Genomic DNA, 57,671 nt, shown 5'->3' on the forward strand with positions numbered 1-57,671 from the left:
ATGGAGACGGAGGGAGTCGAACCCTCGTCCAAGAGTATCGGCACTCAAGTATCTACACGCTTAGTCAGTATATTATCATTCGCTCTCATGTCAGCCTACTGACAGGCTTTCATGGAACTAGTCTGATTAAGTTCTTCTGCCCATCCTCAGACGGTGGATAGCAGTATAGCCCGCTTCATTTGAGACCCTTCAATCTGCCACACGGGCGATGGCAGGAAGGATCGTTTTAGGCTACTTACGCAGCTGCTAAAACAGGTTGATTGTTTTCTTTGCCAATTATATTTAGGCGTAACGTTTTACGAGCCGTAACCTCGACGTGCAACTTGAGCTCAATCTACCCCTGTCGAATCCGTAACGTCCCCGTATAAAAAAATCACAGGGAATAATTAAACACATTTTAATTATTCAGTTATCCCTTGTTTCTATAGTAATAGCTGTTCAATAAACAGCATACTATGAACAGGGTACCTTCCATTATAACAAATCATGCTAAATTGTCAAATATGCTTCAGATTAACGCATATGGTCTTTAATAGCACGGTCCACATCGCGCTTCATTTGCTTACGTTTTAGGTCTTCACGCTTATCGTATTTCTTCTTCCCTTTTCCAAGTCCAATTAACACTTTTGCATAACCATTTTTAATATAAATTTTTAATGGGACTAATGCATACCCCTGCTGCTGAGTCAGACCAATTAATTTATCAATTTCCTTGCGATGAAGCAACAGCTTTCTTGAACGGGTCGGGTCGTGATTATAACGATTTCCCTGCTCGTATTCAGCGATATGCAAGTTAATTAATTGCACTTCCCCTTTTCTGTCAATCCGCGCATGAGCATCTTTAATGTTCACTCTGCCGTTACGAATGGACTTAATTTCCGTGCCCTGTAGAACAATACCCGCCTCATACGTTTCTTCAATAAAATAATCGTGGGAAGCTTTTTTATTTTGTGCAATGGTTTTTCCATTTCCTTTTGGCATCTAAAATCATCCTCTTCCATCGAACTTTTAAAAGTTCTTGTTCACATGGAAAGAAATCTCGCTCTCTCCCCGTATGAATCCTCTGTATATTTTACCAAAAAACCTGTCTTATCTCAAAAGTTTCATTCATTTGATGAACCTCTGCTCCCTGTGTGAAAAAACGATAAAATCTCCTAGGCAGAGATTTTATCGTTTTGGTTTATTCTTTTTCTTATTTTTAAGATTTGCTTTACCTTTTGGGTTTGCTTTACCCTTCACTTTTGGCTTTGCTTTTGATTTTTCTTTCGTTTTTGGTGAAGATTGGATAACCCGTCTGGAAGACTTGTCCTTTCTTTCCTTCCTGCGCGGTGAACCTAAGGATGTCAGTTCAAAATCAACTGTGTATTCCTCCAGGTTTACATCAGCCACCTTAATATCCACTTCGTCTCCAACACGGAATACTTTAGCTGTCCGTTCGCCAATCATCGCCTGACTGCGCTCATCGAAATGATAATAATCATCTGTCAAATAGCTGACATGAACCAGCCCTTCTACCGTATTTTCCAATTCGACAAACATACCGAAATTCGTTACAGAGCTGATAATGCCGGTAAATTCTTCACCAATCTTATCTTTCATAAATTCTGCTTTCTTCATATTATCGGTATCACGCTCGGCATCTACTGCCCGACGTTCCATTTCTGAAGTATGGCGGGCAATTTCCGGCATCCGATCCTTCCAATGCTTCATCGTTTTCTTATCCATCTTGTTTTCAATTAAATAAGTGCGGATTAAGCGATGTACAATTAAATCCGGATAACGGCGGATCGGCGATGTGAAATGTGTATAAAAATCCGTTGCCAGGCCAAAATGGCCAACACTATGTGGCGAATATTTTGCCTGCTGCATGGAACGTAGCATTAACTTGGATACAATCATTTCCTCTGGCTCATCTTTAATGGAGTCCAGCACTTTTTGAAGCTGCTGCGGATGGATTTCGTTAGCTGTTCCTTTTACTGAGATGCCAAGTCCAGCTAAGAATTCATAGAATTTCTCAAGCTTCCCTTCATCCGGATCCTCATGAATACGATGGATAAATGGTACATCCATCCAATGGAAATGCTCAGCAATTGTTTCATTCGCTGCCAGCATAAATTCTTCAATTAATTTCTCCCCGACGGAGCGTTCGCGAATGACCACATCAGTCGGATGGCCTTTTTCATCGACAAGCACTTTTGCTTCTTTAAAATCAAAGTCAATAGCGCCTCGTCCAAAGCGTTTCCCGCGCAAAATAGCTGCAAGCTTTTCCATATTCTCAAACATCGGAACAAGCGGCTCATATTTCTTGCGTAATTCTTCATCCTTATCTACTAAAATCTTATTCACATCAGAGTAAGTCATTCGTTCATTCGAATTGATAACACTTTGGAAAATTTCATGATGAACAACTTGTCCACTTGTATTAATCTCCATTTTACATCCCAGTGTTAAACGATCAACCTGGGGATTAAGCGAACAGATACCATTGGATAGGCGATGAGGAATCATCGGAATCACACGATCGACTAAATAAACACTCGTGCCCCGCTCAAATGCTTCTTTATCCAGCGGTGTCCCTTCTTTTACATAATGACTGACATCCGCAATATAAACCCCAAGCTCATAATTTCCATTATCGAGACGTTTGACACTTACAGCATCATCCAAGTCCTTGGCATCTGCTCCATCAATCGTAACGACAATCTCATCTCTCAGATCCTTTCTTCCATATATATCATTTGGATCAATTTCTTCCGGTACTTCATTTGCCTGCTCTATTACCTCTTCCGGAAAATCTATCGGGATTCCATGCTTATAAATAATAGAGAGAATATCAATTCCCGGATCATTTTTATGGCCTAGAATCTGAATGATTTCTCCTTCTGCACTTTTTCTTCCTTCCGGATATTTCGTAATCCGTGCAAGTACTTTATGACCGTCGATAGCCCCGTGTGTGTGCCCCTTAGAAATAAAAATATCATTTGGAATCCGTTTGTCATCTGCAATAACAAAACCAAAGGAACGATTATCCTCAAATGTGCCGACAACAGTAACTACTGCACGCTCTAAAATACGTATAACCTTTCCTTCCGGGCGGGAGCCTTCTGTATCTTTCTTTTCCAGACGTACAAGTACTTTATCCTTATTCATTGCAGATTCCATATCATTTGCATGGATATAAACATCCGTTTCATTTTCATCTTCCGGAATAAGAAAGGCAAAACCTTTTGCATGCATTTGAATGGTTCCCTTAATGAGATTCATTTTGTCAGGAAGTCCAAATCTGTTTTTCCTTGTCCGGACAAGCTCTCCCTCTAATTCCAGTTCATTCAGAGCAATGACCAGCTCTTTAAATTCTGATGCTTCCTCTAATCCCAGGGACTCTTCTAATTCTTGTACAGACAAGGGTTTGGTACTATTTTCTTTAATATAATCTAAAATTCGTTCTTTCATTATCTCACCTTCTTTCTATTTATCTTTCCTGCTTTATAGTTTATACTTCCCAATTTAAGTTTTCTAAAAACATATAGATATCTTCGTGAAGCTGTTCCTTTTCTTTATCCATTGTAATAACATGACCTGAATTCGGGTACCACTTAATCTCTTTTTGTGTAGATTCTACATTATTATAAATATAATTAGCACTGTCCTTGTTGATCATTTCATCCTTTTCTGCCTGGACAACAAAAGTTGGTGTATAGATCATATCAATATTTGATTTTACTTCTTTAATGGTAGCTCCTACACCCTTAAATAGCTCCTTGGAATTTTCCATTAATGTATCCAATTCTTCTTCAATAACAGCTTCATCCTTTTGTTCGAGCTGTTTAAATTCTCTGGAAAACTCCCGAAAACCCTTCGTCAGCTGCTCCTCATTATCAAAGAACATCGGTGCACACATAGATACCATACCTTTAATTTGCTCAGAATAAGCAAGTTTTAAACCTAATACCCCTCCAAGAGAAAGACCCGCTACAGCAATTTCCTTATAACCTAAATCCTTCAAATAGTTATATGCGGCTTTTACATCTGCCCACCACTGTTCCGGATTACTTTTAATTAATTCCTCCGGAGGGAGCCCGTGCCCACGATAAATTGGCGCATGGCTCGTATAGCCTTTCTTTTCTAAAAACCGTCCAAGCATACGGACATCTGCAGAATGACCTGTAAATCCGTGTAATAATAAGACAGCACGCTCTCCAGCTTCAAATGTAAATGGCTGCGGCAGCTTTATTTTCACAATCATCCATTCCCTTCATCTTCTCTAAATCATTTTTTCCAAATTCATTTCTAGTATACCCTGTATCGTTATAGAAGTGTGTTCAAATAGTACGATAAAATTTGCCGTGTCATTTTTATTGGACTTTTTAAACTTCCCCTTTAAGCGGAAATAAAAAAACCTTACCACAAAACTGTGATAAGGAATAATATTTATTGTAATACGTACGCTGCCAGGAAAGCTAATAAAAAGAACAGCACACCTGTAACAATTGTTAAACGATGAAGCACTAAATCAATTCCACGTGCTTTCTGTTTTCCAAATAACTGCTCTGCACCACCAGAAATAGCTCCAGAAAGACCAGCGCTTTTTCCAGACTGCAGTAACACAAGTGCAATCATAACGATAACGTCAATTACTAATAAAACATTAACCACAGTTAACAACATGTTTCCATACTCCTCCTATGTTCCGACAATCCCTAGTCTCTACTTTATCATACTTTGAATTTATTGTGCAAGGCAGATTTGTGAATTACCGGTGAAAATCAATATTTTATCAAAATGGAGAAGTATATGAATCCACCAGCATTTCAAACAGATAGCATTTGTTTGAAAACCTGTCTTCAAAGTATAATAAAAATAACAGCATTTTATAAAAATTCATATGAAGAATAACAGAGATAATAAAGGGGGAGACGAAATGCAGATGAAAGAAAATTGGCTGGAGGCCTCTGATGGCACCAGTATCTATATTAAACAGTGGCTTCCTGATAAACAAGCAATCGGAATCCTTCAGATTGCACATGGAATGGTTGAGCATATTGAACGCTATCACGACCTTGCTTCTTATTGTACTTCCCTCGGATTTATTGTTATTGGCAGTGATCATCGCGGCCATGGTAAAACCGGGGATAAAGGAATACAAGGATACTTTACAGAAGAAAATGGATTCCAGCGTGTTGTTACAGACCTTTATGAAATTATGCAATTTGGAAAAAAAGCCTTTCCACACCTCCCATACTACTTTCTTGGGCATAGTATGGGCTCCTTCTTAATGCGGAATTTTATTCAGCGTTACAGCGCTGAAATAGATGGATTAATATTAACCGGTACGGGACACTACTCCAGAATTGTCACAGCAGCAGGCAAAAGGATTGCTTCCTTTTTACCGCCTCTGAGTCCCTCTCCATTGATGAATAAGCTTGTATTAGGGAGCAGTAAAAAGCGGAATAAACACTATAAGCATGCATGGCTGACCAGAGATAAAACATTTGCAGCTTCCTACGAAGAGGATGCCTATACCGGCTTTATTCCAACAGCCCGTTTTTTCTACGATCTATTAGAAGGTATCTATCAAACAAGAAATCAAAAACTCAATCAAAGCATTCGTAAAGGCCTCCCTCTTCTCCTTATCAACGGAGATCAGGATCCGATTGGCCAATATGGAAAAGGTATATGGAAAACAGCTGTTCTTTTTCAAAAAAGCGGTATGACAAATATTACCGTTCTGGTTTATGAAGGAGGAAGGCATGAGCTGCTAAATGATACATGCCGGGAAGAGGTATTTGCGTTTATAGGAAACTGGCTGAAAACGCTCTGCAATACCAATAATTAACACTTCTTTCAAATACAGAAAAACACTTGCAGCTGGCATTTATTACTTGCACAATGACCTGCGCTAATTTAGTATATATATGTTATAATGATGTTTAAAGCTTTACTAAAGAAAGGATGCTCTCATGATGAAAAAAATGAATGGAATTGCTGCATCTAGTGGAATTGCCATTGCTAAAGTATATGAACTTAAGGAACCAGAATTAAATTTCGAAAAATCTTCAATTGATGATCCAGGAAAAGAGATTGAACGTCTTGACAGCGCACTGGAAGTTTCCAGAAAAGAACTGGAGAAAATCAAAGAACATACATTAAAAGAGCTCGGAGAAGAACATGCAGAAATCTTCTCTGCACATTTGCTTGTATTAGGAGATCCAGAGCTTATTAACCCGATAAAAGATAAAATCAATGATGATAAAGTAAATGCAGAAGCAGCTTTAGATGAGGTTGCTACAATGTTTATCGGGATGTTTAAAGGAATGGATAATGAGTATATGCGTGAACGTGCAGCTGATATCCACGATGTAACAAAACGTGTGATGTCTCATTTACTGCAGGTTACCTTCCCTAATCCAGCCTTAATTGATGAGCAGGTAATTGTCATTGCCAGAGATTTAACCCCTTCTGATACAGCACAATTAAATCGTGAATTTGTAAAAGGGTTTGCAACAGATATCGGCGGCAGAACTTCCCATTCAGCAATTATGGCCCGTTCATTAGAGATTCCAGCTGTTGTCGGCACAAAAGAAATTACCGGCGCAGTGAAAAAAGACGATCAAATTATTGTTGACGGAATTGAAGGAAAGGTTATTATTAACCCGACAGAAGAAGAAATTAAAGTATATGAAGAGAAGCAGGCTGCCTTTGCTAAGCAGCAGGCAGAATGGGCAAAATTAAAAGACGAGCCTACTTTCTCTGCTGATGGTGAACAGGTAGAGCTGGCTGCAAATATTGGTACACCTGATGACGTTGAAGGTGTTCTTAATAATGGCGGTGAGGGCGTCGGCCTTTATCGTACAGAATTCTTATACATGGGTAACTCTGAATTACCTTCAGAGGATGTTCAATTTGAAGCATATAAAACAGTGTTAGAAAAAATGGGAGACAAGCCTGTCGTTGTAAGAACACTTGATGTCGGCGGCGATAAGGAAATCAGCTATTTAGATATGCCGCATGAAATGAATCCGTTTTTAGGATTCCGTGCAATCCGTTTCTGTTTAGAAAATGAACATGTATTCCGTCCACAGCTTCGTGCTTTATTACGTGCAAGTGCATACGGCAATTTAAAAATCATGTTCCCGATGATTGCTACATTGGAAGAATTCCGTCAGGCAAAAGCATTACTGCTGGAAGAAAAAGAAAATCTTCAAAAAGACGGTGTAGAAGTTTCTGAGGATATCGAAGTTGGTATTATGGTAGAAATTCCATCTACTGCAGTTATTGCAAAACAATTTGCAAAAGAAGTTGACTTCTTCAGTATTGGAACAAATGACTTGATTCAATACACTATGGCTGCTGACCGTATGAATGAGCAGGTATCCTATCTGTATCAGCCGTACCATCCAGCAATTCTGAACTTAGTAAACAATGTTATTGAAGCAGCTCACGCAGAAGGTAAATGGGCTGGTATGTGTGGTGAAATGGCGGGAGATTCTACTGCTATTCCATTACTTCTTGCACTCGGTCTGGATGAATTCAGCATGAGCGCTACTTCTATCTTACCGGCAAGAACGCAAATTCTTGGACTTAATAAAAAGGAACTTGCAGCACTTAAAAATGAATTCCTTTCTCTAAGCACAGCAGATGAAGTTGTTGCATTAGCTGAAAAAACAATAAATAAATAAGATGATGAAAACCTGTGATTATTGTTTTGTCCAAACAATAATCACAGGTTATTTTAGTACATTCGGTACATTCCTACAGAATTGGGAGCTGTGTATTGAAATCCAAATTGTTCATATAATTTATCAGCCGGAATATCTGCAATCAGACTGACATATGAACCTTTGTATGTATGGCTATCTAAATAATTCATAATTTCCTTCATCACACGTTTTCCAAGCCCTTGTCCCTGATAGCTTGGTTTAACTACAATATCAACTACATGAAAAACAACTCCTCCATCACCAACAACTCTCCCCATACCTATTAACGTATCTCCATCATAAATAGATATAGCAAACAGAGTATTAGGAAGCCCAATTTCAATTGCCTTTCTTTCCTTGCTGCTGAGCCCGGCTTCTATTCTTAATTCATTAAATACTTCAACACCTGGTGTCTGATACTTAATTTGATAATGTTCATTCATTTCCTTGTCATCCTTTTCGACAGTTTATTCTATTTTAACATTTAAATATATATCCAAATAAGCTTCCATATAATATTTTCTTATCTAACCCTATTAAAAACCAATATTATACTTAAATAGTCTACAAAGCTATAATTAATTATAACGATAAAAATTACTGAGGAGGAGATGCGTTGGATTTTCATAGTAAAGATAATATGTACAGCTATACAAATCGTGAAGTCGATATGACATGGAAGGAGAAAATAAAAGAGCTGATTGATATTGCTTCTATTCACCAGGCTGCAGATATAGGATGCGGAGGCGGTATTTATTCTAAAGCTTTGGCTGATATCGGAATTCCCTCTGTATCAGGTATCGACTATTCCAAGCCGATTTTAGAAGGAGCCGTGAAACACTGCAGCAATTACTCCAATATTTCCTTTCAGCTCGGTTATGCTAATAATACCGGTTTAGAGTCGGGCAGTGCAGATTTCATTTTATCCAGAGCATTAATCCATCATATAAAAGACCTAGGTTCTGTATTTGTTGAAGCATACAGGGTATTGAAAAGTGATGGCTGTTATCTTATTCAGGATCGCACATTGGACGATTGCTTGCTGGAAGGAAGTAACGAGCATATTCGCGGCTACTTTTTTGAAGCTTTCCCGAAATTAAAGGAATTTGAAAAGAAACGAAGACGCTCCAGCGATAATATAAAATTAAGTCTTCAGCAAGCAGGTTTTCGAAAGATTGAAGAGCATCGTCTATGGGAAATAAGGAAGACATATAAAGACAAACAAGCACTCCTGGATGATATTCAATCCAGAGCCGGACGCAGCATCATGCATGAGTTATCTGATGCTGAATTGGCATCTTTAATTAACTATATCGATCAATCTATCGGTGATATAGAAGAGCTTGTGGAAAAAGACAGATGGACGTTGTTTAAAGCTGTGAAGGGATAAATTTTTATGAGCGGGCTTGTGCTACAACTTTTTTCAAGCCCGCGCTGCTATCCAGTATTTAAAAACATGAATATCACTATCTTTTTCTCGCTATTACAGTTCCTATCCCTGTAATCCAGATATAAGCAACAAAGAAAATCCACAAATAAGCAATAGATACTGATTCAGCTCCCAGAAGACTGAATATAAATATTCCCATAAATAATACAGCTAAGGAAACATAAGATACGTATGCGGAAAAACGAAATATATTATGCTTTACTCTTTCATCTGCTTCTGGAGTATTATCTTTTTTACGTTTGTACTTAATAAATGCAAATACTGCTAAAATAATTGCCCCGGTTAATCCCCCCAATAATACTTCATATGGAAATTCTTCCCCTTGAAAAAAGTAAAGATATCTTTACTAATTTCCGTTCTTTTATTAATCGAATAATGATATTACTTTTCTGTAAAGTGCATTCTAATCATCTAAAACTTTATAAGTACTCCTTTATCATCGATTATATAGCCGACGCCAGCCGTATAAAATAAACTGTAACCATTTATAAATCTCAACGTCAATTCATACTCATTTGCTTCGTCTCTTATTCTGTCTACATTATTAATCCGATATAATCTATACCCATCATTTATATATTGCTTTACTTCATCTCCTGCAATAATAAAATTCTGATTATCTTCAGGTATATATAATCCGAAAAATCAGTAAACTTATCCGGCAATTGCCCTGACATTTCAACCTCTATTCTTTCAATCGCATTCACCGAAGTTTCCGCATTGTCCTCAACCATCTCAGCAAAGTTAACGGGTAAAGAAAAAGTTAAGTTAAATATCCACATAATCAATGAAACGGCAATAATCAATAATAATATAAAATTAAATAACTTACTTAACTTTGATTTAGGCTCGTGCAAATAATACCCCCTCTTCTTTCAACATTTTCAGGCTGTTTAAATAACTCACAGTTATGGTCAATCATTATATACTTCTTATCAATGTGTATACCCTGATTTTTAAAATAATAAAAAAGCCACCCGTAAGGCGACTAAAAATTTTATTTATCTGATAAATTCTTCCTGATACTAATCCTATACTAGTTAGAACCATATCTAAAATAATCAGATCTCGCTTATGTATATTAGAAAGAGCCTCTCTTATTTAAATCGAGAGCTCTTTCCTTTAAATTCTTGTTAACGGGATTCTTCCTATAAAAAAATCTTATTTAAATTATTAATATTGGTTCTAGCACTTTCCAGCGGATCACCGACAAAATCTTCCTGTTCCACTATAAACCAGTTAACCCCATTCTCTTTTCCAACACGGTGCAATGTTTTTATATCAAGCATGCCCGCTCCTATCTCTATACTTCGTCTTTTACCGTTCTCTTCTTTCATATCTTTTATATGGAGAGATATAATCCGCCTCCCATATTTTCTGATAATATCAGTCGGGTCATAACCTGCGTGCGTTGCCCAGTAACAGTCCAATTCAATCTGTACAAGTTCCGGTTCTGTCTGACCGAATAAAAGATCAAAACCTGTTTCGCCATCATACGTCTCAAATTCAAAGTGATGATTATGATAAGCAAATATCATCCCGTTGTCCTTGCATATTTGTCCAATTTCATTTAATTTTTGAGCTGTCCGTTGATAATCTGCTCTAGTTTTTCGGTCTGTTTCAGGCAGCCAGGGACAAATCAGCAGGCTGTTCCCGATTTCCTGATTATAAGCAATCGTCTCTTTCAGCTTGTCCCCGGTCAATTCATCAAGGCCTGTATGACTGCCAGCTGCACCAATCTGTTTATTGTCCATTAATCTTTTCAAATTCATTGCAGGCGTCTGAAAGAATCCTGCAAACTGAACTCCCTGATAGCCCATATCTGCTACAAGGCTGATAGTCTCTAATAAATTATCTTCTGCTGTATCACGAACAGAATAAAGCTGCAACCCAAATTCACCCATAATTCCATCTCCCATCTGTTTGTAATTTCTTTATATAATCACTTTCATCCGATTGATTTGATAGAAATGCCATTTATAAATCAGCTTATTCAGCGAAAAATTTAACCGGTTCTCCTTTATCGGCAGATTCATAAAGTCCATTAATAATTTTTTGAAGAATCACCCCCTGTTCTGCCGTACTGATTGGCTGGTCCTCATTCAAACAGCAATCTATGAATCTTTCCATTTGCAATTCGTAATTATCTTTCGCCGGTAGAAAAGATGGTGTAGTATCTATTAATGTTTGATGTTTTTCCTGGTAAATTTTTAAAGGAAAAACATCTGCACCTCCGCTTTCACCCATCAAAGAAACAGACATTTCATCATGTTTCTCTGTATTTGCGGCAAACGCCGATTCCAAAATAATCGATGCTCCATTTTTAAACGTCACCATTCCCCGTGCCATATCTTCTATCGAGAAGTTCTCCCAGTCCCAATGTCCTGCCAAGCCGACACCCGGTTTATTGCCGAGCTTCTGATAAGTAACACCAAAAACAGTATCCGGTTCCGGGTATCCCATCAAGTAAAGGGCAGCATCCAGCATGTGCACACCAATATCAATAAGCGGGCCACCCCCCTGGAGTTCCTTGTTCGTAAAGACACCCCAGCCTGGGATTCCACGGCGTCGGATTGCATGTACCCTCGCAGCATAAATTTCACCAAGTTCATTTTCATCAATAAACCGCTTTAAAGTATCTACTTCCTGTGTATGTCGAAAACTCAGCCCATAAGTTAATATTTTCCCATACTGCTTTGCTGTTTCAGCCATTTTTTGAGCCTCCTCCACCGTCATCGCGGGAGGTTTCTCACAAATAACATGACAGCCTGCCTGAAGCGCTGCAATTGTCACCTCAGCATGAAACTTATTAGGTGTACAGACGCTTACGGCATCAAGCTCTACTTCCTTCAACATTTCCTGGTGATCTGTAAAAACTTGATTAATATTAAATGTTTTGGCAACAGCTTTCGCATTCTCTTTGGCCACATCTGTGATAGCAACAATTTCCACCTTGTTCTTTTGCTTTAGATAATTTGGGATATGCACCGTTGCCGCAATGCCTCCCGCTCCTATAATACCGACACGTAACGCCTTTTCCATTACTATTCCCCCAGCAATTCAATTAGTTCAATCCGGCGATTTTCTTCTTGTGATAAAGCTGCCGCTTCGTTAAGACGGGTTAATTGAATAACGTCTTCTTCTGTGATAGTTGGTTTCGATTTGCCCTGTATTGCTGCAGCCCACTGTTCCATTGGAATTGGGAGAGGCTCCTGTGCATCTTCTGGCTGTATCCATCCACTCCCCTCGAATTGACTGCTTCTTAAACGAATCTGTTCATCTTCAATAAGCAGTGTCCCTTCTGTCCCATAAAGTTCTAATTGAAAAGGGTTTCCATTTGATAAAAAGCTTGTTTCAATAATGCCCAAGCTGCCTGATTCATATTCCACAATAACAACAGCATTATCATCTGCACCAAGATTTCTTATGGAATGGAGTGATGCTTGCAATGCTTTCGCAGGACCAGCGAGCCGATTAGTCAAATAGAACGGATGCGCCCCAAGATCAATGAGCGCCCCTCCCCCACTCTGTGCTGCATTAAAAAAACGTTCCGGGAGCCAACCGTATTTTCCATCTCCAGCAGCAACTGCACCATTATGCGCAAACCGGCAACGAATTGTGGTTAAATCTCCAAGCCATCCTTTGTCTACTGCCTTTTGTGCGTACACATAATAATTCGCTGTTAGTCTCGGCATGGAAACCATCAGTTTTACCTGATTTGCTTTCACAGTTTTATAGATTTCTTCACATTCTTCAACCGTAAATGCCAATATCTTTTCCGTAAATATATGCTTTTTATGTTCTGCTGCGGCGATAATGATATCTTTATGCAAACTTGTCGGTGTCGTAACAACAACAGCATCTATTTCCGGATTGTCCAGGACGGTTTGGAAGTTCACTTCAAAAGGAACTCCCAGTTCGTCTGCCCATTTCTTTCCCCGCTCTTCCTCCTCATCCCAGACAAGCTGGACAGAAAGGTGTTCGTTTTCTTTCACTTCTCTTGCATAATCATCTGCATGTACATGCCATCTGCTAAGTAATGCTACATTTATCATCTTTTTCCTCCTCTGTTAAGGCAACATATTATTTGTTAAATATTTTTTTAGAAAATACTCCAATTAAAAATAAACTGCTTTCCCTGTTTTCGCAGATTCATAGATCGCCTCCAAAATTTGCGTAACAACAAGTGCTTCTTCTGGTTTTACCGTTGGTTCTGTATCGTTGATAATACTTTCTATCCACAATCTCGCTTCCAAATCGGCATCATTTTCCGCTTTTCCTTCATAAAAGGCCACACCGCTGGTTGAGAGATCAATCTCATTGGTATATAGTTTTCCAAAGTCCTCCCCATTAATTCGCAAGCCGTTTTTCATATCTGCGCCGCCCTCGGTACCACTGAGCGTACACTTTGCTTCATCCACATCTAATGAATTCAATGCCCAGCTCGCTTCCAGAGTAATCGTTGCCCCATTCTCCATTGTAATAAAACCGAATGCGGAATCTTCTACCGTAAATTTTTCCGGATCCCAAGGCCCCCATGCATTCGCGGCATCTTTCTTTTTGCCTAATTTATGATACGTGTTTCCCATGACAGACTTTGGTTTATAATTGTCCATCATCCATAAGGTAAGATCAAGCGCATGTGTTCCAATATCAATTAATGGTCCACTGCCCTGTTTTTCTTCATCCAAAAATACACCCCATGTTGGTACAGCCCGACGTCGAATCGCGTGTGCCTTCGCGAAATACACCTCCCCTAAATCTCCACGTTCAGTTACCTGATGCAGATGCTGGCTGTCTGGTCTAAAGCGGTTGTTGTAGCCAATCGTCAATTTCTTCCCAGTCCGGTGTGCTGCTTCTACCATTTGTTTTGCTTCCTCTGAGGTTTTGGCCATTGGTTTCTCGCACATTACATGCTTCCCGGCTTCCAGTGCAGCAATCGAGATTTCTGCATGAGAGATGTTCGGAGTCAGAACATGCACCACATCAATCGTCTGATCCTCCAATAATTTTTGGTAATCTTCATATACTGTCGCGTCTTCTGTTCCATATGCTTGAGCCGCTTTTACTGCTTTTTCTTTCTCAATATCACAGAATGCTGTTAATGCTACTTCCTTTATTTTTGATAGGCTTGGAAGGTGTTTTCCATTAGCAATTCCTCCGCACCCGATAATAGCCACATTTAATTTTTTCGTCATATTCAAATTCCTCCTATTTTTTCAAAAAAGTTTTTACCTTGTTCATCAATTAAAGATTCAAAATGCATTTCAAAAATGGAGCAGGCGCCAATAATACCAGCTTTAATTCCCTCCACTGCCGGCCCTTTTTCTTATTTCAGATTTCATTCCAGATATTCTGAACATTGTTCAAACTAATTTTAGTAGCTTGTCTGCATTCTTCCATTCCTTCGAATTCAATTGAAATGTATCCATCATAGCCGGATTGCTTGATGACATGGATGATATCGTACAAGTTGATATCTCCATGTCCACTGATTGCTCCGCGTAAATAATTACCTGAAGCTGTTTGAAACCAGCCTTCACCAAGATAATGCGCAGATGCTGGACGATAATAGAAATCCTTGATATGAATCATAGATGCATCTTTTATATTTTTCTTCACGGCAGCAACAGGGTCTTCATCCACACAGAGGAAATTTCCGACATCCAAAGTCGTTTTAAAATTTTCCCGATCCACACTGCTAAGTAAACGCTGAATTCGGTCGCTTGCCTGAACATAAAAACCATGATTTTCAATGCTGGTCACAATATCGTATTTCTTTGCGTAGTCAGCTATCCGTTGACAGGCTTCCACCAGCCGCGGCAGGTCTTTTTCAAACTGTTGAATCGAAGTTTCCTGGATCGGTTTAAATGAAACATCATGCCGCATCCGCTTAACTCCTAATGCGTCAGCGACATCTACTTCTTTTTTGACACGCTCCACCTCCTGTTCATATGCTTCTGCTGTAGCCGGCAGAAAATCTGCACCAATAGCATAATTAGAAATTTCAATTCCAACCTCTTTTACTCTTTCTTTAATTTTTTTAATTAAACCCGGATTATCGGTCAATGTATATCCCATTGGCACCAATTCAATATGCTTTCCTCCCTGAGCTGCTGTCAAATCAATAACATCCAAAATGGTCATTTCTCCGACATTCAGCGCCTTCACTAAACTATAAGAACTTATCCCAAGCTTCATTTTCGAACACCTCCAGCAGTTATTTGTTTCCTTTTCATATATCTAGTGTGTTTAAAATTTTCATGTCTGAAGGGACTGTGCCTTCCCAAGAAAACGATGGTATGATCCGCGCTTGCCCTGTATGTCTCTACACAATCCTCTATTTCTTCACATTCCAATATTAAATGGCTGTTATATCCTGGCTCTTTCATAAGTTTGACGACCTTCTTTCTGCTATTTGCCGCAAATTCATTTCAAAGTATTCAAACATACTTTTTTCTGGCGGTAAGTCGAAAGCGATTACATCATTCTATATGCATTTACTACTCAACTATTTTAACCTATCGACATGTTTTTTCACATCATCCTTTCGTTGTTAATCATTTTCTTTCCAGCGATTATAAGCATCCTGATAAATCTCCACGTAACGTTTGATATTCATCTTTTCAATGGTATCAACATAATTATCCCAGTTGGATAATGGCTCCACACCTGTAATAAATTTCGCCTCCATTTGTTCTACATAAGAATTCAAGTCCACTTCAATATTGTTTACTTCTTTTTGCTCCTCTTTTGTCAAATAAACAAGAGGATATCCGATTTCGCCAAACGGTTCAATCTTTTCCGCTGTTTCTTCCTTAATAAATTGTTCAAATTGAGTATCTTCTCCCAAACTATCCAGATCATTTCTTAATGACGGTGTTGTAATACCATAGTCGGGAGTAAGCGAACCCCGATAATCCTCTGAAGACTCATATCCTTCCGGTGTATCAAGCTTCTGCTTCGTTCCTTCTTCTTCATCTTCCCACTCCCATAGATGCCCTTCTGGTCCCATATTCAAATATTCAAATCCTTCTTTGGAGTAGAAATAATCAATCCAGCGAATCGATGCTTCTGGATTCGGATTACTTTCTGAAATAGAGAAGGCTCCTCTGGACATCCCGTGACCAAGAGGAATTACAGGCTCTCTGGAATCGTCATTCGTCAAAGGATAGAACATTGGATTCCCGACAGCTTCTTCTTCCGGTTCTCCAGTAGTAAAGAAAGAGTACCAATCCGGGAAAACACCAATGCGGCTGTCTTGACCTTTGGCCTTTTTCTGTTCATCAGACTGAGAAAATGTTTCCGAATCCAATAACCCTTCTTCATAAAGTTTATGCATATACGTCAAATACTCTTTATATGCTTCTTCCATTGGGGCATAACGCACTTTTCCGTTATTTTCTTCAATTCCCCATTCCTTGATACCAAATGCAGCAAGCAGCCATGGACGGGAGCTTTCCATTTTTACATCCAATAACGGAATTTCATCAGCTTGTCCATTTCCGTTTGGATCTTCTTCTTTAAACCGTTTCAATAATTCATAGAATTCATCTGTAGTTTTGGGTAATTCCTCAACTCCTAGTGCTTCCAGCCATTTCCCGTTATACCATAATGGCCCTGTATACCATTGTGCAGTTGTTTCATCACTGACCATCGGTAAGGAGTAGATGTGGCCGTCAACGGTTGTAATTGACTTTTTAATATCCGGTCTTTCTTCCAGCAGTTTTTTCAAATTCGGTGCATATTCTTCAATCAATTCTTCCAGTGGTATAAGTACACCCTGCTCTCCATAATCAACCTCCATCCCAGGTGTCAAATTATCTGTGCCTGCACCGTAAATAATATCCCCTATGTCCCCGCTGGTAAAGGCAAGGTTCAGCTTTGTCTGAAAATCACTGGCCGGCGGCGTAACGTATTTGAATTGAATGTTGGTCTTCTCTGTATAGTCCTTCAGCAGCTCCATATTTTCCCACTCTTCGATTCCGTTTCCTGGAGCCATCATTGTTAATTGTATTTCTTCATCCACAATAGGAAATCCCTCTTTGTTGACCTCCGCTTCTGCTGCTTTTTGTGCATTTGCATCTCTTTTTTGCGTTTCTTCATCTGAACCGCATGCTGCCATTATGGTGATGAATAGCATTAAAGTTACTAGCAGCCTCCAAGTTTGTTTCATTGTTATTCTCCTTTCCATTTTACAAATAATCCATAAATTTCATATTATTCATCTCTAACCTTTTAGCGAGCCGATCATAACACCCTTTACGAAGAAGCGTTGTAAAAATGGATATATAATAATAATCGGCAAGGTGGAAACAATCATTACACCATATTTGATAACTGCTGCAAGTTGTTGCTTACTGTGCATTGCTTCTGCCATACTTCCTGTTACATCCGTGTTCTGTGAAGCCATTTCTTGTAAAACAAGTATTTCCCTCAAAACCAGCTGAAGCGGAAACAGTTCTTTGTCTGATAAATAAATCAATGCATTAAAGTAGCCATTCCAATGTCCTACACCATAGAATAGTCCCATTACTGCGATAATAGGCATAGACAAAGGCAATATGATTTTGAAAAACATTTTAAAGTTAGATGCTCCGTCAATAATTGCCGCTTCCTCCAGTTCTTTCGGGATCGTTGACTGGAAAAACACCCTGGCAATAACAATATTCCAGACAGCCGCTGCATTTGGCAGAACCATTGCCCAAATGGTGTCGATTAACCCAAGACTTTTTACAACCAGATAAGTAGGAATCAACCCGCCACTGAAAAACATAGTAATTACGAACATTGCCATGAATAAATTTCTGCCCGCAAAATCCTTCCTCGACAAGGCATATGCTGCAGGTATAGTTACGGCAAGATTAATTGTTGTCCCCAATACTGTATAGAATAGGGTATTTAAATACCCTTTCCAGATTGCACCATTTTCAAAAATAATGCGATATCCTTCAAACGTAATTCCTTTAGGAAAAAGCCACATTTTTCCTGAATTCACATCGGCAGGGTCACTAATAGATGCACTGATTATATATACCAGAGGATACAATACAATTAACGTAGCAAAACCCAGGAAAACGTAAATCAGAATTTTTATAATCTTATCGGTCATTGTTTCACTGATAGCTGAATTCATCAAAACCCTCCCTTTTTACCATAAACTTGTTTCTGATCGTTTTTTTGCAATTTGGTTGACAGTTATAAGCAGAATTGCGTTAATTACTGAGTTAAATAGACCGACTGCAGCTGCAAAACTGTACTGTGCATCCAACAATCCAGCCTGGTAAACAAATGTTGCGATAACATTAGACGATTCCAAGTTAAGCGGATTTTGTAAAAGCAAGATTTTCTCGAACCCCATTGCCATGATATTTCCCAGGTTCATAATTAACAGTATAATCATCGTCGGTACGAGAGCGGGAATGTTGATATGCCAAATCCGTTGCAGTCTGGTTGCTCCATCTACAATTGCTGCTTCATGATGCTGTGGATCCACTCCGGAAAGCGCCGCCAAATAAATAATCGTTCCCCAGCCAGTGCTTTGCCATACGCCGGAAAAAACATATACTGTCTTAAACCATTTCGGATCACTCATAAAAGGAATTGGATCTAATCCCAATAATGTAAGCCCGTGGTTTATAATCCCCGTTGCAGGAGAAAGAAAAGCAATAATCATACCGGCCATTACTACAACTGATATAAAATGGGGTGCATAAGTGACTGTTTGTACCGTTCTTTTATATAGCCCATCCTTTGCTTCGTTTAAAGCAAGCGCCAAAATAATAGGCAGTGGAAATCCGATGATTAATTCATACACGCTGAGTCCCAACGTATTCTTTATAAGGTCCCAGAAATAATATGAATCAAAAAATCGTTTAAAATGTTCTAGCCCTACCCATTCGCTTCCCCAAATCCCACTCGAAGGAATAAAATCTTTAAAAGCAATTTGAATACCGTACATTGGAATATAATGAAAAATAAAAAAATATAAAAAGGCAGGTAAAATAAATATGTACAGCTGCCAATTCTGTAATATTTTTTTATTCTTCTTTTTTGGCTTTGGCAGTTTTGCCGGAACTTTCCTGCTTTTTGGTGTTTGTTGCTTTTCTTCCTCGGTTAACACCGTTGCCGTATTTGAATCCATATCCTTTCCTCCCCTCATGTAACTGCTTTCATTCTAGATTTTTCTGAATACAGATTCAATATGTATATTTGGTTATAACTTGTAGCCATACACTGCAAGAATCGATTTACCGCCCGCCCACCAATAAACTTAAAAATTTAAGATATGTTAAATTTGTTCACCTATGTCAAATACGTTGAAACCATGATAAACGCTATAATAGCACCGTTTACAAATTATGTAGTAATCAAACCATCTACTGATTTTCTCTCTTCTGCGTATAACGCAAAAGGAGAATCAGTCCTCCGCCAAAAGCTAATAAAAAAGCTGATAAAAGAATTCGAGACATATTGGATATACTTGATTAACCAAGTATGGCCGATCCCGTAATTTTCTTATCAACTGGATAGTATCATCACAGTAGAAATAAGTGACATCCACATTTTCAAGACATATGAGAAGTCTATAAAAAAGCCTGATATAAGCTCGTTTTAAAAAACAAGTTATCAGGCTACTTTTCCCTATTTACATTTCTATTTAGCGAATGAATTAATTTAATTATATATTTCTTAGTTTTATAGTTAAACTCAACTTCTATTAATCACTTTCTTTCCATCGATCATAGGCTTGCTGATAGATTTCCACATATTCTTCTGTATTCATTTTCTGAACTGTTTCTACATAATTATCCCAATTGGATAATGGTTCTACGCCTGTAATAAACTTTGCTTCCATTTGCTGGACATAGGATTTCAAATCTACTTCAATCGTATTAACTTTCTTTTGCTCGTCTGTTGTTAAATAGACTAAAGGAAAAGGTACTTCAGCATAGGGTTCGATTTTTTCTTTTGTTTCCGCAGCAATAAATTTATCGAAATCTGATTCTTCTAATCCACGGATTGGACCACTCTTTGTTGGTGTCGGAATCCCGTAATCCGGAGAAATAGTGGCTCGGAAATCTTCCCTGGAATCATAGCCTTGAGGGACATCGAGTAATTTTCTTTTTTCCCCTTCCCACTCCCAAAGCTCTCCTTCCGGTCCCATGTTTAAAAATTCATAGCCTTCTTGCGAATAAAAATAATCAATCCATCTAATCGATGCTTCCGGATTAGGATTTTTATTTGTAATAGAGAAGGTTCCTCGCTCAATTGCAGGATTTCTCGGTATAATGGGCTCCTCTGAAACAGGGCTTGTCAAAGGCTGGAACATCGGATTGTTCATCGATTCGTCTTCAGCTTCTCCAGTGGTAAAAAATGAAAAGTAATCTGGAAAAGCTCCTACTCTGTTATTCTGTCCTTTTGCCTTCTTTTGTTCATCTGCTTGTGAAAATGTCTCCGAGTCCAATAATTTTTCGCTATAAAGTTTATTCATATACGTTAAATATGATTTATACTCCTCTGTAATTGGGGTATATCGGACTTTTCCATTCTGTTCTTCAATCCCCCACTCCTTCATCCCAAAAGCTCCTAACATCCAATGACGTGTGCTATCCATGTTCACATCAATCATCGGGATCTCATCGGCTTCCCCATTTCCATTAGGATCTTCATCTCTAAAACGAACCAGTAGTTCATAAAATTCATCTGTTGTTTCAGGTAATTCTTTTACATCAAGCGCTTCCAGCCATTTTCCGTTATACCAGATTGGTCCTTTGTACCAGATTGAGGTTGAACCGACAGACACTCTCGGCAAGGAATAAATATGTCCGTCCACAGTAGTGATAGATCTTTTTACATCCGGATTTTCTTCTAACATTTTTTGGATATGTGGAGCATATTCTTTAATTAATTCTTCTAAAGGAATTAATAATCCTTGTTCCCCGTAATCTACTTCCATCGCGGGAGTTAAATCATCAGACCCGGCAGCGTAGATAATGTCTCCCATATCTTCACTTGCAAAGGCTAAATTAAGCTTCGTTTGAAAATCATTCATTGGAGGGGTGGTGTATTTAAATTTAACATTTGTCATATCTGAATAGGCAATTAAAGTTTCCATATTGCTCCACTCCTCCATACCGGCACCTGGCGCCATCAGGGTCAACTCTATCTCTTCATCTACGATAGGAAAACCTTCTTTATTTACATCTACACTTGCAGCATGTTCCATTTTTTTATTTTCTTCATCATCTACCTTCTCCGTGGAAGCACATGCTGTCAATATAGACATCAATAAGGTAACAGCTATAAATAATTTCCAAATCTTCCTCATTTTAATCCCCCAATATAGTAATTTATTAACTTTTTTATTTAAAATCGCTCCATAAGTCCAGCAATCATTGAGATAGTACTACAATAGAATTTTTCACTATTTCTCTATATAGAAAGATAGCCAGACAAAACTTATTTTTTCAGAACACTGCCCGGGTCGACGGACTTTTAGGGTTTACATATTAGCGAAAGCAAGTAGGAAATCTAGTTACTCCTCCAGTTGTTATAGGCCTCCTGATGAATTTCAACATATCTGTCAATGCCCATCTCCTTTATTGTTTCTACATATTTATCCCAATTTGATATCGGCTCCACACCGGTGATAAATTTTGCTTCCATTTGTTCCACATATGACTCCAAATCTACTTCAATCGTATTTATTTCTTTTTGTTCTTCTCTTTTTATACTTACTTCAGGAATAGCAACCTGATAATATGGTTCTCTTTTTTCTTCTGTTTCATCAATTGTAAAAAGAGCAAAATCATCAGGCTCTTCTTTTACCTCAAGAGGAGGATTTAAAAATGGTGCTGCAATTCCATATGATGGTGTTAACGTCTTGCGGTATTCTTCTGTATTGTCATATCCTTCAGGCAGGGGAAGCTGATTTCTTTTATTTTTTTCTTCGTCAGCCCATTCCCATCTATACCCTTCAGGCCCCTGGTCAAGGTATACTCCTCCATCCTCCGTATAAAAATAATCTGCCCATCTGATAGATGCCTCCGGATAAGGATTTTCTTCCGTTAAAATAAAAGCGCCACGGTTAAAACCTTGCGATGCAGTAACAATTAATTCATCAGACACCGGACTTGTTAATGGAACAGTCATTGGATTATTTACTGCTTCATCATTTGCCTCACCAGTTAAAAAGTAAGAATAGTAACCTCCCAGCAGACCAATTTTATTTTCCTGTCCTTTTGCGTTTACTTGATCTTCAGATTGAGAAAATGTCTCAGGATCCAGCAAGTTCTCCTCATATAACCTGTTCATATATATTAAATATTCTTTATAATTTTCGGTTATTGGCGCATAGCGAACTTCGCCATCTATTTCTTCTATACCTTGGCTTTTCAAACCGAAAGCGTTCAGAAATAACATTCTGATGGGGTCCATTCCTTCACTGCTGATTGGAATTTCATCCGCTTCCCCATTTTCATTTGGATCTTCATCCCGGAATTGAATTAATAAATCATAAAGTTCATCTGTTGATTCAGGCAGCTCCTCTACTTCTAAAGAATCCAGCCACTTTCCGTTATACCACACAGGGTTCACCCATTTTCCTCTGTGATCCGTATTATTATGGGGCAAAGCATAAATATGACCGTCTGCTGAAGTAATCGATTTTTTGATATCCGGTCTTTCTTCCAGCACTTTTTTCATGTTCGGTCCATACTCCTCGATTAAATCCTCTAAAGGTAAAAATAGACCCTGCTCTCCGTATTCTCCTTCCATACCTGAAGTCAAATCAATTGGTCCATAAATAATATCGTCTAAATCACCGCTGGATAGAGCAAGATTTAAGTTTGTGCCAAAATCACTGGCCGGGGGAGTATTAAATTCAAAATGTATATTGGTTTCTTCTGCATAATCTTGAAAAAAGGGCATATCCTTCCATTCTGTACCTTGTGCATTCGGCCCCATCATCGTCATCGTAATTTCTTCATCAACAATTGGAAAACCTTCTTTTCTTACTTCTACATCAATGGCATGTTGTTTATCCTCCTCAGCTCCCGATGAACAAGCTGATATAAAACACGCTGTAACGATTGTAACAACTGACATCATCACTCTATTCCCCATCCATAATCTCCTTTCTTACTCTTTTATAGTGAGTTGATAGATTTCGGCAGAATTTACAGTACCTCCTTTTTTTGTAATGCTTACATATTAGTTCTTTTTGAAACCGTTTTCAATATGTGTATTTGCGTATGAATTGTCACTGTTACTAGGCAACATTTGTTTACAAAGGTTTTATACTTTATGTGATATGTGAAACTTGTCCAACTATGCTGATTATTACAAAAATGAGGAGAACCTCTTGGTTCCCCTCATTTTTATTATCGATTAAACCTGCGATATTGTCCTGGTGTGATACCAACATTCTTTTTGAATTTCCTGGTAAAATTAGCAACATCCTTATATCCGACATTCAAAACAATCTGCTTGATTGAATCATTGCTTTTTACCAATTGCTGTTTAACATAATTCATTCTTAGCTCTTGTACATATTCAGAGAAATTTACACCGGTTTGGTCTTTAATAAAGCGGCTGACATAAGATGCCGATAGTTGGAATTCAACTGCAATTTTCCCCAGTGATAGGTCGTACTGATCAAAATTGAGCTGTATATAGTTTAGAATATCTTTTCGTAACTGATCATTATGGCTTTCTTTATCTTTTGCAACTTCCTTGCAGACCTCCTGAATCATTGTCAGCAAATCTCTATGCAGCTGTTCAGACGAGCTAAATTCTGCAAGTTTATCAATATTTTGTATATGGTTCCTGAGCCCAAGATCCGATATTGTTTTAATAACCGTATTAATAATATCGTAGTATATCAACTTCACAGCATGCAGTGGAAGCCCTTTCTTTGTATGCAGCGAAAAAATGTCAGTTAACGTTTCCTTTGCTACTGCCACATCACCCTGTTTTAAACTCTGCACCAGTTTTATTTGTTCTTCTCTAGGGTAACCGAAGACCTGCTCCTGTTCCAAACTTATATCTTCAAAGTTAATAATGCTTCCCGCTGGATACATAAATTTATAATCCATAGCTGCCAGTGCTTCAATGTAGGAACGATTTATTGATTTTTTTTCATTACAAATTCCTCCCACACTAATTGTAGGCTCCGAGGAAAGCCTCTCTCTCATATAATACTGTACTTCTCTAATTACCTGTCCCCTTTCTTGCCCAGCATTCCCATGTCTTTTCTCTAAGCCGATAATCAACGCGAATGTGTCATTATAAAGTAAATTGACAGCCTGCCCAACGGCATTCGTCAGTGCAAGTTCAGAAAAATCCTTTAATACTTTCTCCCTTATTTCTACTTCATTTGCTTTAACATTTTTTTCCTCAAAAAAGATTATGGCAACAAAGTAGGCTTCAGCTTTTATTGGAATATGCAATGTATCCAGCATCTTCTCTATTTCTTTCTCATCATTTATATCTCCTCTTAGCAAACGGACCAACAGTTGTTCCCTTGCAAAAGGCTGCTGTAAATCGACGGTTTCATTAATCATCTGATAATCGTGATAAATATGCGAAATACGGTGTTGAATAGTTTCCAACTCATTTTTATTTTCATTATTAAGGCCGCCATTTGTCAGTTCAAACAATTTTTTTATCGGCTTGTACTGATTTCTGCCCAAATAAACTGCAAGCACAATACCCAACACAAAAATCCCTGTTATAATCAAGAGGATTAATTGCTTTGTATGCTGCAATCTTTCAAAAAACTGTTCCGTATCCAGGATCGTTACAAATGTCCAACCACTGTCATCCGATTTAACAGTTGAACGTGAATATTCATTCCCATTAATTTTTAAATTATCGATCCCCTGCTTGTTTCCAATAATCTTATCCAAATCTGACTGTGCAATATCTTCATCATGTATTGCAGCTGCAACCTCTTCATTATTTTCATTCAAAATATATGCATTTCCTTCAAAATCGCCAAGAATGGTTTCCATCTGGTCATTCATCATAGATTCCTTAATAAAAAACATCACCGTTCCATAAGGCGTCGGATTATTTGGTGCAATTGGGAACAAATAAGCGACAACGCGTTCCTTATTTCCTTCATTTGTAATGATATTTTCAGCAGATTTAATCATTGGCAAATTCGTATGTAATTCTTCTATAAACTGTTCTTTTTCCCAATCCTCAAACTGGTATTTTCTTTCTAAGAGTACATTAAGCGGGTAAGAGCCATTAGTGGAATACAAAATATCTTTTGAATGATAATAAACAAATAATTCTTCTATAATGGAACTATTTGCTTTATATTTTTTCAACTCATCGATGGCCTCACCACCGTAATAATCATCACTCACCATGTAGGGAGTTAAACGGGGATCATAGGATATTCTTGCAGCAAGCGTTTCCAATTCATTCATTCTTTCATCTGTCAATTGTTTTACTTGTTCCAATTTACTGATATTGGCCTGTTCAATTTCTTCACGTAAACTGGAAACCGAATTCTTGTATACGATAAAACTTAAAACAGAAAATGGAACTAGAAATATTAATAGATAGGAGACAATATATTTGTATAATAAGCGGGATTTTAACCATTTAAATTTAGACAACTCCCTGGCCTCCTTTTATTTTTAATTCATCTTTTTTTCTTCCAATTGAATAAAAGCTCTATGAGCAAACCATGTAATAGGAAAAATAGTCAATGACGCTCCAAAAAAAAAAGTCAGCACCGGAAGATATATAAATAAATAATACAGCAATAAAATGCATAACAGCATAGCAATTGTTTCAAAAGGCCGGGCAAATGCAACGAAGAAGGATTGCTTGAAATATTGAAAGTATTTTAATTTATAACGTGAAAATACAGGAAAGAAATATAAAAGAACCACGATATATAGTAAAACGATAAGTAATAATAAAGAATGGATAAACGCAGATTGGATTACTTGTTTAGATATGTTCAAATCCATATATAGAAAGACGCCTATCCCTAGAAGAACAATTCCCAGCCCATTCGATCTTAAAAATTGTTTCTTATATGTATGAAGAAAAACCTGAAAAATAGGCGCATCGTATCCTTCCTGGAACCATTTACTTATAACTGTAGTCACCGAAACAGTTGCTGGAATAACCCCAAAAAGACCAAGTCCTAATATAGTAAACATAAGCCAGAGTATTTGTAAATAAATCATTTTAGATAACCAATTTCCAAAATCGTAAAAAACCTTAATAAAACCGCTTAGTGCTGACATATTTCCCCTCCCATTTAATGTTATCGGCCTCTCATTAATAAATTGTTCGATACATCCGAATCTTCTTATTTATCAAATAATAAAAATTACAACTTACCCTCTCTGTATAACAAACATATCATACTTATCCATCTTTTGGTAGGCTCAAATTTTACGCTCTTTCGATATAATTTTGCCCTTACAATATACATTTTTTTGAAATCCATCACCTTACCCGCACTTCAAATTTTCACTGCACTGAAATACTTTTACGATAAAAACAAGAAAAGTATCTGATTAAAAAAACCTCTGTCTATGATGAATCATTCATCTTAGACAGAGGTTTCTCCATTTTTATTACATATTATTTATCGGCTAAGTTGTAGAAAGAAGTTAATCCGCCATACTCGCCCATGCCAGCTAATTCATCTTCAATGCGAAGTAACTGGTTGTATTTCGCAACACGGTCTGTACGGGATGGAGCACCTGTTTTGATTTGACCAGCATTTGTGGCAACTGCAATATCAGCAATTGTTGTATCTTCTGTTTCACCAGAACGGTGAGAGATAACAGCTGTATAGCCAGCACGTTTCGCCATTTCAATTGCTTCAAAAGTTTCTGTAAGTGTACCGATTTGGTTAACTTTGATAAGGATAGAGTTACCAATACCCTGTTCGATACCTTTAGAAAGTTTTGCAGTGTTTGTAACAAATAAATCGTCACCTACAAGCTGTACTTTATCGCCAAGACGATCTGTTAATAATTTGAAGCCGTCCCAGTCGTTTTCATCTAAACCATCTTCAATAGAGATGATTGGGTATTTAGAAATCATTTCTTCGTACCAGTCAACCATTTCTTCAGAAGTACGTACAACGCCTTCCCCTTTAAGGTTGTATTTACCATCGCTGTAGATTTCAGAAGCAGCTACATCCATAGCAAGTTTTACTTCTTCGCCAGGCTTGTAACCGGCAGCTTCAATTGCTTCAACAATTGTTTGAAGAGCTTCTTCATTGGAACCAAGGTTTGGAGCAAATCCACCTTCGTCCCCAACAGCAGTATTATAACCTTTTGAGCCTAATACTTTTTTCAGGGAGTGGAAGATTTCAGCGCCTGTGCGTAGTGCTTCTTTGAAAGAATCTGCGCCTACAGGCATAATCATGAATTCTTGAATATCTACGTTGTTATCTGCATGCTCTCCACCATTTAAGATATTCATCATTGGTGTTGGAAGAGTTTTTGCATTGAATCCGCCAAGATAGTTGTATAAAGGAACCTCTAAGTGGTTAGCTGCTGCACGGGCTGCTGCCATAGATACGCCTAAGATAGCATTAGCGCCTAATTTTCCTTTGTTTTCTGTACCATCTAAATCGATCATTAAAGCATCAATAATATTTTGACGGGTTGCATCTAAACCGATTAGTTCAGGAGCAATGATTTCATTTACGTTTTCTACCGCTTTTTCAACACCTTTACCAAGGTAACGGTTTTTATCGCCATCACGTAATTCTACAGCTTCATATTCACCTGTAGAAGCACCGCTTGGTACGATTGCAGAGCCAAAAGCTCCGGATTCAGTGAAAATTTCTACCTCAACAGTCGGGTTACCTCTTGAGTCTAATACTTCTCTTGCGTATACGTCAGTAATATATGGCATTATTTTCTCTCCTTTAATGTAATTCAAAAAGTTCGTCAAAAATGACACTTCAGGAAAAGGTACTTCTACTAAGTACGTCCACGTCCTGTGGACAACGTAGAAGTCATCACATCCTGTGAAAGCTCGTTAGCTTGCATTTCCGTTGGGGCTGGGACTGCGATTACTCGCCCCCATTAAAAGAGCTGCTCACGTATTAAAAGCATACGTTCCGCTACTCAATACTGCGCTGCCTCAAACTTCTTGGTCATTTCCACCAATCTTTTTGACTATTTATTTTAAATTTTTATTTTTTAATCAAGGATGAACCAGTCATTTCTTCCGGTTTCTCTACATCAAGTAAATCTAATAATGTTGGTGCCAAGTCAGCAAGAATGCCGCCGTCCCGCAATGTTATATCATCTTTCGTTACGATAACGGGAACAGGGTTTGTTGTATGGGCAGTCATTGGTTTATCTTCCAATGTAATAACCTCATCAGAGTTTCCGTGGTCAGCTGTAATAATAGCATGTCCACCTAACTCCGTAATCTTGTCAACAATTTTACCAAGACATTCATCGACTGCTTCAATCGCATCGATAGTCGGTTGCAGCATTCCTGAATGACCTACCATATCCGGATTGGCAAAGTTTAAGATAATCGCATTCTGCTCTCCGCCGTCAAGTTCTTTTAATAACGCGTCCGTTACTTCATAAGCACTCATTTCCGGTTGCAAATCGTAGGTTGCTACTTTTGGTGAATCAATAAGAATACGTTTTTCACCATCAAATTCTTTTTCACGGCCACCGCTCATAAAGAAGGTGACATGTGGATATTTTTCTGTTTCTGCAATACGTAATTGGTTCAGGTTGTTCTGAGCTAAAACTTCGCCAATCGTATTATCCAAGTTAATTGGTTTATATGCAACATATCCATCCACAGTTTCACTGAAGTTCGTCATCATAACAAACTCAAGATTCTTTGGAGCTTTCTCTCCGCGGTCGAAATCTCTGAAATCGTCGTTTGCAAATGTTCTTGAAACCTGAATAGCGCGGTCAGGACGGAAGTTATAGAAGATAATAGCATCTTCGTCTTCAATAGTTGCAACAGGTTTATCATTCTCATCTGTAATAACAGAAGGAATCACAAATTCATCGTAAATTTCGTTTTTATAGCTGTCTTCTACTACTTCAGCAGCACTGTGATAAGAAGGGCCTTCTCCATAAACCATAGCATCATATGCTTTTTTCACACGATCCCAGCGCTTATCGCGGTCCATGGAATAGTAGCGTCCAGAAACGGTCGCAATTTGACCTACTCCTAATTCCTTCATTTTTTCTTCAGTCTGTTTCAGATATTCACCCGCTGTTTGTGGACCTACATCACGGCCATCAAGGAAAGCATGAACATATACTTTCTCTAAACCATGCTGCTTTGCCAGTTCCAATAAGGCGAATAGATGATTGATATGACTATGCACACCGCCATCAGATAAAAGCCCGAAAAGATGTAATGCTTTATCTTTCTCTTTTGCATGTTTTACAGCATCAACAAGTGCATCTACCTCGAAAAAGTCGCCTTCCTCAATAGATAGATTAACACGTGTCAAACTTTGATAAACAACACGGCCTGCGCCAATATTTAAATGACCAACCTCAGAGTTACCCATTTGGCCCTCAGGCAGTCCAACTGCGTTACCGGAAGCAGTCAGCTGATTATGTGCATAAGCATTCCAATAACGGTCAAAGTTTGGTGTGTTTGCCTGCTTGACTGCATTTCCTTTTACTTCATCACGGATAGCAAAGCCATCCAGAATAATTAATGCAGCTAATTTATCTTGACTCATTTTGTACCTGCCTCCACTAATTGAACAAAGGATTCCGGTTCTAAGCTTGCGCCGCCGACAAGTGCTCCATCAATATCAGATTGAGCAAGAAGTTCATCAATATTAGCAGGCTTTACGCTGCCGCCATATTGGATAATTACTTGGTCAGCTATGCCTTGAGAAGTAATTTCTGCAATTACTTTACGTGTTTTTGCACAAACTTCATTTGCATCCTCGCTGGAAGCTGTTTTTCCTGTTCCAATTGCCCAAATTGGCTCATATGCAACAATTGTTTGTGTTACTTGCTCATCAGATAACCCTGCCAATGCTTTTTTTACCTGATTGCCAACAACATCCATGGTTTCGTTTGCTTCACGCTGTTCCAGTGTTTCACCTACACAAACAATTGGAGTTAAGCCATGTGCAAAGGCTGCTTTTGTTTTTTGATTAACAGTTTCATCTGTTTCCGCAAAATACTCACGGCGTTCAGAGTGTCCGATAACAACATGTGTTACGCCTATATCTGTTAACATAACCGGGCTGACTTCCCCAGTGTAAGCTCCAGATTCTTTAAAGTGCATGTTTTGAGCAGCAACTTTCACATTTGAACCCTTTGCTTTTTCAACAAGAGCAGGTAAATGTACGAAAGGTGCACAAACAATTGCTTCTGTATTCCCACCTGAAGCTTTTGGAATAACGGCATCCATAAAATCAGATGCTTCCGCCAGTGTTTTATTCATTTTCCAGTTTCCCGCAATAACTACTTTTCGCATGCGCTCACCTCATCCATTCTTAATTATTTATCGTTTAACGCATCTACTCCCGGCAGAACTTTACCTTCCATAAATTCTAACGAAGCTCCCCCGCCTGTAGATACATGGTTCATTTCACTTGCCAGACCGAATTTTTCTACTGCCGCTGCAGAGTCTCCACCGCCAATAACAGAGAATCCTTCTGTTTCAGCTACAGCGTCAGCAACTGCTTTTGTACCGCCGGCAAATGCATTTAATTCAAATACACCCATTGGCCCATTCCAAATAACTAATTTAGAATCTTTTATGATTGAAGCAAATGCTTCACGAGTTTTTGTTCCGATATCCAACGCTTCCCAATCAGCAGGAATTTGATCGATATCAACAATTTTCGTATTCGCATCTTCTGAAAAATCATCTGCTACAACTGCATCAACTGGTAAAACAAAATTAACGCCTTTGTCTTCTGCTTTTTGCATAAACTCTTTCGCTAAATCAATTTTGTCTTCCTCTAATAGAGATTTACCAATTTCATACCCTTGCGCTTTAATAAATGTATAAGCTAATCCGCCGCCAATAATCAAGTTATCAACTTTGTCGAGCAGATTATCAATAACATTGATTTTATCTTTTACCTTTGCTCCGCCGATAATTGCTGTAAATGGACGCGCCGGATCTTCCAATGCTTTCCCGAGAACTTCGATTTCTTTTTCCATTAAAAGTCCTGCTGCAGCTGGAAGCTTTGTAGCAATACCTGTTGTAGAAGCATGGGCACGGTGTGCTGCTCCAAAGGCATCATTTACATATACATCAGCCATTTGTGCAAATGCATCAACTAACGCTGGATCATTCTTTTCCTCACCAGCCTCAAAACGAACGTTCTCAATTAATAAAATATCGCCATTTTGTAATTGGTCGATAGCTTTATTAACTTCTTCACCGTAGACTTCATCCGTCTTAATTACTTCTTTGTTTATTAAATCGCTCAAACGTTTTGCTACCGGATCTAAGCGAAGTTCCTCTACAACTGTCCCTTTAGGACGTCCAAGGTGACTCGCTAAGATAAGTTTTGCTCCTTTATCCGTCAACTCACGGATTGTCGGCAATGCAGCACGAATACGTGTATCGTCCGTAATTTCGCCGTCTTTTAAAGGCACGTTAAAATCTACCCGGCAAAATACACGTTTACCTTCTACTTGTAAATCAGCAATGGTTTTTTTGTTCAACGGAATCCCTCCTAATTAGGTATATGTAACTCTCGTTATTATACCATTTTATCTTGCTTTACTACTAATTCTAGTGAAAATAAGTGTTCAAAAAGTCCGTTAAAAGGCCGGGTCGGCTAAAATCGCAACGTCCTGGGGTTGCGATTACTCACCCCATCGAAGACATTTGTTGCAACGCCGACACTAACACGTCCTGTGGGCGCAGCTTCGAGTAGTGGAATATATGTTTTTAAATACATGAGCAACTCTTTTAATGGGGCGAGTAATCGCAGCCCCAACGCAGAAACAAGCTAACGAACTTCCGCAGGATGCGGTGACTTCTACGTTGCCCACACGACGTGGGCGCTTTTAGTAGAAGGTCCTTTTCCCGATGCGTCATTTTTAATGGGCTTTTTGAACATCCTATAAAAAGAAAATAGAGGAGGAAAACTGCTCCCTCCTCTACTTATACCGTTCGGAGAGGCTTACCTTACAACGAACGTCGTTTATTATCTTATAGTCCTTTTTTAGCCATGAATACAGCTAAGTCTACACAACGAGAAGAGTAACCCATTTCGTTATCATACCAAGAAACAACTTTTACAAGGTTGCCTTCCATTACGATTGTAGATAAAGAATCGAAAATAGAAGAGTGATTGTTTCCTACGATATCAGAAGAAACGATTGGATCTTCAGTGTACTCAAGGATTCCTTTTAATGGTCCTTGCGCAGCTTCTTTCATTGCATTGTTAACATCTTCAACAGTTACTTCTTTATCAAGTTCAGCAACTAAGTCAGTTAATGAACCATCTGGAGTTGGAACGCGTACTGCATTACCGTTTAATTTACCGTTAAGTTCCGGTAGTACCAGACCAACTGCTTTAGCAGCCCCAGTTGAAGTAGGGATGATGTTTTGAGCAGCTGCACGCGCACGACGATAGTCTTTATGCGGTAAATCAAGGATTTGCTGATCATTTGTATAAGAGTGGATTGTAGTCATTAATCCACGTTTAATGCCAAAGTTATCGTTTAATACTTTAGCAAATGGTGCTAAGCAGTTTGTTGTACAAGAAGCATTAGATACTACATTGTGCTGAGCTGGATCGTATTTATCATCATTAACACCCATAACGATTGTTAAATCTTCGCCATTAGCTGGTGCAGAGATAATTACTTTTTTAGCTCCTGCTTGAATGTGTTTTTCAGCATCTGCTTTTTTAGTGAAGATACCAGTAGATTCGATAACGATTTCTACACCAAGGTCTCCCCATCCAAGGTTAGCAGGATCACGTTCAGATAGTACTGTGATTTCTTTCCCGTCAACAACAAGGTTAGAACCATTTACACTGATTTCTTCTTCCAATTTTCCATGAACTGAGTCATATTTCAATAAGTGTGCAAGCATGTTAGCATCTGTTAAATCGTTGATTGCTACAATCTCCACTTCATCATTTTTTAAAGATTGACGAAATACGTTACGTCCAATTCTTCCAAAGCCATTAATACCAACTTTTACAGCCATATTAAATTCCTCCTAAGAATATCTTGAAATTTTTATTTATATAAAGAGGTTATCCTCTTAATATCTTTTCTGCAGCACCTTGATCGGTGATTAACATATTGCTCTTCCCCTGTTTAAAGTAAGAGTTAATTGCATTTCCCTTCGATGCCCCTCCAGCAACTGTAATAATATGCTTTGACTCCTCCATATCCTCCAGCTGCAATCCTACTGTTTTTACTTTATAAACAATATCGCCATCGACATTAAAGTAATAACCAAAGGCTTCTGAAACTGCATTTTCCGACTTTAATAAATCCAATACTTTCTGGGAAGACTTCCTTCGTTCCGCCATACGCAATGCATCTCCAATTCCATGTAAAACAATGTTAGAAGCTTTAATAACAGCTAATGCATCAATCACATGGGGTTCCTGAATAATCAGTTCGTATGTGGAATCACTAATCGGATCTGGTACATAAAGCATTCTATATTGACTATTTGATCTTCTGGCCATTTCTGAAACAATACGCGATGCCTGATTCTCAACCTTTTCACCAATACCGCCTCTTGCAGGGACAAATAATACATCTGTTCCTTCAGGCAATGGTTTCATTGCATCGGCTACTGCAGCGATAGTGCTTCCGCCTGTCACAGCAACTGTATTGTTTTTTTGTAAGACAGATTGCAGATAGGCAACACTTGCTTTCCCCATCTCCGCTTTTATTTGAGGATTATGATCACTATCACCAGGAACTACAATCACATTATCAACGGATAAAGTACGTTTTAACTGATCCTCCAGATTATCTAACCGGGACAAATCTCCAATTAAAGCGGCTAACTGATCCAGGACTACTTTTCCCTCATTGGTAATAAACATACCCTTCGAAGTAACCTCGACTAACCCTTGTCCATGAAGAAAATCAATCTCCCCGCGAACATGCCGCTCTGTTAAATTTGTACTTTCCGCTAATGCTCGTCTGCCAATTGGCTGATGCAAATGTACATGCTGTAATAACGTATACCTTTCCTGCATCAAACTAACCAATTCAGGTACGATTTTTCTCTGTAGGGCCATGATGGAATCCATTTTAACCATTCTCCTCTGTTCGGGATTAAAAGCGTCCCAGGTGGTAGTTCTACGTCCCGAATCAATTGTATTATAACATACATCCTATCAAAAGCAAAGAAAAAGTCTTAAAACAGCTGCTATTTTATACAAAAGTAAGAAGCATTTTATACCCCCTAATTTCTTCATTAAAATGCATACACTTTATCTATTCCCATTGCATGTGAAGTTAAACACAGAAACTTATTTAAAACTGTTTTTTTATGCAATATAGAAAGAGATTCTCCAAAAATCAACTTTTGGAGAATCTCTTTCTTATTCAGACAGCAGTCTGCTGATATTTTCTATATTTATTTCATTTCCGTATACTTCTTTTTCTTTGTATACTATCACAGGAATCATTAATTGATACTTTTCTAATAAAACCTCCGATTGATAAATATCTATTTCTTCTATTAGAATATTATTCGTATTCAGCATATCTAATAATGCTTTTGCTTCGTCACATAAAGGGCAATTATTCTTAGTATAGAATTGAATCATTTTCTCAGTCCGTTCTCCTTTTCCGCTTTGAGGAAGATTGAATACCCAATTCTTCTCTGTATTTCATCACTGTTCTTCTTGCTACATATACTTGATACAGCTCTTCCAGTTTCCTGCGAATTTTTTCGTCAGAGAGCGGCCGGGCCTGGTCTTCATCAGCTATAATCTCCTGTACATACTGCTTCACGACCACGCGGGCAACTCCTTCTCCTTTTCGGGCTTCACGCTGCAATAAATACTTTACCCGAAGAATACCGAAATCAGTTTGTAAATATTTATGACTGATGGTGCGGCTGATGGTCGAGACATGGAGATCCAAAATATCTGCAATTTCCTGGAGAGTCAAAGGTTTCAATGCTGTTATACCTTCTTCAAAAAAAGATAATTGTTTATTTACAATAATACGCAAAACCTGTTCTAAGGTTTTCCCGCGGTATTGAATGGCCTGATCCAGCATCTCTAACTCCTTTTTCTTTTCTTTTAAAAAATCTGCTCCATCTTTTGGCATATCAGCCAGTAATATATCCTCACGAATTTGAATTTGCGGGCTTGACCAGTGGAAGAAAGACAACCGCCATTCATCATCTTCCTTAAAAACCACCGCTTCTGGAATAATATACTCTACCTCTTCATCTTCTAATAATTTACCCGGATTCGGATGGCAAAGCTTCATATTAGTAATTAATCTATCTGCCTCATCTTCCGTGATAGCATATATTTCAGCTAAGCCTTGAATATCTTCCTCTGCAATCAGAACAAGATTATTTTCAAAAAGATCCTCTAAAAAGCAATAATCACTGTCCATTTCTTTCAGCTGCAAATGGATACACTCTTGTAAATTTCTTGCTCCTATTCCAGGCGGATCAAGCGATTGCAGATAAGAAAGTGCCTGCTGTATTTCTTCCATAGATAATTGGCACTGCTCTGCCCAATCCTCCAGTGTTATATCCAGGTACCCGTTCTCATTTAAAGAATCAATGCCAAATAAAACAGCTTCTTTTATTATTTCCTCTGAAATGGACAGCATGTACACATTTTCTTTTAATTGCTCGTACATATTTTTTTTCGAGGCATTCATATTTTCAAAGGCATTCGAATCACCGTGAAACTGCGAGAGCACCTGTTGATCAATTGGACGGATATCCTCAATCAAAGGATTTTCTTCAGCAATCTTCTGTACATAATCATATAATTCAATACCGGAAAGCTGCAGAATCTCAATGGATTGATGAAGTGATTGATTCATTTTCCAGGATAATGCCTGCTTTAACACTAAACTCTGCTGCATGCTTTGACCTCCGTGCGATTCTTAGGAAATATTGTATTTAGGAAATACCTCTAATACCAGACTTTTAATAAAATGATATTATACTTTTTTCACCTGATTTTCCATAACACCTATTCCTTCTATCTCTAATTTCACATGGTCCCCTCCCTGAAGCAGTCCGGAAGGCTCCATAGCTAAACCGACACCGTGTGGAGTTCCTGTTAAAATAATATCTCCCGGTTCAAGTGTCATAATTTCTGAAATAAAGTTTATTAAAAAGGGGATATCAAATATAAGGTGCTCTGTATTTGATGATTGACGTTCCTCCCCATTAACAAAGGAACGGACATTTAATGCGTGAGGATTGTCTATCTCGTCCTTCGTCACAACCCACGGACCTACAGGTGTAGTATGATCAAGTGTTTTTCCTTGCAGCCATTGTGGTGTCCTTTTTTGTAAATCACGCGCAGATGTATCATTTGCAAGTGTGTATCCGGCAATATAATCAAAAGCATCTTCTTTTTTAACCTTTGAAGCTGTTTTTCCAATAACCAGTGTTAATTCAACTTCATAATCTAATTTTTCAGTAATTGATGGATAATGAATATCATCCTCCGGGCCAATAATAGCATTATCAAATTTAGCAAATAGAACCGGGAAATCAGGAATATCCGATTTCATTTCATGAACATGCTCCTGATAATTCTTACCGACACAAATCACTTTTTTTGCTTTTCCAAGCGGCATTCCCAGATGAACATCCTGAAGTGAAATAGTTTCATGCTCTGCTTCTTCATTTAAAATTTTCTGCAGCTCTTCCACATGCTCTGCCGCACGTGCATAAAAATCAACCGGGTCAGCCGGAAGCTTTTCTTTACCAGCTTGCTTGGACAACGTTTCCACGTCTGCAATTGATTCCGAATCTGTTAAAACACCTGTACGATATTTTTCACCTTGTTCTTTCCGATAAGCTACTAATTTCATATGTATTCCTCCCTTTCCCTTATTATAGTAGAGTTACTGTAGGAAGGAAAATAAAATATGTCATAATTTATTCAATCAAACGACTCATTAGTCATGCTATACTAGGTGTTGATTATACTAAAAAAAGTTGAAGAAAGGAGCTATATAAATGAAGAAAAAAATATTCTTTATCCTGATTGCTCTTATAACTGTATTAGTTGCCTGCTCCAATAATGAAGCGGATACAGCAGAAAAGGATGATGATACGGATTCACAGGAATTATCTGTCCTGGAAGTAGATTTTGATGTTCCAGAGCATGTTGAAGTTGGGGAAACAATTGATTTAACAGCGCATGTCAGCTTTGAGGATGAGCCTGTTGAAGATGCACATGAGGTTTTATTTGAGGTATGGACACAAGGCCATGCTGATGACAGTGTTAAATTAGAGGGAGTCCATCAGGAGAACGGTACATATACTGCAAGCTTTACCTTTGAAGAGGAAGCTGTCTATGAAATGTATGCACATACAACAGCAAGAGAAATGCATATCATGCCTTTAGAAACGGTTATTGCCGGCGATGCAGAACCATCTGAAGAAGATGCCCATGACGAAATGGACCACGAGCATCATGAACATGGCGATGATGGAGATGAGCATGGTGAGCACCAAGGACATGACGATGATGAAGATGAGTAAAACAGTTTTATAAACAGACAGAGCTGACATGTATTCCTTTCTGATCTAAAATTCGTTATACTATGTACGTAGAAATGGAAGCTTAAATGAGGTGATATGCTTTGATTCAAGTGTATACCGATGGAGCCACAAACGTGAACACTGAAAAAAGCGGCGCCGGTATTTATATAAAGTCAGGAGAAAAGAAACTGGAATATGCAGTTCCTTTACCTTATATGCCAAATCATGAAGCTGAATTTCATGCCATTATAGAAGCATTAAAAATCTGCAAAGCAAATTTTCCTGGAGAAATCCTATCTTTCCGGACAGACTCTAAAGTAGCAGCAGAAGTAATTGATAAAGGCCGAACAAAGAACAAACAATTTCTTCCTTTACTTGAAGTTATCCAGTCTGAAGCAGCAGAATTTCCTTTTTTATTTATTAAATGGATACCTGAAAAAGAAAACAGCAAAGCAGATCAATTAGCAAGAGCAGCAATCTATCAGCAATAATGCTTATATATACACAGGGTACGGGAGGAAATAAAAATGAATAAAATACCGTTAAAAGAACAAAGTATTGTATTAATCGGTTTTATGGGGGTTGGAAAAACAACGATTGGTCAGGCGGTTGCTCAAAAGTTATATCGTGACTTTATCGATATTGATGAAGTAATTGAACGCAGATTCCAGATGCCTCCAAAAGATATTTTTGCTAAGTATGGGGAAGCTGTCTTTCGCCAGCATGAAAAAGAGATCATTTCTGAAATGTGCCATAAAAAATTAAAGGTAATTTCCTTAGGCGGCGGGGCATTTCTACAAAAAGAAATTCAGGATATCTGTCTTGCAACCACTACTATTTTCTTCCTCGACTTAACCTGGGACAAATGGAAGGACCGGATTGGGTTACTGATAGACAGCCGCCCTGTTTTGCAAGGAAAAAATATGGATGAAATTAAACAGCTTTTTGATGATCGGCAGCCAATTTATGAGCAGCATCATTCACGTGTATTAACAGATGACCAGGAAGTAGAAGAAGTAGCTGATTATATCGTAGATTCTTTAAAATTAGCCTGGGAGCTTTATGCTTGATTGGAAAATCAAGAAAAAGCATATCTATTTACAGGTAAGTAGTTAACCTTAGTAGATATGCTTTTTTTTGCTTTAATCAGACAACTGCATCTGTTTTCATGTTTAAGATATCCTTCACACTGTTTAATGTGTAATGAGGCTTATAAGGTGTCGTTTCCACCATGCATTTATCTGTTATACCTGTCAAAACCAAAATAGAATTCATACCATAATCATTTCCCATTTTCACATCTGTTTCCAATCTATCCCCTACCATAAAACATCTTTCTGACGGAAGTTTTAAAATATCTTCTACAATAAATTTAGCTGCTAATAAAGAAGGCTTGCCAAGTATAATTTCTATTTTTTCTCCGGTTGCTCCTTCCATTGCTCCAATCATTGCCCCGCAATCTGGTATCTGGCCTCCGCGCATTGGACAAGTGCGATCCGGATTAGTAGCTACCACGACTGCCCCATTCCTCCATGCCTGAAAAGCACGATTTAATTTATCATAACTGAATTTTCTATCCCAGCCCAGCACAACATATTTTACTTCTTCCGGTTTATCAGATACCTCAATACCCTGTTTTTTTATTTCATTAATTAGTGGCTGTTCTCCGATAACCATGACCTTTTCTGTTTGCTGTAATTGAGATTTTAAATATCTGGCTGTCAGTATATTAGAATTAATGACATTTTCATTTGTTACTTCAACTCCAAGTTTATTTAATTTGTTTACATAGGTCTCTGTTGTTTCAATCGACTTATTTGTCAGAAAAACAACTTCATCTCCTCTTTCACGTAAAGCCTTAATCGTCTCGCTTGCCCCTTCAATAATTTTCTCTTCTAAATAAATCGTACCGTCTAAATCAAAAATGTATCCCCGTTTCACCCTGTTGTCCTCCTTGTTGTTTTATAATTGCTTGGTGTATTTATTACCATCGCCAATCTGTAAAGTTTCAGGCAATAAGAACTTCAGGAACAAGCTCTTATTATCTTTTTATGAAGAGAGAGGGCTTTCACAACCTGTATATGTCTATTATTCTCTCTGACTCATAAACAACTATATAACTGAATATTCAGTAAAATAAAAATTGTATAATGCCTTTTCTTTATAAAAATTGACACTTGGCAAGCTATAAATAGCTTTTAAGAGTCTGCTATATTTTTTATCCGGGGTTTATTTCTAAAGATTAAAACCCCGGACAAAGCATTTAAAACTTAACTCTTTTTCTCACTTCTATTTGTAAGTTTTTCTGCAATCAGCTGGAATATAACTACTATGACAACAAGAACAATTGACATCGCTGCCGCGGAATAGTATTCTGCCCGCATTACATTTTGAAAGATTGCCAGACTCATTGGGGCCCAGCTTGCCGGCGCCATCAGAATTGATATACTTGTCTCTTTAATAACAGTTACAAAAACTAATATCGATCCTGCCGCGATACCAGGAAGCATCAATGGTCCAACAACTGTCAATAAAGCGGTGAAGGTAGAGGCACCTAGATTTATGGCTGCTTCCTCAATATCAGCTTTAATGGATTTCATCGTACTCATCGTAGACCGGACCATATATGGCAATCTTCGCATTGCATACGCGACAATTAAAATAAATGCTGTTCCTGTAAGCTGTAAAGGTGCTGTATTAAATGTCTGAATCAACGCAATACCAACAGCAATTCCTGGAACAATCAACGGTACTGTCGTTACAAAATCAAGCGCTGTTGATTTATGTCTTACAACAAAGTAAGCTACTGCCGCTGATACGACAACACTTATTACCAGAGCCCCCAGCGCCAGCACAATACTGTTTTGAATGTTCCCAAGGGAGGATGTGAAAATAGTCTGGTAATGAGATAACGTGTAACCGCTTGGCAGAAGATCCTTTCCCCAAGTAGTTGCAATCGACTGTAAAAATACAGTAAGTACGGATAATAGTGGAACGATAATAACGAAAGCTGAAAATACGAACAAAGGAACAGTCAGCATTTTATTATCGCTGAGTTTGACTTGTTTTGGTTTTCCAGATACAGAACCGTAATTCATATTTTTAGTGAAATAGTTTTGCAGCCAGTAAGCAAGTCCCGCAATAGCAATCATGACAACAGTCAAGATTGCGGCACCTCCCCAGTTAAAGAATCCGGAAATTTCTCTGTATGCTTCTACAACAATCAGGTTTAAATCACTTGGCGCCAGAATAATCGGTGTTCCAAAATCAGAAAAGCTGACCGCAAAGATAACCAGTGCTGTAGAAAGCATTCCTGGTATTACCAGAGGCATAGTTACCGTTGAAAAAGTAAGCCAGCTCTTTGCTCCCATATTTCTGGATGCTTCCTCAAGAGATATATCACTTACTTTAAATGCGGCAACCATTGGCCATAATGCATAAGGGAAAAAGAAAAATATTTGTACAATTGCTATACCTGTCATCGAATATGGATCAATAAAAAGCCCTTCTCCGCCCAAATACTGATAGATTTGTGTAACCCATCCGGATCTTCCGAACATAATGATAAAAGAATATCCAGAAATAAAAGTCGGTACAACTAATGGGATGGTGCATAATGCGCTGATTGTTTTCTTAAAAGGCATCTTCGTTCTTGCAATCCCATAAGCAATCGGAATACAAATTAACATAACCACGAGTGATACCGTTATTGCCAAATACAAACTATTCTTCAAGGAAGTAAAATAAGTTGTATTTTGAAAAATAGCAGTAAAGTTATCTAAAGTAGCATTTTTAAACTGATTGATGGTCGTTTGCAGCGTGTCCACGCTTATTAATGAACCAAATATATTGATAGGCTCATTCGTAAAACTCACCAGGAAGATAGATAGTAAAGGAATAATTAAGAATAATAGAAAGAAAGCATAGACAAGTATTTTTAATATCCCAAGACCGTTAAAATTATCTTTTAATTTCTTCATAACAGCAAAACCCTTTCAGGATCTACAATAACTTTGATTTCTGATCCTTTTGCAAAAATCTTATCTCCTGATTCAAATACAGTATCCACCAGCAGGTTATGCTCCCCAACTTTAATATCATACCTTACAGTCGACCCCAAATAGGTTGCTACTTCTACTGTACCTTCAAAATAATTGTCCCTCGTACTTTCGTTTTTATCCTTTACAATTAAATTCTCAGGTCTGATTACAAGCTGTACATCTTCAAGCTCTGTATCCATTGAAGACTGAATTTCATAATCACCGACTCTTACATAGGTCAGATTTTTTTCCTTTTTTATTACTTTTCCAGGAAGTATATTAGAAGTACCGACAAAATCTGCAATAAAAGGTGTTTTCGGATTACTATACAAATCTGTAGGTGTTCCAATTTGGAGAATTTCTCCGCCGCTCATTACAGCAACGCGATCCGCCATACTCATTGCTTCTTCCTGATCATGCGTTACAAAAATCGTTGTAATCTTCAATTCCTGTTGAATTCTTCTAATTGTATTTCTCATAGTATGTCTCAACTTTTGATCCAGGTTGGACAGAGGTTCATCCATCAATAGAACCTGAGGCTCCATCACAAGCGCCCTGGCTAATGCAACCCGCTGCTGCTGCCCGCCCGAGAGCTCACCTGTCAGCTTTTTAGCATGATCCTGCAGCTCAACATACTCTATAATACTATTTACTTTTTCCTCAATATCTTTTGGATATTTGACTATTTTACTATTGAGCATTCGGATATATACTCCGATTTTTTTAAACATATTACTATCTCTTAAACGCTTGATATTCAAGCTGTACGCAATATTATCAAAAACATTCATATGCGGAAACAGCGCATAACTTTGGAATACCATTCCGCAGTTTCTTTGATGGGGAGAAATTTTATTTACTATCTTTTCGCCAATTTTTATCTCTCCGCTTGTAGGTGTTTCAAATCCGGCAATACAACGCATGGTTGTTGTTTTCCCGCATCCAGAGGGGCCAAGAAGGGCAAAAAATTCGCCCTCTTGGATATCTAATTCAATATTCTTAAGCACGTCTGTTCCAGAAAAATTCTTTGTAAGCTGCTTTACAACAACAGAGCCCATAAAACCATCCCTTTACTGTATATTCGTATTCCATTCGCTTCTGATTCGGTCATAGTTCTCATTTACCCAATCAATGTCCAGGTCAATTGCATGCTCCTGCACAGTTTCTAAAGAAATCGGTGTTTGTGATTCAACATCCGGATTAATTGGTATATGATTCCATGAAGCTAAAATCTCCTGTGCTTCATCACTCAGCATAAAGTCCATAAATTGCTTGCCGCCATCCGGGTTAGGACCATCTTTAACCAATGTAACCGGGTTTACTAATACTGGCGTTTCTTCAGGGACAATAAAATCAACGTCTTCTCCGTTTTCTTTTAGCTCATATGCCATAAAATCAAAACCGATTGCTATTTCAGCTTCTCCCATAGCGACCCCTTTTGTCGGGCTGGAGCCTGAATCCGGAATAGAATTCGCGTAATCCGTCAGCTTTTGGAAATATTCCCAGCCTTCTTCTTCTCCATGCTGCATCATGTAGCTTAGTACCATCAATGTTGATGTACCAGAAGCGGCAGGGTTTGGAAATTGAATTTTGCCTTCCCATTTAGGATCTAATAAATCTTCCCATGTTTTTGGTGCTTCCTCTTCAGAAACCAATTCTGTATTGTAAGCAAAACCAAGTACAAAAATCTCTGTACCTACATAATAATCATCCTGGTGTTTCATTTTGATACCGTTTTCAGTAACTTCCCAATCCTCTGCTGCTTCCGGAATATATTGCGTAATAATATCCTTATCTACAGCTGTTTCAAAAGGCAGAATCCCTCCTCCGCCATACCAGACATCAGCCTGTGGATTACCTTGCTCGGCTATCATTTGATTCACAAGTACATTTGTTCCTGCATAATTAACGTTTACCGGGGTCCCATGTACTTCTTCAAATTTAGCAGCTAATTCATTCGTTAAATCAGGTGTTTCAGGGGAATAAAGTGTAATTGCTCCTCCGCTGCCGGAATCACCGTCTCCTCCAGTATCATCACCAGCACAAGCTGCAAGTAAACTAATTAAAACAATAAATAATCCCCCTATAACTAATTGCCCTTTTTTACCTCTCATACCTTTCTCCTCCTTTTTGTTTGAAATAACCCAAAAAAATAGGAGATGATAAGAAATTGGACACACCTCTCCTCCGAAAGGTAATTATCCAACTCTATCTTCTCCTATTTCTATATAGAGTTATTTAATTATTGACACAAGTATAGCAAACGCTTTCAATATTGTAAAGAAAAAATCACAATTTTGTGAACAAATATTTACAAAACTAGTCTAAGACCGCGAAAATCAGCAGTTTTATTCTCTTTTTCAACCAAAAGACTCTATGGTTTATCTATCTGCAGAGTCTTTTGGTTAGTTTATATCAAATATCAATATTCCACAATTTAGGATCACTTGAAGAAATAGCTAAAGCTCCTGCCTCTAATCCTTCCAGGATCTCCTTTTCTTTGCTGATCAATCCTCCAGCTATAATCGGGAGTTTCGTTGTCCTTGTTAATTCGTCTATGACGCTTGGCATAAGTCCAGGTAATATTTCAATAGCATCAGGCTGGTATTGATCTGCCATCTCAATTCCTTTTTTCATAGCATTTTTATCAATTAAAAAGATTCTTTGAACTGTCATTAACCCTTCTTCTTTTGCATATTTAATCAGGCTGTTTCTTGTAGTAATAATTCCTTTGGGCTGCCACACTTTTGCAATATACTTTAGTGCATTTTTTGAATTAGAAAGCCCCTCAATAAAATCTATATGTAAAAAAGTTTGCTTCCCAGCCTTTTTAAGTACATCTAGATAATCAGAAGTCGTAAGTAAATCTCCCGTTAATAAAAACACAACATTTGAATTTGAAGCAGCAGCCAATTCTAAATGTTCCGGTGATTTCACAGAAGCAATAACTTGTGACTCTACAATATTAACTATTTTTTCCATCAATATCCTCCTTGAAATATTTTCCAATAATAGAATCTTAATTAATCTATCTAAAAGATAGTTTTTAAAGCTCTTATGTCTTGACAGCTTTTGGGTAGTGAAAGTTTATATAACAGAGTGTGCAAAAGATAACATTTCATGGAGAAACAACTGTAAAGTGATACTTCAGCCTTGAGGAACGATTCTTTCCGCAGATAGAATTAGGTTATATCCTGCAAAAAGCTCGCTTGTAGGGGATTATAAAAAGGAAAACTTCTCATCCCGTCAAAGATGCCTAAGACTAGTGAAATGTGGGATAACATATACAAAATAACTTAACTTAAAATTTTTTATTATTTTCGAAATTCTACCTTGAGTTTATTTTACCATAAACTATACCCTGTAGGAATGACTAAACAGTTAATTTCACAGTATTTACGAGATATTTCGGATTTATGATAAACATAATTTTATCATTTCATAAAAAAATAATTTCCGGTAAAATGTTTTATAAATAAATCATATTTATAAGAACTATTTAAAACATTTCACATAGAAATAGAAAATAGCAAAAAAAAAAAAGACCGGTGTAAAACTCCGGTCTTTTTTTACTTTTTACACTTCGATTATTGTTTGCGTTCAAAGATATCATCAATTAAGCCGTATTCTTTGGACTGTTCTGCAGTCATAAAGTTATCACGCTCTGTATCATGTTCAATAACTTCTAATGGCTGTCCGGTGTTTTCAGACATGATACGGTTCATGCGTTTTTTAATTTCAATAATTCTTCTTGCATGAATCTCAATATCTGTTGCCTGACCTTGCGTACCACCTAATGGCTGGTGAATCATGATCTCACTGTTCGGCAAAGCAAAACGTTTACCCTTTTCACCAGCGTTAAGCAGGAATGCTCCCATAGAAGCTGCCATACCAATGCAGATTGTAGATACATCTGATTTAATAAAATTCATTGTATCAAAAATTGCCATTCCGGCTGTAATAGATCCGCCAGGAGAATTAATGTATAAAGAGATATCTTTTCCTGGATCTTCTGCTTCTAAGAATAATAGCTGTGCTACAATAGAGTTGGCGACATTGTCATCAATACCGCTGCCAAGTAAAATAATCCGGTCCTTCAATAAACGGGAATAAATATCGTATGCGCGTTCACCACGGTTTGTTTGTTCAATAACTGTAGGTACTAAATTCATTATAAATCCTCCTTGAATAGCCAGTTAACATGGCTGATGATTTAATTACTATAGTTAATATGATAGCTCATTGGTCAATAAAGGTCAAACAAAAAGATTCTCCAAATTTCTACTTTAACCAGTTTTCCCGATTTTATGTTTGTTAAACCTAAGAAATTTTATCAAATAAAGAAAAAGGACTTGTCTCAGAAGGAATTCGTATGTATAATTAAGGTTGTGTTTTTAATAAAACAATATGCGCCCATAGCTCAGCTGGATAGAGCACTGGTTTCCGGTACCAGGTTTGCCGGGGGTTCGAATCCCTCTGGGCGCGCTACTAGAAAAATGAAATGCATGATAACTCCCTCTTAAGTTTGAGTAAAGATTACCCGCCCTTAAGAGGGAGTTTTTAAATAGGCATAGATTTGCTATTTATTATAAACTTAACATTAGCTCAATCATACTTTCTCGCGAACAAGGCTTGTTAAATATTCCATTGCCTCTTCTTCGTCTTCACCTTCGATAATAAGCTTAATTTCTTCCCCTTTTGTCAAAGCTAAGCTCATCAGTCCCATAATGCTTTTCGCATTCACTTTTTTATCATCATTCTCTAAAAATATGTGTGAATCAAATCGATTGGCCTCTTGTACAAAATAGGCAGCTGGTCTTGCCTGCAATCCTGAATCTAATTCAATCTTCACCGTTTTCTCAATCAACAAATCCACTCTCCTGTCTTAAGTAAACGCCTCCATTTTTTGCAATGCAGAGAAAGCTCTGCATTTATTTTTTGGCGATGTTCCATGATATTTATTGCATTATATCATATTCTCCGGATGCTAGCATTAATTACCAAGCTGCAGCTCTCCACGTTTAATTTTTTCTGCGAATTCATCAATCTTCTTCAATCGATGATTCACGCCTGATTTAGAAATTGTCCCGCTGGAAACGAGTTCTCCCAATTCCTTTAATGAAACTTCTTCATACTGAACCCGCAGCTTAGCCATCTCTTGCAATTTCTCAGGTAATTGTTCCAGTCCGACTGTTCGTTCAATCAATTTAATATTTTCAATTTGACGGAATGCTGCACCAATGGTTTTATTTAAGTTCGCTGTTTCACAATTTACTAACCTGTTCACAGAGTTCCGCATATCACGGACAATACGGACATCTTCAAATTTCAATAATGCTTGATGTGCTCCGATAATACTTAAAAAAGCAGTAATCCTTTCTGCTTCCTTCATATATACGATATGTCCGTTTTTACGTTCCAATGTTCTTGCATGCAAGTCGTATCCATTCAATAATGTTTTTAACGCTTCTGCATGTTCTTCATAATAATTGAAAATCTCTAAATGATAAGAAGATGTTTCCGGATTATTCATCGAACCGCCAGCCAGAAACGCTCCACGTAAATATGATTTGCGGCAGCACTCTTTATCTAAGTATTTCTCTGAAATAGTCCGGATAATTTGATATTGATTTTCGATTAAATCCAAATCCTTTAATAAAGACTGGACACCGTTTTTCATACGGACAATATACACATTATTTTTTTTCAGCTTCATTTTTTTACGGACAAGCAGTTCTACCGGTAATGTATAATTTTGCTTAATTAATGTGTAAATACGCCTTGCAATTGCTGCATTCTCCGTCTGCACATCCAGTGCATAACCTTGCTTTGATATAGAAATAACGCCATTCATTCGAACTAATGCAGCTAACTCAGCAAACTGGCAGCAGGAATCCGATTGAATCGCGGTTAGTTCTTTTTTAATATCTGATGCGAAGGACATAGTATCACACTCCTTCCCTTTTCAACACGCACATAAAGCAAAACTTCATTCCATGATAAAATTATAAAAATTTATAAAGCATCTCAGCAATTTTATCATTATTATGGCGAAGTGTTCCATCTTTATGCTTTACAACAATATTTCCTGCAACTACCTGAACATTCATGGCTTTTAAGCGGTCAATATCCGCTTCTACCGGAAATGCTCTCTCTTCTTTATAAATTTCCTGTGTTTCTGCATCTATTGGCTGGTTATGAACAATAACATAATCAACACAAGCATCACCAACATGGTCGTGAATAGCCTGAACATGATCTGCCGCGGAATAACCTGTTGTTTCTCCATATTGCGTCATGATATTACAAACATAGACTTTCTTTGCTTTCGCGTTGTGTAATGCTTCCTTCACTTCTGGAACAATTAGATTCGGCATGATGGAAGTATACAGGCTCCCTGGAGATATAACAATCAGATCTGCTTTTTCAATGGATTCAACAGCATTGGGTAATGGATGCAGCGGCTGCGGCTCTAAAAAAATACGTTTAATCCGTTTTCCCGACAGAGGGATATTTGATTCACCATGAATAATTTCTCCGTCTTCCATAATTGCATGCAAAGACATATTATCATTTGAAATCGGATATATCTTTCCTTTTACATTTAGAACCCGGGAAATTTCTTTTATCCCCTGATTAAAATTACCGGTCATCGATGTCATAGCAGCTAATAATAAATTCCCTAATGAATGACCAGTCAATCCATTCCCTTGTTGAAACCGATGCTGAAAGAGCTCTAAAAGCATAGGTTCTGCATCAGATAAAGCAGCAATAACGTTTCGAATATCTCCCGGTGCAGGTATTTCCATTTCTGAACGGATTCTTCCTGTACTTCCTCCATCATCCGCTACAGTCACAACTGCGGTAAGCTCCACCGGTAAATCCTTCAATCCACGCAGTAAAACCGGCATTCCTGTTCCTCCGCCAATAGCCGTTATTTTGGGAACATTGCTCATGATGATTTAGCCTTTCTCTTCTCAATATCCCGATGACTGACATGTGTAATATAATCATCATTGAATTGTTTGGAGAAATACTCAGCTAAAGCTACAGAACGATGCTGTCCGCCAGTGCAGCCAATGGCAATGACTAATTGTGATTTGCCTTCTTTTTTATATTGCGGAAACATAAAACGGAATAAATCATTTAATTTATCTGTAAACAGCTGTGTATCTGTCCATTTAAATACATACGAAGAGACTTCCTGATTTAATCCTGTTAAAGGCTGAAGCGCAGACACATAATGTGGATTCGGCAAAAAGCGTACATCAAAAACTAAATCCGCATCAATTGGAATTCCATATTTAAATCCAAAAGATACGAAATGAACCGAAAACACTTCCTGCTTTTCTTCCTTATATAATTGAAGAATCTTTTCGCGTAAATCTCTTGGCTTAAGATTTGATGTATCAATAATTCTTTGAGAACGTCCGCGCAATTCATCAATAATGATTCTCTCCTGATGAATCCCGTTTAAAGGAAGCCCGCCAACAGCTAACGGATGAGAGCGTCTTGTCTCTTTATATCTCGTAACCAAAGTTTCATCAGCTGCATCTAAAAATAGAATATGGCTTTGAATCCACGGTGTATGGCTAATTGCATCCAGTGCTTTGTATAAGGAATCAAAAAATTCTCTCCCCCGTAAATCCATGACAAGGGCCACTTTCTGAATTGTATTAGAAGCATCCTTCATTAATTCTAAAAATTTTGGAAGAAGTGCAGGAGGTAAATTATCTACACAATAATACCCTAAGTCCTCAAAGCTTTGTACCGCAACTGTTTTTCCGGCTCCTGACATTCCAGTAATAATAACGAGCTTTGTTTCTTTTTCTTGATTCACTGAACTCTCCCCTTTCAAACCTCTTCCGACGCCACTTATATTTCTGGCGGGCAGTCGAATCCCCAACCCTGGTTTCCGGGCCCTAAGATCTTAACCGGCCAGTTCTTGCGCTATACTTATTGTATCTTACTTCATTATATTAGAAAACCTGACATTCGCCAAGAATTCGGTTAAATACGGCTTGTATTTATACAAACTGAGAAAAACCAAGAAAATCACTTGCTCTTTAAAACAATGGTGTTCTTGCCAGGGAGATGTCCGCTCCAGGAAGTCGCTTTTCACGGGCAACGTCTCAGCCTCCTCGGAAGAAGACCACTTCCTGCGGGGTCTTCACCTGTTGCTTTTCCCGTAGGAGTCGACAACATCCGCTCCTATCTTTGAATAAATATGTTTCATTTGCTTTCTTACAAAGAAATGAAGCTAATTCTAGCGACGCTTTTTGATGGGACGAGTAATCGCAGTCCCAAAACGGAAGGAAATTTGGTTAAGTTAGTGACGCCCTGTCTCAGGCACCGAACTGACATACGTCCTGTATGCCCCACAGGAAAAAAGTGCTCTTCTTTTTTTCACCCAAGGACATAAGTGCGGCTTTAGCTCTGTCTGCGCCTATCGGCTTGCCAATCACTAAGTCTTCTTTATCGAGGAGATGAGCTCGGGGCCTACGGAAAGCGTAGTGTATTTCTGAGGTTGCGGTTACTCATCCTATGAAACCCGTTGGAGCGGCTATTCTTCAATATTCTTATATACTTTCTTATTCTAAAAAAAAGCTGCCTTTATTTTAATCCAAAAAAATGGACAGGTGAGTCACCTGTCCCAAAACTAATCTATCTATTAAAAGGGGGTCAATTAGTTAACCCTATCTTAACCTTTCATTGTTTCATGCGTGTTACAACAAGGTTAAGAACCAGTTACCGGAGATTAATTTTTTTATACAAATTATACCTTAAGATTGATAACCCCTATAGATTCGACAATTTCCAATAACTTTAGAATTACTTATCACCTAAAATACGACAATTATCTTGATTAATCTTCTAATGTCTCTACATATTTAATGGCTGTTTCAGCTGCGATACTTCCATCACCAGTAGCGGTAACAATTTGTCTAAGATCTTTTGCACGGATATCTCCAGCTGCAAAAATTCCTGGAATTTTTGTTTCCATGTTTTCAGATGTAGGAATATATCCTTCTTCATCTGTAATTCCTAACTCTGTAAATGGATCGTTTAAAGGCAGCATACCGATATAAACAAATACACCGTTTGTCTCAAAATCATACACTTCATTCGTTTTATTATTTTTTAATGTGATACTGCTGACTTTTCCGTCTGTACCATTAATTTTTTCAGGCACTGTATCCCAAATAAATTCAATTTTATTATTATCAAAAGCACGATCCTGAAGAATACGCTGTGCGCGCAATTCATCACGGCGGTGAACAATGGTTACTTTACTTGCAAATCTTGTTAAATATACGCCTTCTTCCACAGCAGAGTCCCCGCCGCCGACAACAACAAGTTCTTTTTCTTTAAAGAAAGCACCATCACACACCGCACAATAAGATACACCGCGTCCGCCAAGCTCTTCTTCTCCCGGGATGCCAAGCTTTTTATATTGCGCTCCTGTTGCAATAATTAAAGCCTTGGTATGATACTCTTTCTTTCCTGCATGAATAGTTTTATAATTGCCATGATCTTCAATGGATTTAATATCACCGTATGCATATTCCGCACCAAATTTTTTAGCATGATCGAACATTTTATTCGATAAATCCGGCCCTAAAATATGATCAAATCCAGGATAGTTTTCCACATCTTCTGTATTTGCCATTTGACCGCCCGGAATTCCACGTTCCAGCATCAATGTATCTAAATTTGCCCGGGAAGCATACACTGCAGCAGTCATACCTGCTGGTCCAGCTCCGGCAATAATCACATCATATATTTTTTCTTCGGACATTCAATACCGCCCCTTTATCTTTATAATATTCTTATTCCAACGTATAGTGTAATGAAATTAAGATATAACGTCTATCTTTTTGCTCATATTCGTAATTCCTGTACAGCGACAGGATATCGAACCCTTTTTTAATCTTTAAAAGCCCAGGGCCCTTCCTCCTTTGACAGCTTAGGGTGCCGTCTCAAACCCTCTTCCCATAATCGCAATGCTTTACTGGGATATCCTGAATGATAAGCTGTAACACTATACCACTTATAATAAGATGCTCTTCTTTTAGCTTGCTCTCCAGAAACATTTTGATACCGTTCATATGCTAAAGAATAATTTTCTGTTTTTGCAAAGACTTCTGCAATCCGCAGCTTTTGCTCCTCATGAATTGGATAGATATTATCTATGATCTGGATATGCTCAAGGTAATCAGAATCTCCTGTCTCATAATAAAACAACGCTAAATTTAAATGACTTTGCAAATTATTCGGGTAATCCTCCAGCATATCCTCCTCAATATGCATAGCCTCTTCTTTTTTTCCAGTATAGAATAGTGCTTGCGCATAGTCATGAACAGCTAACTTCTGTTCTGGAAAATTTTCCATTATCTCTTCAATAAAAGGAATCGCTTTTTCCCAGTCATTATTTTCTATATGGTAAAAGGCTGTCTCCTGTAAAATAATCAGTTCGTCCTCATCCTCCAGAGAAAAGATTTCTTCCTCGTCTTCATCGCCAATTTCTATATAATCAAGAAGCTGGGCAGCATCATCACTAAAATCTCCCTCTGGCTTTTTATCTAAATACATTTGTGCATATTTTTTAGCATCTTGCAGCAATCCAAGATGCGCATAGTTATTTGCAGCTAAATAGTAGCAATCAACATATTCTCCAGTCTTCAAAACCTCTGTCAGCAGCTGATTTGCTTTATGATAAGCACCTGTTTCAGTATAAATGATGGATAACTGGCATTTATATAGAGGGAAATAGGGTTTGTCTTCTATTGCTTTCTGTATCCATTTAATTGCAATATCAAATTTCCTTTTTTTAAATGCCTCTACGCCCTTTGTATAGTAAAAGTCGCCTTCAGGAATGAATGGGGTTACGTTATTTGTTGTTCCTTTGGTTTTATTTCTTTTTCCTTTTAACATGGATCTCCCCCGTTCTTAAAGACAAGTCGAGAAAAGTATACCATAGAATATAGCAGATTCCCATATTTGTCATGTTAAATAGTGAAACTTTTACTTCCGTTTACCGCTCTTTTCAAAGGTCTGTATTTGATAGCCTGAGCAGCGGGCTCTGTGTTGTCCAAAGTTATTTTTAATGTTTAATATAACATGAACAATACTCATAATTTTAGCGGACAGAACCGGACTTATTTCATATTATATAATTCCGTCTAAAGCCGAAAAAATAAGACACATGGCAGAGCATGCATCTTATTTTTATTATTACGTTCTTATTTATCTGGGTGTGTTGTTTCGTACAATAATTGTTCCAATTCTTTTCTATATGCTGCTGCTTCCTCTTTTGTCCAGCCGAGTTCTTTTTCCATGAACGGAAGTACCGTATCCATATGTGTTTCTACCCATGGACGGTTAAAGAATAATGCACCTGAACGGCGGATAAAGAAGTCAACTGCTTTATAAGCCATTTCTTCATTGATTGCATATAGTACCTGAGCAAATACTGCCGGTTCAATATTTTCATTTTTAGCAGCTTCTTTATTTTCTGTATAAAGTGTGAAGACTTTTTCTACATTTGCACCATACCGCTGTGTCAGTTCTGCTGCTTCTTTCTCTGTTAAACCAAGGCTCACACCTTCTTTAACCTTTTCTGCTTTGAAGTTCTTGAAGCCTTTTGATCCGCCAACTTCTCCTCCGGAAATTGGCAAATGCTTTGTTTGGCTGTCTGTATATAAAATGCCTTCTTCTTCTTTTAATTGTTTCGCTACCATATTAACAACGTGTTCCCCCATTTTACGGTAGCCTGTTAATTTTCCTCCTGCCATGGAAAGTAACCCAGAATCAGATTGGAAAATTTCATCCTTACGGGAGATTTCGCTTGGGCTGCTTGCACCTTCTTCAGCAATTAAAGGACGTATTCCAGCCCAGCTGGATTCTACTTTGTCTGCATCAATTCCGACAGAAGGGAACATATAGTTAATCGCGTCTAAGATATAATCGCGGTCTGCCTCTGTCATTGTTGGATGAGCAATATTCCCTTTATAGTCAGTGTCTGTTGTGCCTACATAAGTTTTACCATCACGAGGAATAGCAAAAACCATACGTCCGTCCGGTGTATCGAAGTACACTGCCTGTTTAAGCGGGAATACAGATTCGTCAAATACTAGATGGACACCTTTTGTTAAATGAAGTGTTTTTCCTTTTTTGGATCCATCTAATTCACGGACATCATCTACCCATGGACCGCCAGCATTAATAATTTTTTTCGCATAGATTTTATGCTTTTCTTTGCTGATTTGATTTTCTGCCACAACGCCTACTACTTTTCCATCTTCATAGATGAATTCCACTGCTTTTGTATAGTTGACTGCTTTGACACCATTTTCAACAGCTTTTTTAAGCACTTCAATAGTTAATCGTGCATCATCTGTTTTATATTCTACATAATATCCGCCGCCGCGAAGCTCGTCTTTTTTTACAAGCGGTTCACGGTCTAATACCTCAGCTGGTTTTAACATTTCACGGCGTTCTGATTTTTTAACGCCTGCCAAAAAGTCATATACACGCAAACCGATATTAGATGTAAACGGTCCTAAATTACTTCCTTTATGAAATGGTAAAAGCATCCACTCTGGTGTGGTAACATGTGGACCATTTTCATAAACGACAGCACGTTCTTTCCCTACCTCTGCAACCATTTTTACTTCAAATTGCTGCAAGTAGCGCAGGCCGCCATGCACTAATTTTGTTGAACGGCTTGAGGTACCCGCTGCAAAATCCTGCATTTCAATAAGTCCTGTTCGCAGCCCTCTTGTAGCAGCATCTAATGAAATTCCGGAACCGGTAATACCTCCCCCAATAACTAATAAATCCAGTTGCTCTTTTTCCAGTGATTCTAATACTTCTTTACGTCTTTTCCCTGAAAATTCACTCATAAACTCCACCCCTAAAATTATCTATAGTTTCTTTTTCCCTATTTAAAGACGGCTATTCATCCAAAAGTATAAGAAAAACCAATTCATTCTTGTACAGCTTTTCTTTTTATTGCCAATCACAATCTGAATACTTCAGATAAATTAAAAAAGACCACAAGAATACTGATATAATAATACCAGCCTTCCCGCGGTCTCTCCATAGCTTCTCCGTCCGTTTTATTAACTTAAATTCATACTAACATATATTATACATACTGTATAGCCTTTTGCTTTTATCCGGACTTTTTCACTTTCAGGCACCTGATATGCTGGTATAAAAATAACTGGAAATATTGCTTAAAAATTCTGTGCGTTATGCTAAAACTTCTGCCAGCGATTTGAATATATAGTAGCTGGAAGCAGATCCTGGATCAATATGACCGACAGACTTTTCCTTCAAATATGATGCTCTTCCTTTTGTTGCTTTCATCGGCTTTGTAGATTCCATAGCTTCTTCTGCTGTCTTTTCTAAATCTGCTGCATCGATTTCACTCTGTTCATTCCACCAGGAAACAACTGGCACCCAAACATCTACCATCGTTTTTTCTCCAGTGGTTGATTTCCCCCGTTGCTGAATACCTTGTGCTGCGGCATCCAGTCCTGCTGCAATATCACCCTTGTCTACAGTATCCTTCCCTTTCACTGCCATCGACAATTTCAGAAAAGCAGTACCATATAATGGACCTGAAGCTCCTCCTACTTTCGACATTAATGTCATTGCAACATCCTTAAAAACCGTGGCAACATCATCATATGAGGATTGCTCAAGTTTTTTTACAACCTCCTGAAAGCCTCTTGACATATTAATGCCATGATCACTGTCTCCAATTGCCTGATCAAGCTCTGTTAAATAACCTTTATTCTCCTGCATATATTCATTTGCTTTTACCATCCAGTCTTGAGCTGATTGTATTGTTAACACGTTAAAAACCTCCTCCTGACATTATGCTTTAAGTGCGTGTTCAAAAAGTCCGATAAATAGGACCAAGAAGTTCAAGGCGACGAGCTTTTTACGAACAGACTTCCACAGGATGTGGTGACTTCTACGTTGCCCACACGACGTGGGCGTTTTTAGTAGAAGACCCTCTTTTCGCTGCGTCATCTTTATTGGACTTTTTAAATATCCTCTTTAAAAGCGATAGCTTCACTCGGCTCTGCTAACAGCTGCTTTAATTCTTCATCAACCTTTAATAGTGTGATAGAAAATCCCGCCATTTCAAGAGATGTCATATATTCGCCAACATATGTCTGATGAACAGAAATTTGTTTTTCCTTCAGCATGTCATTGACATGACCATTTACAATAAATAGCTCCATTTCTGGTGTAGAACCCATGCCATTAATCATAACAGCTACTTCGTCACCAGCTGCCAGACCAGCATCTTCAATAATATTGCTTGTTAGTTCATCCGCTATTTCTTTTGCAGAAGCAATCTTTTTCCGTTCCGTTCCTGCTTCTCCATGAATGCCAATTCCTATCTCCATTTCATCTTCATCTAAATGAAAGCTTGGCTTTCCAGCATCAGGGACCGTGCATGATGTTAGAGCCATTCCCATAGAACGCACCTGCTCGATTGTCTTTTCTGCAGCAGCTTTCACTTCGTCTAACGAAGCTCCCTGCTCCGCTTTTGCTCCAGCTGCTTTATGGACAAATACAGTGCCGGCAATCCCGCGGCGGCCAATGGTAAAATCACTGTCCTTCACAGCAATATCATCATTTACAATTACCTGCTCAACGCGAATTCCTTCTGCCTCAGCTAATTCGCCAGCCATTTCAAAGTTTAGAACGTCTCCTGTATAGTTTTTTACAATGAGCAGGACACCCTTACCTTGATCAACTGCTTTAATAGCTTCAAAAATCTGATCTGGTGTCGGAGAGGTAAATACTTCTCCAACAACTGCTGCATCTAACATCCCTTTGCCGACATAGCCTGCATGGGCTGGTTCATGTCCGCTTCCACCGCCGCTGACCAGGCCGACCTTCCCTTGAGACAGCTCCTTGCGACGAATAACGTTTGTGTTTTCTACCTGTACCCACTGTCCATCGTTTGCAAGAGTCATTCCTTTTACCATGTCTTGAATTACATTACTTGGATTATTGATTATTTTTTTCATTTCTACCCCTCCAGATTTTTAATGAAATGAATCAATCCCAGTATCTATGTTAAAAATTCAAATTGATTCCTAAATTACCTTCAGCTTCTTACCAATATACAGCTTTCCAAAACATCTTAATCTATATTACTTCTATAAATAACCAGGTACTATTCTGTTTTAAAGGCACGTGTTGCTTTGACAGCTTTTTCCCAGCCTTTGTATAGGCGATCACTCTCTGTTTTATCCATTTTCGGTTCAAATGTTTTTTCATTTAACCACTGTGCTGCTATCTCTTCCTGATCCTTCCAGTACCCGACAGCTATCCCTGCTAAATAAGCTGATCCTAATGCTGTTGTCTCCTGGATCTCCGGGCGTTCTACAGGCACTTCTAAAATATCACTCTGGAATTGCATTAATAAATCATTTTTTACTGCGCCCCCGTCAACACGGAGCGTTTTTAAATCAATACCTGCATCAACAGACATTGCCTGCATCACATCCTTTGTCTGATAAGCCAGAGATTCTAACGTAGCGCGAATAAAATGCTCTTTCTTCGTTCCTCTTGTCAAACCAAAGACCGCACCACGGGCGTCGCTATCCCAATAGGGAGTACCTAACCCGACAAAAGCAGGAACCATATATACACCTTCTGTTGTATCCACTTCAGATGCAAATGCCTCGCTCTCCTGGCTGGACTCAATCATCTGTAATCCATCACGCAGCCATTGGACAG

General features: G+C 38.1%; 50 protein-coding genes, 1 tRNA gene and 1 other RNA gene (1 of these 52 running past the window's edge). 7 read left to right on the forward strand and 45 right to left on the reverse strand.

Features of this window, described 5'->3' with window-relative positions; translation table 11 throughout:
• The 5 genes from ssrA to secG all read right to left on the reverse strand — a co-directional run bounded on the left by ssrA (position 1) and on the right by secG (position 4,668).
• Positions 1–362, reverse strand: a transfer-messenger RNA (tmRNA) gene (ssrA, locus tag MKY30_RS00005).
• A 151-nt stretch (positions 363–513) separates the two neighbouring features.
• Positions 514–981, reverse strand: a complete 468-nt coding sequence (smpB, locus tag MKY30_RS00010; RefSeq protein ID WP_077601995.1) for an SsrA-binding protein SmpB — start codon at positions 979–981, stop codon at positions 514–516.
• A gap of 186 nt (positions 982–1,167) precedes the next feature.
• Entirely contained in the window at positions 1,168–3,453 is a 2,286-nt protein-coding gene (rnr, locus tag MKY30_RS00015; RefSeq protein ID WP_341082465.1) for a ribonuclease R, read from the reverse strand.
• Positions 3,454–3,493: 40 nt separating this feature from the next.
• Entirely contained in the window at positions 3,494–4,240 is a 747-nt protein-coding gene (locus tag MKY30_RS00020) for an alpha/beta hydrolase (protein ID WP_147210359.1), read from the reverse strand.
• A gap of 191 nt (positions 4,241–4,431) precedes the next feature.
• On the reverse strand, positions 4,432–4,668 hold the full coding sequence (gene secG / locus MKY30_RS00025; protein ID WP_077601993.1) for a preprotein translocase subunit SecG: 237 nt from the start codon (positions 4,666–4,668) through the stop codon (positions 4,432–4,434).
• A 253-nt stretch (positions 4,669–4,921) separates the two neighbouring features.
• Between secG and MKY30_RS00030 the strand changes: the two genes are divergently transcribed.
• Together MKY30_RS00030 and ptsP are read left to right on the forward strand one after the other, a co-directional pair.
• Positions 4,922–5,836: an alpha/beta hydrolase gene (locus MKY30_RS00030; protein ID WP_341082466.1), complete on the forward strand. Its 915-nt coding sequence runs from the start codon at positions 4,922–4,924 to the stop codon at positions 5,834–5,836.
• Between the two features lie 127 nt (positions 5,837–5,963).
• The gene (gene ptsP / locus MKY30_RS00035) at positions 5,964–7,679 is read left to right on the forward strand and encodes a phosphoenolpyruvate--protein phosphotransferase (RefSeq protein ID WP_147210356.1); all 1,716 of its coding nucleotides are present in this window, start codon (positions 5,964–5,966) and stop codon (positions 7,677–7,679) included.
• 53 nt (positions 7,680–7,732) lie between these two features.
• On the opposite strand, the gene MKY30_RS00040 is transcribed toward ptsP, so the two are convergent.
• The gene (locus MKY30_RS00040) at positions 7,733–8,143 is read right to left on the reverse strand and encodes a GNAT family N-acetyltransferase (protein WP_147210287.1); all 411 of its coding nucleotides are present in this window, start codon (positions 8,141–8,143) and stop codon (positions 7,733–7,735) included.
• A gap of 173 nt (positions 8,144–8,316) precedes the next feature.
• Here MKY30_RS00040 and MKY30_RS00045 point away from each other — a divergent pair, with 173 nt between their 5' ends.
• Positions 8,317–9,090: a class I SAM-dependent methyltransferase gene (locus MKY30_RS00045; protein ID WP_339282626.1), complete on the forward strand. Its 774-nt coding sequence runs from the start codon at positions 8,317–8,319 to the stop codon at positions 9,088–9,090.
• Positions 9,091–9,166: 76 nt separating this feature from the next.
• Here the strand turns inward: MKY30_RS00045 and MKY30_RS00050 are convergent, their stop codons facing one another.
• From MKY30_RS00050 to MKY30_RS00160, 23 genes are all read right to left on the reverse strand, one after another.
• Positions 9,167–9,445: a hypothetical protein gene (locus MKY30_RS00050; protein ID WP_147210286.1), complete on the reverse strand. Its 279-nt coding sequence runs from the start codon at positions 9,443–9,445 to the stop codon at positions 9,167–9,169.
• A 289-nt stretch (positions 9,446–9,734) separates the two neighbouring features.
• A complete protein-coding gene (locus tag MKY30_RS00055; RefSeq protein WP_339282627.1) occupies positions 9,735–10,007 on the reverse strand; it encodes a hypothetical protein in 273 nt (90 codons plus the stop codon).
• 291 nt (positions 10,008–10,298) lie between these two features.
• Entirely contained in the window at positions 10,299–11,054 is a 756-nt protein-coding gene (locus tag MKY30_RS00060; RefSeq protein ID WP_341082468.1) for a sugar phosphate isomerase/epimerase family protein, read from the reverse strand.
• 85 nt (positions 11,055–11,139) lie between these two features.
• Entirely contained in the window at positions 11,140–12,192 is a 1,053-nt protein-coding gene (locus MKY30_RS00065) for a Gfo/Idh/MocA family protein (protein WP_147210283.1), read from the reverse strand.
• A 2-nt stretch (positions 12,193–12,194) separates the two neighbouring features.
• On the reverse strand, positions 12,195–13,205 hold the full coding sequence (locus MKY30_RS00070; protein ID WP_341082471.1) for a Gfo/Idh/MocA family protein: 1,011 nt from the start codon (positions 13,203–13,205) through the stop codon (positions 12,195–12,197).
• A 63-nt stretch (positions 13,206–13,268) separates the two neighbouring features.
• The gene (locus MKY30_RS00075) at positions 13,269–14,348 is read right to left on the reverse strand and encodes a Gfo/Idh/MocA family protein (protein WP_341082473.1); all 1,080 of its coding nucleotides are present in this window, start codon (positions 14,346–14,348) and stop codon (positions 13,269–13,271) included.
• A 136-nt stretch (positions 14,349–14,484) separates the two neighbouring features.
• Positions 14,485–15,351 carry a TIM barrel protein gene (locus MKY30_RS00080; RefSeq protein ID WP_156984872.1) on the reverse strand — a complete coding sequence of 289 codons (867 nt, stop codon included), beginning with the start codon at positions 15,349–15,351 and terminating at the stop codon, positions 14,485–14,487.
• Positions 15,352–15,706: 355 nt separating this feature from the next.
• Positions 15,707–17,326, reverse strand: coding sequence for an extracellular solute-binding protein (locus MKY30_RS00085; protein WP_156984873.1), 1,620 nt, complete (start codon positions 17,324–17,326; stop codon positions 15,707–15,709).
• A gap of 54 nt (positions 17,327–17,380) precedes the next feature.
• The gene (locus MKY30_RS00090; RefSeq protein ID WP_147210279.1) at positions 17,381–18,286 is read right to left on the reverse strand and encodes a carbohydrate ABC transporter permease; all 906 of its coding nucleotides are present in this window, start codon (positions 18,284–18,286) and stop codon (positions 17,381–17,383) included.
• Positions 18,287–18,301: 15 nt separating this feature from the next.
• Positions 18,302–19,294, reverse strand: coding sequence for an ABC transporter permease (locus MKY30_RS00095; RefSeq protein WP_339282639.1), 993 nt, complete (start codon positions 19,292–19,294; stop codon positions 18,302–18,304).
• 576 nt (positions 19,295–19,870) lie between these two features.
• Positions 19,871–21,481 (reverse strand): extracellular solute-binding protein, encoded by a 1,611-nt coding sequence (locus MKY30_RS00100; RefSeq protein WP_339282640.1) that lies wholly within the window; start codon positions 21,479–21,481, stop codon positions 19,871–19,873.
• Between the two features lie 203 nt (positions 21,482–21,684).
• Positions 21,685–23,277 (reverse strand): extracellular solute-binding protein, encoded by a 1,593-nt coding sequence (locus MKY30_RS00105; protein WP_341082476.1) that lies wholly within the window; start codon positions 23,275–23,277, stop codon positions 21,685–21,687.
• Between the two features lie 257 nt (positions 23,278–23,534).
• Entirely contained in the window at positions 23,535–25,784 is a 2,250-nt protein-coding gene (locus MKY30_RS00110) for an AraC family transcriptional regulator (protein WP_339282642.1), read from the reverse strand.
• A 21-nt stretch (positions 25,785–25,805) separates the two neighbouring features.
• Positions 25,806–26,426: a YesL family protein gene (locus MKY30_RS00115; RefSeq protein ID WP_341082478.1), complete on the reverse strand. Its 621-nt coding sequence runs from the start codon at positions 26,424–26,426 to the stop codon at positions 25,806–25,808.
• A gap of 343 nt (positions 26,427–26,769) precedes the next feature.
• Positions 26,770–28,059 (reverse strand): phosphopyruvate hydratase, encoded by a 1,290-nt coding sequence (gene eno, locus MKY30_RS00120; RefSeq protein WP_147210273.1) that lies wholly within the window; start codon positions 28,057–28,059, stop codon positions 26,770–26,772.
• Positions 28,060–28,342: 283 nt separating this feature from the next.
• Complete coding sequence (gene gpmI, locus MKY30_RS00125; RefSeq protein ID WP_156984878.1) at positions 28,343–29,881, reverse strand: 2,3-bisphosphoglycerate-independent phosphoglycerate mutase; 1,539 nt, start codon at positions 29,879–29,881, stop codon at positions 28,343–28,345.
• Positions 29,878–30,633 carry a triose-phosphate isomerase gene (gene tpiA / locus MKY30_RS00130; protein WP_147210271.1) on the reverse strand — a complete coding sequence of 252 codons (756 nt, stop codon included), beginning with the start codon at positions 30,631–30,633 and terminating at the stop codon, positions 29,878–29,880. Before tpiA ends, gpmI begins: the two co-directional genes overlap by 4 nt.
• A 23-nt stretch (positions 30,634–30,656) precedes the next feature.
• Positions 30,657–31,838, reverse strand: a complete 1,182-nt coding sequence (locus tag MKY30_RS00135; protein ID WP_339282646.1) for a phosphoglycerate kinase — start codon at positions 31,836–31,838, stop codon at positions 30,657–30,659.
• A gap of 493 nt (positions 31,839–32,331) precedes the next feature.
• A complete protein-coding gene (gap, locus tag MKY30_RS00140) occupies positions 32,332–33,339 on the reverse strand; it encodes a type I glyceraldehyde-3-phosphate dehydrogenase (RefSeq protein WP_147210269.1) in 1,008 nt (335 codons plus the stop codon).
• A 49-nt stretch (positions 33,340–33,388) separates the two neighbouring features.
• Positions 33,389–34,408 (reverse strand): sugar-binding transcriptional regulator, encoded by a 1,020-nt coding sequence (locus MKY30_RS00145; RefSeq protein ID WP_341082481.1) that lies wholly within the window; start codon positions 34,406–34,408, stop codon positions 33,389–33,391.
• 294 nt (positions 34,409–34,702) lie between these two features.
• Positions 34,703–34,930 carry a glutaredoxin family protein gene (locus tag MKY30_RS00150; protein ID WP_147210267.1) on the reverse strand — a complete coding sequence of 76 codons (228 nt, stop codon included), beginning with the start codon at positions 34,928–34,930 and terminating at the stop codon, positions 34,703–34,705.
• A 4-nt stretch (positions 34,931–34,934) separates the two neighbouring features.
• The gene (gene rpoN / locus MKY30_RS00155; RefSeq protein ID WP_147210266.1) at positions 34,935–36,218 is read right to left on the reverse strand and encodes an RNA polymerase factor sigma-54; all 1,284 of its coding nucleotides are present in this window, start codon (positions 36,216–36,218) and stop codon (positions 34,935–34,937) included.
• 78 nt (positions 36,219–36,296) lie between these two features.
• Positions 36,297–37,181 carry a fumarylacetoacetate hydrolase family protein gene (locus MKY30_RS00160; RefSeq protein WP_147210265.1) on the reverse strand — a complete coding sequence of 295 codons (885 nt, stop codon included), beginning with the start codon at positions 37,179–37,181 and terminating at the stop codon, positions 36,297–36,299.
• A gap of 148 nt (positions 37,182–37,329) precedes the next feature.
• On the opposite strand from MKY30_RS00160, the gene MKY30_RS00165 reads away from it, so the two are divergent.
• The 3 genes from MKY30_RS00165 to MKY30_RS00175 all read left to right on the forward strand — a co-directional run bounded on the left by MKY30_RS00165 (position 37,330) and on the right by MKY30_RS00175 (position 38,927).
• Positions 37,330–37,857, forward strand: a complete 528-nt coding sequence (locus tag MKY30_RS00165) for a FixH family protein (protein ID WP_156984881.1) — start codon at positions 37,330–37,332, stop codon at positions 37,855–37,857.
• 110 nt (positions 37,858–37,967) lie between these two features.
• Positions 37,968–38,348, forward strand: coding sequence for a ribonuclease HI family protein (locus MKY30_RS00170; RefSeq protein ID WP_307725843.1), 381 nt, complete (start codon positions 37,968–37,970; stop codon positions 38,346–38,348).
• A 36-nt stretch (positions 38,349–38,384) separates the two neighbouring features.
• Positions 38,385–38,927 carry a shikimate kinase gene (locus tag MKY30_RS00175; RefSeq protein WP_147210262.1) on the forward strand — a complete coding sequence of 181 codons (543 nt, stop codon included), beginning with the start codon at positions 38,385–38,387 and terminating at the stop codon, positions 38,925–38,927.
• Between the two features lie 76 nt (positions 38,928–39,003).
• On the opposite strand, the gene MKY30_RS00180 is transcribed toward MKY30_RS00175, so the two are convergent.
• From MKY30_RS00180 to clpP, 6 genes are all read right to left on the reverse strand, one after another.
• Positions 39,004–39,798: an HAD-IIA family hydrolase gene (locus MKY30_RS00180; RefSeq protein WP_147210261.1), complete on the reverse strand. Its 795-nt coding sequence runs from the start codon at positions 39,796–39,798 to the stop codon at positions 39,004–39,006.
• A gap of 329 nt (positions 39,799–40,127) precedes the next feature.
• Positions 40,128–41,837 (reverse strand): ABC transporter permease, encoded by a 1,710-nt coding sequence (locus tag MKY30_RS00185; RefSeq protein ID WP_147210260.1) that lies wholly within the window; start codon positions 41,835–41,837, stop codon positions 40,128–40,130.
• Entirely contained in the window at positions 41,834–42,955 is a 1,122-nt protein-coding gene (locus MKY30_RS00190) for an ABC transporter ATP-binding protein (RefSeq protein WP_147210259.1), read from the reverse strand. Before MKY30_RS00190 ends, MKY30_RS00185 begins: the two co-directional genes overlap by 4 nt.
• Positions 42,956–42,967: 12 nt before the next feature.
• Positions 42,968–44,011 carry an ABC transporter substrate-binding protein gene (locus MKY30_RS00195; RefSeq protein ID WP_147210258.1) on the reverse strand — a complete coding sequence of 348 codons (1,044 nt, stop codon included), beginning with the start codon at positions 44,009–44,011 and terminating at the stop codon, positions 42,968–42,970.
• A gap of 301 nt (positions 44,012–44,312) precedes the next feature.
• A complete protein-coding gene (locus tag MKY30_RS00200; RefSeq protein WP_147210257.1) occupies positions 44,313–44,879 on the reverse strand; it encodes a glycerol-3-phosphate responsive antiterminator in 567 nt (188 codons plus the stop codon).
• A 605-nt stretch (positions 44,880–45,484) separates the two neighbouring features.
• Complete coding sequence (gene clpP / locus MKY30_RS00205) at positions 45,485–46,069, reverse strand: ATP-dependent Clp endopeptidase proteolytic subunit ClpP (protein WP_077601969.1); 585 nt, start codon at positions 46,067–46,069, stop codon at positions 45,485–45,487.
• Between the two features lie 237 nt (positions 46,070–46,306).
• Here clpP and MKY30_RS00210 point away from each other — a divergent pair.
• Positions 46,307–46,382 (forward strand) — tRNA-Arg (locus MKY30_RS00210).
• Positions 46,383–46,506: 124 nt separating this feature from the next.
• Here MKY30_RS00210 and MKY30_RS00215 read toward each other — a convergent pair.
• The 10 genes from MKY30_RS00215 to glpK all read right to left on the reverse strand — a co-directional run.
• A complete protein-coding gene (locus tag MKY30_RS00215) occupies positions 46,507–46,764 on the reverse strand; it encodes an HPr family phosphocarrier protein (RefSeq protein WP_147210204.1) in 258 nt (85 codons plus the stop codon).
• A gap of 126 nt (positions 46,765–46,890) precedes the next feature.
• Positions 46,891–47,841 carry a DNA-binding protein WhiA gene (whiA, locus tag MKY30_RS00220; protein ID WP_147210203.1) on the reverse strand — a complete coding sequence of 317 codons (951 nt, stop codon included), beginning with the start codon at positions 47,839–47,841 and terminating at the stop codon, positions 46,891–46,893.
• A 61-nt stretch (positions 47,842–47,902) separates the two neighbouring features.
• Positions 47,903–48,853 (reverse strand): gluconeogenesis factor YvcK family protein, encoded by a 951-nt coding sequence (locus MKY30_RS00225; RefSeq protein WP_339282666.1) that lies wholly within the window; start codon positions 48,851–48,853, stop codon positions 47,903–47,905.
• Positions 48,850–49,737, reverse strand: a complete 888-nt coding sequence (rapZ, locus tag MKY30_RS00230; RefSeq protein ID WP_147210201.1) for an RNase adapter RapZ — start codon at positions 49,735–49,737, stop codon at positions 48,850–48,852. Before rapZ ends, MKY30_RS00225 begins: the two co-directional genes overlap by 4 nt.
• A gap of 1,026 nt (positions 49,738–50,763) precedes the next feature.
• Positions 50,764–51,696, reverse strand: a complete 933-nt coding sequence (trxB, locus tag MKY30_RS00235; RefSeq protein ID WP_339282668.1) for a thioredoxin-disulfide reductase — start codon at positions 51,694–51,696, stop codon at positions 50,764–50,766.
• A gap of 128 nt (positions 51,697–51,824) precedes the next feature.
• Positions 51,825–52,832, reverse strand: a complete 1,008-nt coding sequence (locus tag MKY30_RS00240; protein ID WP_339282670.1) for a tetratricopeptide repeat protein — start codon at positions 52,830–52,832, stop codon at positions 51,825–51,827.
• Between the two features lie 308 nt (positions 52,833–53,140).
• Positions 53,141–54,802, reverse strand: coding sequence for a glycerol-3-phosphate dehydrogenase/oxidase (locus MKY30_RS00245; RefSeq protein WP_147210198.1), 1,662 nt, complete (start codon positions 54,800–54,802; stop codon positions 53,141–53,143).
• A 352-nt stretch (positions 54,803–55,154) separates the two neighbouring features.
• Complete coding sequence (dhaL, locus tag MKY30_RS00250; protein ID WP_341085576.1) at positions 55,155–55,733, reverse strand: dihydroxyacetone kinase subunit DhaL; 579 nt, start codon at positions 55,731–55,733, stop codon at positions 55,155–55,157.
• 224 nt (positions 55,734–55,957) lie between these two features.
• Positions 55,958–56,956 carry a dihydroxyacetone kinase subunit DhaK gene (gene dhaK, locus MKY30_RS00255; protein WP_147210197.1) on the reverse strand — a complete coding sequence of 333 codons (999 nt, stop codon included), beginning with the start codon at positions 56,954–56,956 and terminating at the stop codon, positions 55,958–55,960.
• Positions 56,957–57,105: 149 nt separating this feature from the next.
• Positions 57,106–57,671, reverse strand: partial view of a glycerol kinase GlpK gene (glpK, locus tag MKY30_RS00260; protein ID WP_339282674.1) — the end only. Its footprint extends 934 nt past the window's final position; the window shows 566 of its 1,500 coding nt (coding positions 935–1,500); its start codon lies beyond the right edge, outside the window; the stop codon is at positions 57,106–57,108.

It is taken from the genome of Oceanobacillus sp. FSL W8-0428 (assembly GCF_038004405.1).
GTDB classification, from domain to species: Bacteria; Bacillota; Bacilli; order Bacillales; family Amphibacillaceae; genus Oceanobacillus; species Oceanobacillus sojae.

Coding starts and splice junctions, on each gene's coding strand:
- smpB (WP_077601995.1), bottom strand. CDS start 981: ATGCCAAAAGGAAATGGAAAAACCATTGCACAAAATAAAAAAGCTTCC.
- rnr (WP_341082465.1), bottom strand. CDS start 3,453: ATGAAAGAACGAATTTTAGATTATATTAAAGAAAATAGTACCAAACCC.
- secG (WP_077601993.1), bottom strand. CDS start 4,668: ATGTTGTTAACTGTGGTTAATGTTTTATTAGTAATTGACGTTATCGTT.
- MKY30_RS00030 (WP_341082466.1), top strand. CDS start 4,922: ATGCAGATGAAAGAAAATTGGCTGGAGGCCTCTGATGGCACCAGTATC.
- ptsP (WP_147210356.1), top strand. CDS start 5,964: ATGAAAAAAATGAATGGAATTGCTGCATCTAGTGGAATTGCCATTGCT.
- MKY30_RS00040 (WP_147210287.1), bottom strand. CDS start 8,143: ATGAATGAACATTATCAAATTAAGTATCAGACACCAGGTGTTGAAGTA.
- MKY30_RS00060 (WP_341082468.1), bottom strand. CDS start 11,054: ATGGGTGAATTTGGGTTGCAGCTTTATTCTGTTCGTGATACAGCAGAA.
- MKY30_RS00065 (WP_147210283.1), bottom strand. CDS start 12,192: ATGGAAAAGGCGTTACGTGTCGGTATTATAGGAGCGGGAGGCATTGCG.
- MKY30_RS00070 (WP_341082471.1), bottom strand. CDS start 13,205: ATGATAAATGTAGCATTACTTAGCAGATGGCATGTACATGCAGATGAT.
- MKY30_RS00075 (WP_341082473.1), bottom strand. CDS start 14,348: ATGACGAAAAAATTAAATGTGGCTATTATCGGGTGCGGAGGAATTGCT.
- MKY30_RS00080 (WP_156984872.1), bottom strand. CDS start 15,351: ATGAAGCTTGGGATAAGTTCTTATAGTTTAGTGAAGGCGCTGAATGTC.
- MKY30_RS00085 (WP_156984873.1), bottom strand. CDS start 17,326: ATGAAACAAACTTGGAGGCTGCTAGTAACTTTAATGCTATTCATCACC.
- MKY30_RS00090 (WP_147210279.1), bottom strand. CDS start 18,286: ATGAATTCAGCTATCAGTGAAACAATGACCGATAAGATTATAAAAATT.
- MKY30_RS00095 (WP_339282639.1), bottom strand. CDS start 19,294: ATGGATTCAAATACGGCAACGGTGTTAACCGAGGAAGAAAAGCAACAA.
- MKY30_RS00100 (WP_339282640.1), bottom strand. CDS start 21,481: ATGAGGAAGATTTGGAAATTATTTATAGCTGTTACCTTATTGATGTCT.
- MKY30_RS00105 (WP_341082476.1), bottom strand. CDS start 23,277: ATGGGGAATAGAGTGATGATGTCAGTTGTTACAATCGTTACAGCGTGT.
- MKY30_RS00115 (WP_341082478.1), bottom strand. CDS start 26,426: ATGTCAGCACTAAGCGGTTTTATTAAGGTTTTTTACGATTTTGGAAAT.
- eno (WP_147210273.1), bottom strand. CDS start 28,059: ATGCCATATATTACTGACGTATACGCAAGAGAAGTATTAGACTCAAGA.
- gpmI (WP_156984878.1), bottom strand. CDS start 29,881: ATGAGTCAAGATAAATTAGCTGCATTAATTATTCTGGATGGCTTTGCT.
- tpiA (WP_147210271.1), bottom strand. CDS start 30,633: ATGCGAAAAGTAGTTATTGCGGGAAACTGGAAAATGAATAAAACACTG.
- gap (WP_147210269.1), bottom strand. CDS start 33,339: ATGGCTGTAAAAGTTGGTATTAATGGCTTTGGAAGAATTGGACGTAAC.
- MKY30_RS00145 (WP_341082481.1), bottom strand. CDS start 34,408: ATGGATTCCATCATGGCCCTACAGAGAAAAATCGTACCTGAATTGGTT.
- MKY30_RS00150 (WP_147210267.1), bottom strand. CDS start 34,930: ATGATTCAATTCTATACTAAGAATAATTGCCCTTTATGTGACGAAGCA.
- rpoN (WP_147210266.1), bottom strand. CDS start 36,218: ATGCAGCAGAGTTTAGTGTTAAAGCAGGCATTATCCTGGAAAATGAAT.
- MKY30_RS00160 (WP_147210265.1), bottom strand. CDS start 37,181: ATGAAATTAGTAGCTTATCGGAAAGAACAAGGTGAAAAATATCGTACA.
- MKY30_RS00165 (WP_156984881.1), top strand. CDS start 37,330: ATGAAGAAAAAAATATTCTTTATCCTGATTGCTCTTATAACTGTATTA.
- MKY30_RS00175 (WP_147210262.1), top strand. CDS start 38,385: ATGAATAAAATACCGTTAAAAGAACAAAGTATTGTATTAATCGGTTTT.
- MKY30_RS00185 (WP_147210260.1), bottom strand. CDS start 41,837: ATGAAGAAATTAAAAGATAATTTTAACGGTCTTGGGATATTAAAAATA.
- MKY30_RS00190 (WP_147210259.1), bottom strand. CDS start 42,955: ATGGGCTCTGTTGTTGTAAAGCAGCTTACAAAGAATTTTTCTGGAACA.
- MKY30_RS00195 (WP_147210258.1), bottom strand. CDS start 44,011: ATGAGAGGTAAAAAAGGGCAATTAGTTATAGGGGGATTATTTATTGTT.
- MKY30_RS00200 (WP_147210257.1), bottom strand. CDS start 44,879: ATGGAAAAAATAGTTAATATTGTAGAGTCACAAGTTATTGCTTCTGTG.
- clpP (WP_077601969.1), bottom strand. CDS start 46,069: ATGAATTTAGTACCTACAGTTATTGAACAAACAAACCGTGGTGAACGC.
- whiA (WP_147210203.1), bottom strand. CDS start 47,841: ATGTCCTTCGCATCAGATATTAAAAAAGAACTAACCGCGATTCAATCG.
- MKY30_RS00225 (WP_339282666.1), bottom strand. CDS start 48,853: ATGAGCAATGTTCCCAAAATAACGGCTATTGGCGGAGGAACAGGAATG.
- trxB (WP_339282668.1), bottom strand. CDS start 51,696: ATGTCCGAAGAAAAAATATATGATGTGATTATTGCCGGAGCTGGACCA.
- MKY30_RS00240 (WP_339282670.1), bottom strand. CDS start 52,832: ATGTTAAAAGGAAAAAGAAATAAAACCAAAGGAACAACAAATAACGTA.
- MKY30_RS00245 (WP_147210198.1), bottom strand. CDS start 54,802: ATGAGTGAATTTTCAGGGAAAAGACGTAAAGAAGTATTAGAATCACTG.
- dhaL (WP_341085576.1), bottom strand. CDS start 55,733: ATGGTAAAAGCAAATGAATATATGCAGGAGAATAAAGGTTATTTAACA.
- dhaK (WP_147210197.1), bottom strand. CDS start 56,956: ATGAAAAAAATAATCAATAATCCAAGTAATGTAATTCAAGACATGGTA.